The organism is Cryobacterium mannosilyticum (assembly GCF_004402705.1).
Lineage (GTDB): Bacteria > Actinomycetota > Actinomycetes > Actinomycetales > Microbacteriaceae > Cryobacterium > Cryobacterium mannosilyticum.
Genome location: NZ_SOFM01000049.1, coordinates 1 through 55,122 on the forward strand (window position 1 = coordinate 1; position 55,122 = coordinate 55,122).

Sequence of the window (55,122 nt, forward strand, 5' to 3'; positions counted from 1 at the left end):
CTATCGCCTGCGCATGCCGGTAACTGATCACCCCGTCATGCAGGGCCGCCCGGGTTGCGGGGAGGTCCTGGACCAGGGCCTTACTCTCCGCGAGCAGGGTCTCCGCGCTGCGCTCCGGGATCCGCAGCGTCACGGCCAGCTCGCTGGAGAGTTCCCGCTTCGCGATCTCCTCCCGGCTCCACAACGCTTGCGGTCCCCGCGGGATCTCCGCCGCGTGCGCCTCGCTGAACCGGCGGGTCTGATCGATCAGCTCCGCCCGGAACGCGAAGCACTGCGCGATCACCCGGTCCGCGACCGCGACCGCGTCAAAGAGCAGTCCGAGCTGCTGCTGGGTGGTGCTCACCAGGGTGACCATACCCGCNGCCCCACACCAGGGTGTGGATAACCTGATCAAACCCGCATTGTGGAGGACAAGCCTGCAGTGATTTCGACAGGCTCGATCACCGTCGGAGGTCGAGCCGGTCGAGACCCGACGGGCGGTCAGACCAGCGGGAGCACCTCCGCGGTGCTGGTCACCGTGGCGAAGCCTCCGGCGGCCAGGTTCAGGGCGGTCATCCGCATGACCTCGTCGGCCGTGGCCGACAGAGGGGCCCCGTTCCGCGGCGCCAGCTCGACCAGGCCGAAGGTGCGGGTGGCGTCCAGGGGAACGATCACGTCGTAGCCGAGGTTGCCGCCCATCCGGGCGGTGGTCTCCACGCACATATTGGTCTGGATGCCGCAGATCACGAGCTGGTGGATGCCCTGCAGCCCGAGCCACCGGTGCAGGTCGGGGTCGCCGATGAAGGCCGAGTTAACATTCTTGGTCACCAGCAGGCTGGCCGGGAGCGCGGCGATGCTCGGTTTGAGCGCGTTCCCCGGCTTCCCCGGATGGAGCGACGACCCCGCAGCCTTGCTGTCGTGGCGCACGACGACGATCGGCCGGCCGGTCGAGATCCAGGCTGTTGCGAGGGCGTCGATGTTGGCCTCGCAGCCGAGATTGGTGGTGGAGCCCCACTCGGACTCGTCGAATCCCTGCTGCACATCGATGATGACGAGTGCCGCGTTCGTGTCAATGCTGGTCATTCCTCCATCAAACCCCCTTTCGGCGGTCTCGCGCACCGTGGCGGGCATCCGTTTCGGACCAGGACCACCTGCCCCGTCCGGCGCCGGTTCCACGCTGCGTCCCAAGACGAGCAGAGTGATTCCCTTCGACATCCCCATCGACGATCCCGACCGTGCCGATGCCGGCTACCTGGGAAGGAGCCGCAACCCGATCGACGTGGTGATCGGCTCCCGCTGCCCGCCGGAGTGCACGATGTGCGAACCGTCGACGGTGAGCTGGCTGGCGTGACAGCGGAGGGCGGCGGTCACGGTGGACAGGTGCCGGTCGAGCACAAACCACTCGCCGTCGGCGGCGGGCTCGTACAGGATCTCCGCGAACGGCGTACCCACCGCGCGGCACGCGGCGAGTGCGGCATCGTGCATCCGCACATGGTCGGGGTGCCCGTAGCCCCCTCCACTGTCGTAACTGACAACGAGCGCCGGCCGCTGCGCCAGGATGAGGGCCGCGACATCCGCCGCCACCTCAGCCAGGGGTGCGATCGCGAGGGCGTCGCCGTCGACGTCGCGCGCGGGGCCGGCCAATCCCGGGCGGATCCAGGTCATGCCCGAGTCTCGATAGCGGCGCGGGGCCAGGCCGGCTGCCCGGGCGGGCGGCTCACCGAGCCAGAATCGGTCGGCGACCCCGAGCGCGGCCGTGGCCCGCTGCAACTCCTGTTCGCGTGCCGTGGTCAGCGCGGCCGTGCCCTCGAGGCCCGAGAGCGGCCCCGGAACGACCTCACCACGTTCGCCGCGGGAGGCGGTGAGCAGCGACACCCGGATGCCGTGAGCAACCAGTTCCGCGATCAGGGCGCCGGTGGAGATCGTCTCATCGTCGGGGTGAGCGTGCACGAAGAGCACGGAGGCGCCCAGGCCCAGCAGGCTCACGCGATCGCGAGGTGCTGGTGGTGGTCGGCGCCGGGGTCGGTGAGAGCACGGTAGACGACCAGCAGGCCTGCGGCCGAGCGGGGCCAGTCCAGGTCTTCAGCGTGCTCGCGCCCCGCGACGGACAGGCGTCTGGCCAGGCCGGGGTTCGACAGGATCGTGGTGATGGCGCCGGCCCAGGCGGCGGGGTCGCGCGACTCGAGCACCACACCGGTGTCGCCGTGGAGGACGGCCTCGCGCAGGCCGCCGGATGCCGCGGCGACCACGGGCACGCCGCTCGCCGCGCCTTCGAGGGCGACCAGGCCGAACGTCTCGGAGTGGGAGGGGATGAGCACCACACGAGCATCGCGCAGCAGCGCGGCCAGCGCGATCCGGGACTGCGGGCCGACGAACCGCACTCCGGCTGCGATCCCGTGCCGGGCCGCGAGCGCCGTGAGCTCGTCGACGTATCCGTTGAAGTCGGCCGAGGCGTCCCCGGCGATGACCAGCTCGGGGCGCACCGCTTCCGGGACCGCCGCGATCGCCTCGATCGCCAGGTCAAGGCCCTTCAGCGGTTGCAGACGCGCGGCCACGACCGCATAGCCGCGGCCCGCGGCGGGTTCCGGCGCGGTCGGACGGAAGAGGCTCCCGTCGACGCCCGGCGGCACGATGGCGACACGGTCCGGTGAGCCGCCGAGGCGTTCCACCACGGTCTCGGCCTCGGCAGCGCTGATCGCCACGACGGCGTCGGATTCGCGGGCGAGCCAGGCCTCTCCGGCCATCCGCCCGGGGGATTCCGGGCGTTCCCCGGCGGACAGCGGGGTGGACTCGTCGGCCGCGATGCTGTGGAAGCTCTGCACATGGGGCACCCCGCGGAGGCGGGCGAGGGGCAGGGCAGCCATCCCGGAGAACCAGTGGTGGGAGTGGTAGATGTCGTAGGGGCCGAGGGCGCTCATCCGCACACGGAACTCGTCGATGAACGCCTCGTGGTCGCCCTTCGCCACGGGTTCCGCCGGGCCGGCGTCGAGGTACCGCAGGGTGACCCCCGGGGTGAGCTGCACATTGCCGGCCAGTTCGAATGACGAGCGCCGGGTGAGGATGTCCACGGTGTGGCCGGCCGCGGCCAGGGCCTCCGCCTGGTGGCGGACCACGACGTTCATGCCGCCGGCATCGCCCGAACCGGGTTCCGCGCCCGGCGAGGTGTGCAGGCAGACGAGCGCGATGTGGAGGGGAGGCAACGGGTGAGACACCAGAAGATCGTAGCCCAGCAGATTCGGCGTTCTCTGGGAAGTATTCCCCCGCGCCCGCAGCCCGGCGGATAGGCTGCGGGAATGGGGACCAGGGGAAAATTCTGGAAGGTCGGCCCGACAATTGCGTTGGCCGTGTCGGTTTCAGTGATCCTGCTCGTGGTCGTGATCATCAGCCTGAACCTGCGCACGGACAGGCCGACCACCCGCGCAGGCGTGATCGAGGAAGTGCTGGTCGACGTCGATTCGATCGCGGCGACGCTCCCCGCGGGCACCGTCGTCTCCACCTCGGACGCGAGCGCGGGCTCCGACTGCCCGGACGGCAGCGGCGGGGAAGAGGTCGCCGTGTCCCGCACGATGACCGTCGGGCCCGACTTCGACCGCTATGCCTGGGTCGACAGCGTCGCCCGGCACTATGAGGGAATGGGCTGGAGCGTCACCGCGAAGACCCTGGACAACCGCGACCACATCGCACTCAAACTCGTCGGCCAGCACCTCCTGACCTACCGGGTCACCGTCACGGACGAGACCGGCGTCCCGCAGGTGATCATCCGCTCCACCTCCCGGTGCACGGAGCCGGCGACTTCCATGAGAACCGGAGAAAACCGATGAGCACCGATCACACCCCGGTCACTCGGGCCCTTGAGGCCTACGGAGCCGCCGTCCGCGCGAAGGATGTCGACGCGTTCGTCGACATCCATGCCGATGACGTGCACGTCTTCGACGCGTGGGGCCGGTGGGAGCACGTCGGCATCGCCGCCTGGCGGGCGATGGCGACCGAGTGGTTCGGCTCCCTGGGCGCCGAGCTGGTCGACGTGACCTTCACCGAGGTGCGCTCCTCCATCGGCAGCGACGTCGCCTAGGCGGCGGCCGCAAGCCCTGCCGCGAGCGGTGTCGTCGGCCTGCCGATGAGGCGAGCAAGGTCCCCGCTGGTCTCGCCGAGCAGGCCGTCACGGATGTTGGCGTCGAGCCCGACGACGAATCCCACCGTGCCCTCGTCCAGCCCGAAGCCCGCGAGCAGTTCCGCGTGCTCCGCCGGTGCGAGGTTGCGGAAGGCCACGTCCGTGCCGATCAGTGTTCCGATCGTCGCCGCTAGTTCGGCGAAGTCCCAGGCGTGGTCGCCCGAGAGCTCGAGGGTGCGACCGGCGAGGGAGCCGTCCAGGAGGGCGACCGCCGCGGCATCCGCGTAGTCGGCCCGGCTGGCGCTGGCGACCCGCCCGGCGCCGACGCTCGCGACGATCTCGCCTGACTGGCGCGCCTTCTCGATCTCCCCGGCGTAGTTCTCGGTGTACCAGCCGTTGCGGAGGATCGTGAACGGAACCCCGGACGCGACCAGGAACTCCTCGGTCGCCTTGTGCTCGGGCGCCAGCAGCAGGTCCGAGGTGGTGGCCTGGGGTGCGCTCGTGTACACGATGCGGCCCACGCCGGCCTCCCTGGCCGCCGTGATCACGGTCGAGTGTTGGAGGAAGCGCCGGCCGAGTTCGGAGCCGGACACCAGGGCGAGCACGTCGCCGGGCCCCACGACCGCCGTCACCGTCTCGGGCCGCGCATAGTCGAGCACGGCCGTCCTCACGCCGAGGGCGGCCAGCGCCGCCAGCTTGCCCTCGTTTCGGGCGGTGGCGATGATGTCGGCGGGAGCCGCGCCCCGGGCGAGCAGGGACTCGATGATGAGACGGCCGAGGTGGCCGGAGGTTGCCGTGACGATGTATGACATGGGATGCCTTTCGGTTGCTTGCCGGTGTCAACGAACGGCCGGTTCCATTACTTCCCCAACGCGGGTACCCACTTTTTTGTAAGCTACCCACATGAAGGTAAGTTTTGAGGTTTCCCGCGCCCGGCCCGGCGCGGTCGGCGGCCTGTATCCGGCGAAGTGCGCCACCCGCACGGTTCTCGACCATGTGACCAGCAAATGGGGCGTGCTGGTGCTGCTGGCGCTCGAGCAGGAGTCCCTCCGCTGGGGAGAACTGCGGCGGTCCATCGAGGGCATCAGTGAGAAGATGCTCGCGTCGACCCTGCGCACGCTCGAGGCGGACGGTTTCGTCAACCGGGAGGCGCAGGCAACCATCCCGCCGCGCGTCGACTACGAACTGACCGAGCGGGGCCGGCAGGTCACCCGCCGCCTGCTGCCGCTGATGGACTGGATCGCCGATAACGCCGACGAGATCGTGGCGCCAGGAGAGTGAAGCGACCTAACGGGTCGTGACGGTGCCGCCGAGTGAGGCGATGGCGCGCAGCGCTCGGGGGCCGGCAGCGAACCAGGCCACGACCATCACGGCCAGCGACGCAGCGAAGATCCAGAACCCGATCCAGCCTTCGTCACTCGTCGCCGCGTACATGTGGTTCAGATTGCGGAGGGCGCCGGTCGCGAGAACCAGCGTGACATGCACCGCGATGAAGACCAGGAAGAAGACCATCACGCCGACATGCACGACCCGGGTCGCGGCGATCGGGACCAGTCTGCTGAGCCTGCGCGACGTCCAGAGCGGTGACAGTCGGATGCCGGTGGCGAGGGCGAGAGGCGCGGCCACGAACACGATGCTGAAGTAACTCAGCGTCTGCAGGGCGTTGTAGTTGACCCAGCCGTCGCCGACGGGCCAGCCGAGTGACGCGTACTGGATCAGCGCCGAGACGGCGTTCGGGAAGATGTCCCAGCTGACCGGCACGATCCGCAGCCACTGGCCGGTGGCGAAAAGCAGCACGTAGAAGAGCAGCCCGTTGAGCACCCAGAGGGCGTCGACGGTGAGGTGCAGCCAGACGTTGATTCCCATCCGGGTCGGTGCCCGCCGGGTGCGCAGGGCGCCGGTGTTCCGCCGGGTCCAGAACACGGTCGGACGCCCGGCCGTGCGCACCTGCCAGCCCGAGCGCACGATGAACAGGATGAAGAAGACGTTCAGGCCGTGCTGCCAGGCCAGCCAGGCAGGAAAACCGACGGGTGCCCCGGCCGGCAGCGCGGAGGCACCGGGATAGTCGACCAGGAAGGACTCGACCGCGGGCAGGGCGCGAATGCCCTTCGCGGCGAGCACGGCCGCGGCAAGGGAGAGGACCGCGACGGGCACGGCCCAGGCCAGGGTGAACCGGATGCTCCGGCCCGACCCGAAGAGCCGGGAGTTCTCCACGGTCACCGTTCGCCCCGCCGGGCGATCGCGTTGTGCGGCATGAAGTCGGGTCTTCCTGGTCAGGCGGAAACGGTCGGCTGGCCGGCGCGCGGGGCGCCGACTATGCCATCATCGACCATTTCATCCTCCGGGGCGCGTTCGCTTCGTAAAGCAACGAAACCTGGGCGTCCCGATGGGTGGAGCCGCGAAGTCGCAGCCCGCGCGCGCAACGGTTTCTCTACTGCGGCCGGAGAACGATCTTGCCGATGTGCCGGCGTTCGGCGAACTCCTTCTGGGCGTCCGCGATCTCGGCCAGGGGGAATGTGCTGCTGATCTGAGGCCGGACCTGGCCGTCGCGAGCGAGCCCGACCAGCCGGCGGAAATGGACCCGTGTGTGCATGGAAGAACCGATCAGCTGCACATTATGGAGGTAAAGGCGGCGCAGGTCGAACTCGACGACCGGCCCGGCCACGGCGCCGGCGATCACCCAGCGGCCGTTGTCGCGGAGCAGCGGCATCATCGCGGCGAGCCCTGGCCCGCCGGCGATGTCGGCAACCACGTCCAGACCGCGGGGGGCCGCGGCACGGATCCGGGCCAGGACGTCGGGTGAATCCCGGTTGAAGACCTGGGCAGCCCCGTTCGCGAGCACGGCGTCTCCTTTGGACCCGCTGGTGATCGCCAGTACGTGCGCTCCTCGAGCCGCCGCGAGCTGGACCAGCGCGAGTCCGACGCCCCCGGAGGAGCCCGTCACGAGCACCGTCTCGCCCGAGCGCACGCTCGCGCGCTCCAGCATCCCGATCGCGGTGCCGAACGCGACCGGCAGGCACGCCAACTGCTCGTCGGACAGCGGCGAGTCCTGCACGTCGTGCGCATGCGAGGCAGCCACGGCGACGTACTGTGCGAACCCGCCGTCGGCCTCGCTGCCGAGGTAGCCCACCGGTGACGCGTCGTCGTCATCGGAGCCGTAGAGAGCCGGGTCGACGAGCACGCGGCGCCCCACCGGGTCACCGGTCACGCCCGGACCGACCTCCACGACGACGCCGGCGATGTCGCCGCCCTGGATGCGCGGGAAATCGAACGCGCCCAGCCACCCGGCCTGCGCCGCCGGGTCGTCGGGCAGCCCGTATGCGCCCTGACGGGTCCACAAATCGGTGTTGTTGACCGCAGCCGCAGTGACTCTCACCAGTACCTGACCGTGTTGCGGCCGGGGGCGGGGCCAGTCGTGGTGCAGCTCGAGTGCGTCGGGGCCGCCGAATCTGGTCAGTACGGCCGCGGTCATGGTGTCCATCGGTCAAGCCTGCCAGCCTCGGCGGGATTGTGCGAAAGCAGCCTCGCGGCTGAGGCGCGGTGAGACGCCCGGAAGCCCGGTCAGCAGGTTGCGAGCATGGAGGTGATCGCGGGCTCCTCAACACCCTGCGACCGCTCTAAGCCACTGCGGCCACTGCGGCCAGGGCGTCTCGGGCGCGGCTCAGGGACGACCCGAGCCCCCATTCGACGGCCAACCGATCCAGTTCGGCTGCCCGTTCGCCGGTGCCGACCCGGATGCGCGCGTCGAAGTCGGGCAGGTCGAGGTCGCGGACGACCTTCACCACGGCCGGGGCGACCCTGAGGTAGGCGGCGGCGGCGGCGATCCTGGCTCGCACGGGCGCGGCCATCCCCGACGCGGGGTCTGCCGCTGCCGCGACGATCCCGTCGAGGCTGCCGAAGCTGGCCAGCAACGCGGCCGCCGTCTTCTCGCCGACGCCGGGCACGCCGGGCAGCCCATCGGAGGCGTCGCCGCGCATCGCGGCGAAGTCCGCGTACTGCGCCGGGCTGACTCCGTACTTGGCCCGGAGCGTGACATCCGTCAGGATCTCCAGCCGGGCCATGCCGCGCCCGGTGTAGATCACCCGCACGTCGCGGGAGTCGTCGACCAGTTGGAAAAGGTCCCGATCCCCGGTGACGACGTCCACCGGAATCGGGGAATGCGAGGCCAGCGTGCCGATGACATCGTCCGCCTCGTGGTCCGGGGCGCCGATCACCGGCACCCCGAGCGCGCCGAGCACCTCACGGATGACCGGGACCTGAGGAACGAGCAAGTCCGGAACGTCCTCGATCGGGTGGCCGACGGCATCCGTCGGCTGCGCAGCGGCGACCCGGTGGGTCTTGTAGGTGGGAATCAGGTCCACCCGCCAACCGGGGCGCCAGTCGTCGTCCCAGCAGGCAACGATTTCGGTCGGCCGGAACTCCGAGGCGAGCCGGGCGATGATGTCGAGCAGCCCCCGGACGGCGTTCACGGGCGCGCCGTTCGGCGCCTGCACGGAATCGGGCACCCCGTGGAAGGCACGGAAGTACAGGGCGGCGGTGTCGAGGAGCATCAGGCGCTCGCGGTGATCGGTCACGGCGGCATCCTCCCACACTGGCAATCTGAATGCGATCGACCCCGCCAGATGGTGAACAATCGGGAGATTGGGCCTTCGGCTCCCTGTTCATCCTCGGCTTTCCCCTCGTCGCGACCTGTGCAGGAATCGGTGCGGCGCAGCACTCGGAGCGTGGGCAGCTGCTGGCGTGATCATCCGATAGCGGATTGATCCGTTCGGCTCATGTCGCCCGTCGCCGGGGCAGAGCCCGTCGGGCCGTACCGCAGGAGAACAGTGCCCTTCCTCGACGGGGCCGCGGCGCTGAGCAGCTCAAGGGACAGAGGTGGTCCGTCGGCGGTGAAGAGGCGTTTGCCGGGACCGAGCACGATCGGGTAGACCCACAGATTCAACTGGTCGAACAGGCCGTCGGCGACGAGAGTGCGGGCGAAGTCGATGCTGCCGATCACGTGGATCTCCCGGTGTCGCTCGCGCAGAACACCCATTTCCGCGGCGAGGTCGCGGCCGAGCAGATGCGAGTCGCGCCAGGTGAGCTCCGGCGCGCCCCGCGAGGCGACGTACTTGGGGATCGCGTCGAACTTGCGCGCGATGTCGGCGTCGGGTCCCTCGAGGTGATGCGGCCAGTAGCCAGCGAAAATGTCGTAGGTGCGCCGTCCGAGTATCAACGCGTCCATCGCGTGGATCCCCTCCGCTATCTGGGCGCCGTCGGTGTCGTCAATCAGGGGCGCCTGCCAGCCGCCGAAGGCGAATCCGCCGTCGGTGTCTTCGTCGGGGCCGCCGGGAGCCTGGGCGACCCCGTCGAGCGTGGTGAAGAGGTCGATGTGAATACGACCGGTCATGGAGATCTCCTATCGTCGCGGCAGGACGCCGTGATCACGTCGCATGACGCGACCAACGCCGTACGGCTTCCTAACGTCTAAGGGAACGACACCTAGCTGACGGCTCTCTCCAGCAACGCCACCAGTCGCTTCTGATCGGCGGCGGTCAGCCTGGTCACGGCGTAGGAGCTCGGCCAGAAATTGCCTTCGTCGAGGTTCGCGTCCTGCTGAAAGCCGATGGTGGCGTACCTCCCCTTGAACTTGGCGGCGCTCTGGAAGAACACCACGACCTTGCCGTCAGCGTTGGTGTAGGCCGGCATGCCGTACCACGTCTTTGACCCGAGAATGGTGTGGCCCTTGACCAGTTGGTGCAGTGTCTCGGCCAACTCCTTATCCGTGCCGGTCATCTCGGCGATCGCGGCAAGGCATGCTGCCTCCAGGTCGGCGCCCTCCTGTGCGGCCTTTGCTTCGGCCGCTGCTGCTCGCATTGCTGCCTTTTCCTCTTTACTGAAGGCGGTGCTCATGGTCTGTTCCTTTCAGCTGTCGGGTCTACGCCGCAACTCTAGGCGGAACCAGATGGGCGTGCTTCTTTGATCCTGTTCGGCTTGGTTGGCATCCGTGCAATGCGACCAGGCAGTTCGGTGAGGTGACCCTGGCTGGGTCGGGTGGTTTCGGGCAGTCACAGTACTTCGCTGCTGCCCGTGCGCTCGGATCAGGCGGCCAAGTGAAACGTGCTCGCGAAGCGGTCGAGGAGGTCGCCGCGGCCGCGCCGTACCTCGACCACACCGGTCGCGATCGCGAACGATGAGCAGCGACCAGCGCTCACCGATCAGCTCGACGGCCCGCGTTATCCCATCGAACTGGCCGTAGTCGCGTGCAGCCACCGACCTCACGCCTGCTGGTTCTCGACGGCAGGGATGTCAGCCGCGGCCGGGTCGAACCAGCCGAACTCGATGGCATTGCCGTCCGGGTCAGTCAGTCCTCGCTGGTACATGAAGCCGTAGTCGGCGGCGGGGCGCGGCTCAGCGGCACCGGCCGCAAGACCGTCGGTGGCCGCCTTGTCGACGGCTTCGCGCGTGTCGAGGTAGATCGATGTCGACGCCGACGGGTTCACCGCGGGATCGCCGATGGGGAGGTCGGTGAAGGTTTGGAAGAACTCGCGGAGCATCAGCATCAAGAAGCTGTGTCCCTCTTCAACAATGAAGCAGGCGGCGTTGTGGTCACTCACCCGCGGGTTGAAAGTGAGACCGATCGCCTCGTAGAACGCCTTCGAGCGCTCAAGGTCGGTCACAGGCAGGCCGACGAATACTGCAGTCATGGTTCTCCCTCTCGTGAGTCGGTATGTTGACGATGTCGATTCAGAACGTGAGCATCATGGTGTCCGACTTGCCGACCCGTCCCGCGATGACGAAGCCGTTACTCACGTACAGGGCGCGGGCTCGTTCGTTCTCGTCTTCGACACTCAAACTCAGTCCCTGGAGGCCACGATCCGCTGCGGCCCGGATGGTCTGCTCCAGAAGAACGCGGCCCACGCCTTGCCCTCGATGAGTACTTGCCACGCCCATGCCTAATTCGGGGATGCCTTCGTCAACGAATCCGTATCCGGGATCGTCGGCCGTCATGAACCTCGCCCAGGTCGCGCCGACCGGATTGCCCTCAGCCTCGTGTGCCAGGAAACCGAAGTCTGAGCTTCGTTTCCAATCGGAGAGGTAATGCCAAATATCGGGGTTTTTCATGATCGATTGCAGAGTTGCGGGTGGCTGGTCTTGGCGCCAGTTGACTGCTTCCAGCAGCATCGCGGCGAGAAAGTCGATGTCCTCAGTGGCAGCATCGCGGATGTGCACTGTCATGGCGCTGTTCCTCAGTTCCCAAAAGTGGCTATGTCGACGTGTCGACGTGGTTTGCGCGCTTAGCGATGGAACATGCCTCGAGTGTTGCAGTCATTGCGCGTGACGTCCAGTCACGACCCTCGGGTTCTGTCTGGGCGTCAACGAACTTCTACCGGAAGTGCCTCAGTCAATGCGGCTCCCTTCATCAATCACGAGCTCGGTCGCGAGAGCGCTTGCTCCCAAGCCGTTCGATTTTGGTTGACGTATTCGGTCGCGTCACGCCAGAATTCGCCGTGTCCGCTCTCGTACATATCCGCCCAGGGTTGGAGACCGGTTTCGTGTGAGGTGCGCAGTAGTTCGAACATAGCGGCGGTCCGCTTCGCCATCGTTGCTGGAAGCGCGTCGCGGAGCGCGGTGTCGGCCTCGTACCCTTCGACCAAAGCACGCAGCCTGAGTCCAGCGGACTCGACGGGTTCACCGGCAACGAGCATGCCAAAGGCTTGGGCCGCGTACGCCAGGTCCCACAGTCGAGTGCTCGGTCCTGCACCATCCCAATCTATGAAAACCCAGCGATCCCCGATGACAAGGTTCCACGGCGCGAGGTCGTTGTGACACATCAGGTTCGGGTCGTCAACTGGCAGCAGCATCTCCCAGCCATCAGGGTCGGGAATTGGAACAGATTCACTCGCATCGTGGATACGGCGGATCATCTGCCCGACCCGTCGCAGATCGTCGGTGCCTAGCGGCATCTGATCCAACGCCATCACGCCTTCGACAAATTCGACAGATTGCCGGCCGGACTCGTCGCGGCCAAGCGGCCGTGGAGCATCTACACCGTGCGAACGGAGCTCTGCAAGATAGCTCTGCATGACCGAGGTATTGCTGATCCAGGGCTTTCGGACAGTGTCGCCCACTCGCACAACAGCGCCTGACGCGTTGCCTCCAGTGAGTTTCAGTTCGTCCTCGCCCATGCCATCACGCTACCGTCCTGAAGTCGAACCGCTTTCGGAACCCTATCGACACTGGTGTCACTGGTGATACCGCGTGTCCATGCCAATGACCCTTCGCTTGACCGATGATGAGGCCGACGCCCGGACATGCTGAGGCGGCGCCCGGAATTCTCCTAGGCTGGGTGCCCAGGTGGGAGTACGGTCGGGCCATGAAACCACAATCCCGATTCCTGTCCAGCGCCCTCGCCGTCGTCCTCGCCGTTTCGGCAGTGGTCGCTGCCGGTGGCCTTCCGGCCTCCGCCGCGCCCGCGGCCCCGGTCAACAAATACGTCGCCCTGGGTGACTCTTACGCGGCGGGGCAAGGCGGCGGTGGCTACACGGGCAGCTGCCTGCAAAGCCCGAACGGCTACCCGGCGCTGCTGGATGCGGTCAAGGGGATCAACCTGCTGCGCAACGTAAGCTGCAGCTCGGCCACGACCGTCGACGTCACCTCCACCCAGTTGTCGGCCCTGAACCGGGGGACCACGCTGGTCACCCTGACCGTGGGGGGTAACGACCTCAACGTCGCCGGCGTCGCGGCGGCGTGTGCCTCGGCGGACGTGGCGGCGTGCGGGGCTGCCATCTCCTCGGCCGGGGATTTGCTCTACTCCGGTGAGCTGATGGTCCGTCTGGCCGCGACGTACGCGCAGGTCGCGGTCGCGGCCCCGAACGCCCGCGTGGTCGTAACCGGCTACCCGCTTCTCTTCGCTCCCTCGGCCAACCCGCTGATCAGCCAAGTCAACGGCGCCACGGTGGTCCTGAACCAGACCATCCAAGGTGTCGTGGCCCAGGCCCAGGCAGCCCGTCCGAACGCGAGCATCGGCTACGTCGATGTGTCCGCGGCTTTCGCAGGTCACGCCATCGGCGACGCCGATTCCTGGGTCAACTTCGCCGGCCAGGATGCATTCCATCCGACCCCCGCCGGCTATCAGGCGTACGCGGCGGCCATCCGGGCGGTCTTGTAGCACCGCGGCCGAGGCCCGCACCTCACCCGTTGCTCCTGACGCAGTTCGACGATTCGTGTCTTGTTCATAGGCTTAATATTGACGCCACCTCTCCCGTTGGCACCACGCCACGGTGACGCCAGTGAACCGCCACATAACCGCCACGTACGCGGCACGCCATTCTCCTCGGGACGATCACTGCACGCAGCGAGTCAGACTCCCGGCTGGCAACGTCGCAGCGAAACCGCTTCGCCAGTCAGCGAACCCTCAGAGGTGAAGCGGCATGCAGATCGAGGCCGTCCGGGTTCGGTCTGATCAGAGCTATGTCAGCAGCAGGCGTCCGTGTCGGCGGTCCGCTCGCCCGTGAGGGCGATGATCGGCACTGCGCAGGCGTCGCCCTTCCAAGCTTCCGCACCCTCCCGGATGGCAAACCCTGCGATCACGAGGGCGGCGATCGAATCCGCCCACGCCCACCCCAGGAACGAATTGAGCAGCAGCCCGGCCAGGAGAGCGGCGGACAGGTAGCTGCAGATCAGGGTCTGCTTCGAGTCCGCCACGGCCGACGCGGATCCCAGCTCCCGGCCGGTGCGACGTTCGAACCAGCTCAGGACAGGCATGACGGCGAGGCTGACGGCGGCCAGCGCGATCCCGACGGGGCTGTGCTCCGCTTCGCGAAGGCCGAAGAGCGACAGGCAGGAATCGACGATCACGTAGGCGGCCAGGCCGAAGAAGGAGTATGCAACGACGCGCAGCGCGACCTTCTCGCGCTTCTCCGGGTCGGGGGCGGCGAATTGCCAGGCGATCGCGGCCGCAGAGAGAACTTCGACGATGGAGTCGAGACCGAAGCCGATCAGGGCGGCAGAGGATGCCACGGTGCCGGCGGTGAGCGCGATGACCGCCTCGATCACGTTGTAGGTGATCGTGACGGCGACGACGAGCCGGATTCGGCGTTGAAGGATCAGTTTCCGGACCGGGTCCAGGGCGGGGGCGGGTCCGCTCGTGGTGGCGGTCATGCTCTGGTCCCGCAACAGAGGGGCAGATCGCAGTCTTCGTCGCAGCATTCGACGCCGTCGTCCACCGCGAGCACAACGGCGAAGAGCAACGTCAGCGCTCGGGTCAGGTGTTGGTCGACGATTTCGTACCGTGTTTGTCGGCCCTCCGTCACGGCGGCAACAATGCCGCAACCGCGCAGGCAGCTCAAATGGTTCGATACGTTCGAGCGTGTGAGGTCGAGGTCGCGCGCCAGCCGGGCGGGATAGCCGGGCTGCTCGAGGAGGCTGAGCAGGATCCGTGAGCGGGTCGGATCGGCCATTGCCCGGCCGAGCCGGATCATGACATCGAGGCGCGAAGCAATCGTCAGCATGAACTGACCATACAGCCACCGATGACCATTGGTTGAACTCGGTGAACGAACTTTGAGTGACGCGCACGGAGCGTGAATTGCAGAGGCAGGAGGCTGCTCACCTGGGGTGTCACGGATGGGTATCTGTTGAGACGGGCGAGCGGCTACAGTCCGATCACGGAGTAGCGGCGGTCGATTCCCGTGTCCGGTGGTCGAATAGTCACCGGCCCACGCGCCACCACCCCGCCGCGACTACGGCACACTAGGACCACACGAGAGTGGCCCTGTTTTCACTTGGCAGAAATACCTTTGTCTTCAGTGGGCGTCAACAAGCCACCCCCGCTCTCGGCTTCGAACACACCCCGCACCATGAGGAGCAATGAGCATCTTCACTGGCCTGAGCGCCTTCCCCCTGACCCCGTTTCAGAACGATGCGGTCGACGAGCACGCGTATATCGGCCTGATCCAAAGGTTGAGTGTTGCGAAGGTGGACTCGATCACAACGCTGGGCTCGACGGGCTCCTATGCCTATCTCACCCCGAACGAGCGTGCCCGGGTCGCAGGTCTTGCCGTTGAGCATGCTGGCGAGACGCCCGTTTTCGTGGGGGTTGGGGCGCTGCGCACCTCCCAGATCCTCACGAACATCGACCATGCCGAACAAGCCGGAGCCGCAGGAGTGCTGCTGGCTCCGATGAGCTACCAGCCCCTCACCGACGACGACGTATTCGAGCTGTTTCGCACCGTCACCGAGCACAGCGAGCTTCCCGTGATCGTCTACGACAACCCCGGCACCACCCACTTCACCTTCAGCATCGACCTCTACGCCCGCGTCGCCCGCCTGCCGGGGATCGCGTCGATCAAGATCCCCGGGGTACCTTCCGACCCCGCCGCAGCCCGCGCCCACGTCTCGGCGGTCCGAGCCGCGGTGCCCAAGCACGTCACGATCGGCGTGTCCGGTGACGCATTCGCCGCGACGGGTTTGAATGCGGGATGTGATGCCTGGTATTCGGTCATCGGGGGTATCGTCCCTGCGGCTGCGCTCGCAATCACGCGAGCCGCACAAGAAGGCCGGGCGGCGGACGCGGCGGCAGAATCAGAACTGCTCGCCCCGCTGTGGCGTCTGTTTACCGAGTTCGGAGGCAGTCTGCGCGTGGTCGCTGCCATCGCGGAGCACCTCGGCCTCGCCCCGCACGAGAGCCTGCCGCTCCCGATCCTCGGGCTGACCGAGGCGCGACGGGCACGTATCGCCGAGGTGGTGAATGAGCTCCGACTCGACCGATGAACCCACTCATCCGGTCCCGTCCCAGCACGGCGGACACGGTGGTCGCTGTCCCGGTAAGTATTCGCGAGCAGCGCGCGGGGTTGGCCTCGCCGGAAACCGCCTGCGGCCGCGCACAAGGGGGACCCCCATCGAGACGACTTCCTGCGCCACAGCGCGGTAGGCGGGCGTGGGGCCTTCTGTTTCCCCTGACGACGCGCGTTGATGGTAGTCCGCTGGCGCTCCATCGGGCGGAGGAGCAGAATGTTCGTCATCGAGTTTCAACGTCGACCGGGAGGATATATGAGCGACCTCGATGTGCGCGAATTATTTCTGCGGGCAATCACGGACAACGACCCGGAGGCCATGCGCGAGGGCCTCCAGCGTTTGTTCGGTCTCACCGGGGAGGGGCTCTCACCGGACGCTGAGTTTCGGCTTCGTGACGAAAACTACGTGATGGAGATGCCGCAGTCGGGGGAGCGCATCCGTGGACGTGAGGCCATGCGGGCAATGCAGGAGGCTTTTCCTGTTCCCCCCTCGATCACCCTGCGCCGAGTCGTGGGGTCGGGGCAAATCTGGGTCGTCGAGGGGATGAACGACTATGCCGGGGACGTGTGGCACGTGGTGGTCATCCTGGAGTTCGGAGCGGACGGGTCGATCATCCGCGATACCCGTTATTACACGCAAAAGTCGGAGGCACCCGGATGGCGGGCCGACTGGGTGGAGCCCATCGACTAGACGACTCTGCTCAGGGCAAGGCTCCGCGAACGAGCGACATGCCCATGTACGGGCATTAAATGACCGGAAAGTGTGGAACGGTCAGCTGGAACGGGCAGCGTTGCTTGAGATACCCTTTGGCGTCCGCATAACGGCAAATCTCACCGCCCTCGTTTGACGTCTGTACTAAACGGAACCCCAACGGGGATTCTCTTAGACTCGATCCCGTGACTGGCAATGTGGTTCGAGAGGCGTATGCCGATCGAGCCGAGGAGTACGCGGCGCTGCTCGGATCGATGGCGAATACGCACGAATCGGATCAGCGGCTGGTCGCCAAGTGGGCGAGCGGCCTGCGTGGGCCGGTAATCGATGCGGGATGCGGTCCTGGGCATTGGACGGATTTCCTCAGGAAGCTCGGTGTCGAGGCGGAGGGCGTCGATCAGGTTCAACAATTTATCGGACGAGCGAAAGCACGATTTCCGGCGGTCCCATTCCGAATCGGCTCACTTGGCGATCTCGACGTCCCAGACGGGTGCGCAGTGGCAGTTCTTGCTTGGTACTCCGTCATCCACCTTGCCCCCGATGAGTTGACATCGGTCTTGCGTGAGTTCGCTCGATGCATTGCACCTGGCGGCAGTCTCCTCGTCGGCTTCTTCGAGGGCGACGCCGTTGTGCCGTTTCCGCACGCCGTCACCACCGCGTATTTCTGGCCCGTCGGCGAGATGAGCGCACAGCTCGAGACCGCAGGATTCAAGGTTCACGAGGTGCACACTCGAACCGATCCGGGCAAGCGACCCCACGCCGCGATCATCGCCCGCCGAACCGACCCGTCAATCGCCTCCGTAGGTCTCGACTAGCGGGAAACTCCGATTCCGCATTGTCCACGGGATGGGAAGCGTAGCCGTCAAAACGGACTGTTTCATGGACCAACCTTCTGCGGGGCGCCGAAGACAGCGCGCCCGCGTTGGGCCCCGCTCCGTGTGGAGCCACCGAAGTGGCGAGGCTCGGTGGGCTTGGTCAGTGGTTTGATGTCAGTGCCTGGCCGATGATGCGGGCTCCGTCGGCGAATGCGCCGGGGTTGGGGCCTGAGTAATTCAGTCTGATGAAGGGTCCGGTGGGTTCGGCGGGGAACCAGCTTGTGCCTGCGGCGATCATGACTCCGGCGGCTTCGCAGTCGGCGACCAGGCGGTCGAGGTCGGTTGCGTCGGGCAGTCGAGCCCAGAGATTGAGGCCGCCGGCGGGGACGGTGGCGATCTGGGCGTCGGGTGCGTGTGCTCGCAGGCTCGTGAGCAGGAGGTCGCGTCGTGCCCGCAGCTGGGGGCGGAGGTTGCGGAGGTGGGTCTGCCAGCCGGGTTGGGTGACGACGTCGAGTGCTGCGGCCTGGAGGATCCCGCTGACGTACATCGATTCGGCCCCGCGGTCGGCGAGGATGCGCTCGCGGGCGGGCCCTCGGGCGATGATGGCCGCGATGCGCACGGAGGGCGAGACGCTCTTGGTGAGCGAACGCACGTAGACGACGTGTCCGGCGTCATCGCGAGCGGCTACAGGGCGCGGGTCTGTGTCGATGCCGAAGTCATGAGCCCAGTCGTCCTCGACCAGGAACGCGCCATGCGCGCGCACAACGTCCAGGATCTGGGTCGTGGCGGCATCCGACCACTGCGCACCGGTGGGGTTGGCGTAAGTGGGTTGCGCGTAGAAAACGCGGGAGCCGGTTTCCTGAAATGCGCGGGCGAGTGCGTCTGGATCGGGGCCATTGGGCCCCGACGGGACGGGGACGACCTCGACGCGAGCCTGGGCTGCGGCCTGAATCGCACCCCAGTAGGTCGGCGATTCCATCAGCAGCGGCTGTCTGGCGGTGACGAGGGCGCGAAAGATCGTGGCCAGACCGCTCTGGCTTCCGGGGAGCACAATGACATCGCTCGGCAGGGGCGGCGTCACCCCGACCGGCGTCGCGGCGCCGAGCTCGTGGGCGAACCAGGACTGTAACTCCCGAAGTCCCGCCACCGGTGAACGGGTCAGCGCTGCATCGCTGCGGGCCGCGCGGGCCAGCGCGGATCGGATCAACCGCTCCGGCAGGAGTTCACGGTCGGGGTAGCCGGCGTGCAGCGCGATCGCGCCCTGCGGCGCTTCACGAAGTGCGGGACTCAGCGCGGAGAGGCGGTACTCCGGGGAACGCATCGCCGCAGTCTGCCAGCCGTAATCGAGCGGGCGCGCGGTCCGCACCGCGCGAACAAACGTTCCCGCTCCGGGGCGCGTCTCGATGAGGCCGTGAGCCACGAGAGTGCGGAGGGCTTTCTGAACCGTCACCGGGCTCGCCCCATACTCCGCGACGAGCGCCCGACTGCTCGGTAGCCGCGCGCCGGGCGCGCTGCCCGCAATCCACTCACGCAGTGCGGCCACGATCCGAAAACTGCTATCGTTATCCATGTTGGATCATAGTAGCGCTATCAAGAATGTGCCCGCACCGCTATCACCATCGCGGGCCGGCTTGGCGTGGGGGCTGCTCGGCGTTGCCGCGTTCTCCTTCACCGTTCCCTTCACCCGGGTGGCTGTCGAGGGCATGTCTCCGCTTTTCATCGGGTCCGGGCGCGCCGTTATCGCCGCGGTGCTCGCGGCGGCCGCCCTGGCCATCACCCGACAGCGTCTTCCTCGCGGCATCCAGTGGTCTCGCCTGGCCGTGGTCGCGGGCGGCGTGGTCATCGGCTTCCCCCTCCTGACATCGTTCGCTCTCACCACTGCCTCGGCCAGTCACGGTGCCGTCGTGATCGCCCTGCTCCCAGCCGCAACCGCCGTCATGGCCGTCATTCGTGGCACGGAACGTCCGCCCCTGCCCTTCTGGATCATGGCCACCGTCGGCGCGCTGGTGGCCGTGGCTTTCGCGTCCGCGCCAGGCGGCGGAATCGTTGGATTTCACTGGTCGGATCTGCTCCTTTTTGGCGCCGTGGCGGCCGCCGCCATCGGATACGCCGAAGGAGGCCTGCTCGCGAGAGAGATCGGGTCTTGGCAGACCGTGTCCTGGGCGCTGCTGCTGGCCTCGCCCTTGATGGTCACACTGACCGCGATCGCCATCGTCGAACATCCCCCCACCGGCACGCCGAGCCAGTGGGCGGCCTTTGCGTACCTCGGAGCCGTGAGCATGTTCCTGGGCTTCTTCGCCTGGTACCGCGGACTGGCAATTGGGCCCATGACCCAAGTCAGCCAGGTGCAACTTACCCAACCCGTCCTGAGTCTCCTCTGGGCGGCCGTGATCCTCCGCGAAGTGCTGACGTGGCAAACGATCATCGGCGGCATCGCCGTCATCCTCTGCGCCGGCATGGCTGTACGAACACGCCTCAACCGCGCCCCACCCACGCGCACCATCCAGCCCCCCGTAAACGAACCAGCACCGGTAAAGGTATTGCCGAGGACCGCTCGACGGAAAGTTGGACCGTCAGCGCCTCGGCACCCGGCCGAGGAAGGCCACCAGGCGATCGCTTGCGGAGGAGTTGCTGGGAACGTCGACCGGTGAAGCGAAGTTCTCTCCCCGCGCGCTGGCGTCGAGGGCGGCTGAGACCAGCGCGAGCACGTCCTCGGCCAGCGACTCCGGGATCCGGTGGGCGCGGTCGCGGGCCAGTCCGATATCCCAGCCGTGCGTCGTCAACTCCACCGCGCCGGCCAGCGCTGCATTCTCGACCGCCGTCACATCGGTCGCGACCGAGAATGCGTGCCCCAGTACTGTTAACCGCTCGTCCATCAGCGCGAGGGGGCCCTGATCGTTGGCCCGTGGCGTCTGCGGAAGGACGAGGGTTCCAGTGTCGAGCAGTCCGATGAGAGTGTCAATGACGTCGGCGAGATGCAGGACGACTCTTCCCGCATCCCAGCCTTCACACGGCGTCGGTCGTTGGAGATCGTCGTACGTCAACTCAGAGAGGACGCCACGCGCGTAGTCGGTTGCCCGGCCGAACAGTTCGGTGTTCATGCGCGCGACCCCTCCGGCATGCTCCAGGGCGCCGTCGGCAGAACATCGCCGGTCTCCAGCAGGGACTTGAGGTGGGCAAGCACGGCAGGCCAGCCGCGCGAGATCCCGTGCAGCATGTCGGTGTTCGGGAGGTTCTCATGGGTCACGGTCAGCCGGACGATGGCGTCGTGGGGTTCGACGAGGAAGGTGACGACGGACGGTCCGTTCGTCCGCTGGTCTTCGGAGTCTTCGAAGGTGATCACGAGCCGGGTGGGTGGCTCGGCCTCAAGCACAGTGCCGGTCACGTCAATGACGCCGGAGCCATCCACTCGTCGATGTTCCCAGGCGGAACCAGGTTGCCAGTCGGACACGTTGGCGTGTCCCCAATAGCGGGCGGTCAGGTCGGCGTCGGTCAGGGCCCGCCAGACATCTTCGCTGCTCGCACGGATATAGGTGACGTAGACATACGTCGGCACTGATGCCCTGCTGTCTGTCATTGCATACTCCTCTGCTCGGTGCTTGATGGCGCTGATCGTGGCCAGTCGGGGTGCGTCGTATGCCGCGATCCAGCGCTCGCCGATCTCATGGATCGGTGCGGGGTTGAGGTAGTGCAGGCGCTCTCGCCCTTGCCGCACCACGTAGACGAGGTTTGCCTCGGCGAGGAGGTCGAGATGCTGCGTTGCCGACTGGCGGGCCATCTCGAGGCTTCCGCAGAGCTCAGACAGGGTCTGCCCGTTCCGGAGCCGCAGGCGATCGAGCAGGGCGCGCCTGGTCGGGTTGGCCAACGCTTTGAACACCGGACCCAGCGCCTCGTCAGTCACGTCCACCATCATGCAGGCAAATACCTGCGTATGCAAGTGCGGCGGCCCGCAGATCTCGTCGAAAAGCCGGGCGAACACTGGACGACTCGATCAGGCCCTGCCCGAACCGCCACCTTGATGTCCGCACAAACCTGTTGAGCAGGAGGTGTTGAGTACAGTGTTGTCATGGTGGCTGGCGAACCGAAACGTACTGACCTTTGGTTTGCGCGGCGTGGAACCGGTGAAACGCTTGTGTTGCTGCACCCGGGAGGTGCTGATTCTCGCGTCTTCGACCCGCTGATAACCGAGCTCGACGACACCTACGTCTGCTTCACTCCGGATCATCGCGCTCATGGGCGCACGGGGGATGTTGCCGGGCCGCTGAGCTTTGAGGCCATGGCGGCCGACACGATCGCTTTCCTGGAGCGCTCCGTCGATACGCCGGTGCATCTTCTCGGCTACAGCGACGGGGCGATTGTCGCACTTTACGTTGCACTGGCCCGGCCGGATCTGGTCCGGACCCTGGTTTTCATCGCCGCGGTCTTTCATCGCGAGGGCTGGTTGCCGGGCGTGCTCGACGGCGAGGCGCCAGATTCCATGGGAGATTCCTATGGAGAAGTATCACCCGATGGAAGAGAGCATTGGCCTGTTGTCGTCGCGAAACTCGACCATCTTCACGCGGTATCACCCGCGCTGACCGTCGAGGACCTTGCGACGGTCACCATGCCCACACTCGTGATTCTGGGCGACGATGACGAGGTGCGGTTCGAGCATGCGGTCGCGATGTATCGTGCGCTTCCGGACGGTGAGCTTGCGGTCGCACCCCGTTCCACTCACGGACTCGTGGTTGAGAAACCGGCGTTGATCGCGCGGCTGATCCGCGACTTCCACGACACCCCCAGGACCAATGGATTCGCGCCAATCCGACGGGCTTGAGGACCTCGCCTGATTAGCCCGTAAGCCGGACCCCTATCGAGACGAATTCCTGCGCCACAGCGCGGTAGGCGGGCGCTGCGCATTCTGTTTCAGAAGGGAACCCCTAACGGGAACGCCTTGTCGGACATCAGGTCAGCCGGGAATCCCGTTGCAACGACCGGACTGGTTCAACAACCGCAGGACCGCATGGCTTAGCGCGGCCTGAGTCCTTGCGCGAGAACCAGACCCGCTTCTCGCGGCAGTCGACCAGGCGGGCTTTTCCAATGTCATCTCTGTGAGTCGCAGCGGTAAGGGGTGCTGTCCATCAGGCGGAGGTGTCAAGACGGTCCGCACCTTGTGACACGGCTCGAGCCCAGTAGCGGTATCCGAATGCCGACGGATGGAAACCGTCTTCTGCGAAGAAGTCGGCGAGGTTGTCGGGCAAGGTGCTTGAAGTGACCCAGGTGACAGACGGCAGGGCCGCACATACCTCCTGGGAGACATGATCGAGCGCGATTGCCTGCTCAGCCAAGTACCGACGCAACGTCAGGGGCAACGAAGGAAACATGCGGAAGGGTGGGATCCCAACGACGGTGACTTCGCCGGCGCGGCTTGCAAGGTCATCAACGATGGCGGCAAGGTCTGCGCCCCATTGTTCGGAGGTCCGTCCCGCTAGAACGTCGTTGGCGCCGGCGAGTAGGACTGCGCGATCAAGTGACTCTTCCAATTGTGGCAGCAGTCTGTGGCGGATTCTGCGAGCAGTAGCGCCGTGCTGCCCGAGAACGTGCCATGTGACAAATCGGCTTGAACTAGCCGCGAATTCGCGAGCTAACGCCGCTGCGAAACCCTCGTCGTGGCTGGCAACGCCGCAACCTGCAGCCGTTGATTCACCCACTACTGCGAGTCGGAAGGGTGCATTTGCTTGGTCGCCAGCGACTCCGAAAGTCGGGCCGGACGCCTCGGGAAGTAACTTCATGTTCGATCCAGCCCGCTGTTTTTGCAGCATGACTAAGGGCATCAGCAAGGGGTTCAACGGCCGTCTTCCATTCCAAGGCCGAAGTGAACGCTTGCGGCAGCGGCACGCGAACCACCGGGCGCAGGAACCGTCCAGTACGAACCTGGTGAAGTGCGTTCCTTCTGGATTCCCGAAATGACCCCGACGCAGATGCGTTCCTTCACCCACGCTCCCGCACGGCCGGACAGCTGGAATCTCTTTGGAACGTCGTCCTTGCCCACGTGTTGAATGAATCCACTGCGTCGTCCGAGGCTGAGGCATCGAATGAAGAAACCGATGGACAGCGCGGTGTGCGGCTGAGAGCGAAGGTAAGCCAACGCGGTGACTGCGGCATGGCCGCCCATAGGAGCAGCTACGGCGCACCCCATCCGCAGATGCTTCCCCGCGCCGCCTCGCACGCTCACGGAGTCGCCGGCTCCGATGATGTTGGGATACTCCTGGTGCTGCAGAGTTTCCGTAACCAGCAGCCTCCCCGCGGCGTCCACAGCCAGAGCGCTCTTTCGCGCAAGCGCCGGCACCGTGAAGGACCCAGCCCAGATCGTCAGGTCGCTCCGAATCCTCTGCCCGCCTTCAAGTTCCACGAAGTTCACGCCCACGTGAACAACGCGCTCGTTCTCGGTGACCTGTACGTTGAGGAACGCCAATTCCCTCTTGACGTACTTCCGGCCTCGTTGCGGCAGCGAACTCAGCAACTGTCCCGCTGACAGAAGTCTTATGTCCATCTGAGGGTTTTCTTCCGAAAGCTCCGATGCCACCTCCACTCCAGTGGCCCCGCCGCCGACGATAACGATCCGATCGCGCGGTCCGAGTTTCCGAACCGCTTCCCGCACCGCAAGAGCTCCATCGTGAGTTCCCACCGAATGGGAGAAGGCGCCTCCCGGGATCGACGGCGGAGCGCCGCTGCCGACGGCATAAATCAGGACGTCGTACGCCAGTTCGACTGAGTCCTCGGATGCTTCGATCACGATGCTGTTCCGTTGCGGCAGGATTCGGGCGACTTCACCCACGATGACGTGGACGTCACGGTGGAGAACGTGGTCCAGGGGAATAGTGGCAGCGTCCGTGGTTCCGGCTGCCAGCTGGTGGAGTCGGATCCGGTCGATGAAAACCGCCCGCGGGTTGACCATCACTATGCTCACGCCGAGTCGTTCAGCCTCTGTGAGCGATGCTTGCAGGCGGTTGGCTGCCAACACGCCGGCATACCCGGCCCCGACAATCGCAACTGTTCTGGTGGTATTCATGTCGTCCTTGCTTTTTGGCGGCGGATGCCGGGATGGGCGGGGTAGTGAGAAGCAGACCTCGCTCGCTGTTGATCTACTGGAAGAGCAGGAAATAGCCGACAAGGACTCGAAGTCCTGCGAGTAACACGGACCACGCGAGTGCCGGCGCGTGACCAGGGTCTAAGCGCCGACTGTCCCGGCCCTTATCGCGCGGCTGTGGTGACCGGAGTGGCGGGAGTTGCGAGGAGGCTCACCGGCCGGAAGCCTTTGGCGATGAGCCACACGGCGAGAGACAACTCCCACGCGAATACCGGGAGCGCTAACACGAGGCCGAGTGTGGAGAACTGGCTATAGAGGCCGAGCATTACGGCGACTGCGGAAAGGCTGACCAGCGCCCCGCCGACCAGCCCGAGCACGGCGATGCCACGAGGCACCAGGCGAGACGAGTACATGAGCCAGGCGAGGAGCAGTGAAGCGGCACCGAGGGCGAAGTTCGGTCCGAACAGGTACGTCCAGTCGCGCAGGGCTACAAAGGTGGAGCCGATGGTGGAGAGTGTGGCCGGGTCGGCGTCAACGCTTCCAGCGAACTGCTGGCGAAGCGAGACAATTGTTAGGAGGCTCAGAGTCCCGACGAGGATGACCGCGGTCTCCAGCACTCGAGCGGCGACGAACGCCAGCGCTAACCCCTCGTGTTGCCGCTTCAGGATCGGGTACAGCGTGACGGCGGTCCCGACGGCGGCAATCACGAGGAGCAGTTCGAAGAGCAGGCCGAGGAGGATCGGGCCATCCGGGCCGGCGCCGGTGATGTAATCGGCGACGTTCCGGATCGGACTGTAGAGGGTGGCTCCTACAATTGCGCCCACTTCGGTGAGCAAGAAGAACACTCCGGCGATGACGGCGGTCGGTCTGTGCAAGTTCATGATATTCCTTCGGTTTGGGGTTTGCGGTACACGGTTGGATGGAGGTGTACGGCGTATGCCTGTTGTTGGCAGTGTAGGGTGTACTTCGTACACTTGTCAATCAGGGATGTTCTGAAGGAGGGGAGGGTCTCTATGGGCCAGCAAATGGAAGTCCCGAGGCGGGCGCGGTTGAACCGCGAGCGAGTGCTCGAGGCGGCGGTCACCCTTGCGGATGAGGTCGGCATCGACGCGTTGAGCATGCGCCGACTCGCACAGGAGCTGGGCGTCGTGCCCATGGCGCTGTACAAACACGTCGCCGACAAGGAGGATCTGCTCGACGGAATGGTCGAGGCCATCATCCGAGAGATCGGCTCTCCCCATCTTGACTCCGGCTGGCGAGATGCCATCCGGCGACAAGTGTTGTCCGCGAGGAGCGCCCTCCAGCGTCACCGTTGGGCACGCCAGGCAATCGAGTCGCGGAGCAACCCGACGCCCGCCGTGTTGGAATACCAGGACTCGTTAGCTGGAATCTTCCTGGCCGGTGGGTTCACACCCGACCTGGCCCACCACGTCATGCACGCGCTCGGCGGCCGAATGTGGGGATTCACACAGGAACTGTTCGACGGTTCAGCCAATCCGAAGGCCGATGCCCAACCGCCGGCGGGCCCCGACGCTCAGGCGGAGATGTTCGCGCACATGGCAGCGCTCTACCCAAACATCGTGACGATCGCCACAGCGACACCGCACGACCACGACTCTGTTGTCGGACGTGGTTGCGATGACCAGTTCGAGTTCGAGTTCGCGCTAGATCTGCTCCTGAACGGGATTGAGCAGCTTCATCAGCGGGGATGGACGTCCGCGCGATAACTCGATGGTGCGGGCGACGCCCGAGCCGAGTGCAGTTCCGTCGTGACTGCAATTCATCGCGGGGGTCGCCATCCCCTCGGCTGCAATCATCATCCCTACGTTGGTCGCTGTGAAGCTCGCGAAATCAGAGCGGCTATCCGCCACAGCTTCCGACGCTGCTGAAAGGGCGTGACATTCTGCCGTCACGCGTGGGCTCATCCGCTGCCCCGTAAGCCGGACGATCAGCGGGAACGAAAAGGTGTGAAATCATCGCGTCGATGCCTGAGATGAGATACCCGTAAGGGAACCCTCTGCGGGATTCTTAACCGTGGCGTCGTGGCGCGAGCTTGAATAGTTCTGCGTCGCGGGTCTCTACGCGCCGATCTCGGTGAGGAGAATGCGCTGCTCTTGCTGGGTGAGGCCGGATCGACGTTCCCGGTCGAGTCCACGGGCCCGTTCGTCCGCCAGCACGTCCTCGAGCGTGTCCTGCAGGGTTCGCTCGGTTCCGCCCTCTGCGACAAAGCGGCTACGGCTGCGCCGGGCGAAGGCGGAGTCGCTGTGGGGAAGCCACAGCGGCAGGGATCGGGGGCCAGCCCAGTAATTGACGTTGTGCGCGGTCAGCCAGTCATCCTCGGCCGCGATGAGTTCGCCCGTGTGGCCGGCAACCCGGGCGGCGGCCAGCAGAACCGCGGAAAGTTCATATTCGCTCCCGACGGCGTTGTAAATGCCGGTCAGGCCGCGCTGTCCCGCACTGATGAGCCATCCGGCAAGGTCCCGAACGTCGATGAACTGCACGTACCGATCCTCGGCATTCGGCACGAGAACGGCTTCCTCGGGAGCAACGGCGAGCCTGGAAACCCAATAGCTGAACCGGTCACTCCTGTCGCCCGGCCCCGCGATCAGGCCCGGTCTCGCAATAAGGAGACGATCACCCACCGCCTCCGCCGTGGCACGTTCGGCGGCGACTTTCGCGTGCGCGTAATCGTCGAGGTCGGATGGCTCGACGAGGATGGCATCTTCGTCGGCACCCGGTTCAGCATTGCTCGCATACACAGAGACGGAGGAGACCAGGGTCCAATGCGCCGTGCTGCGCACCAAAGCCTCGAGCGCTCCGGCGACGAGGTCCGCGTCAGAGCTGAGCTCAACGATTTCGTCCCAGGCTTCACCAGAGACAAGGTCGTAGGCCCCAGATGATCGCCGGTCGGAGCGGACAAGCGTCACGCCGGGTGGGACTTCTCCAGATTCACCGCGCGCAAGGCACGTCACATCCTGGCCTTGAATCGCCAACTGCTCGGCTATCTCTCGACCCAGCCAGGCGGTTCCTCCGAGAATAAGTGTGCGTGTCATGGCGCCAGTCAATCGCAGAGCCGAGACGAATCGGTGCCGGATTCGCTCTGAGCGCAGGACCCGTAGACGATCATCGTCGCCGGTGGCAATCACGCTGCGATGCCGCGGTCGCCCGCAAGCCGAACACTCTAGGGGCGTTCGTTGTTTGTTAGGACACCCACCGGGTCTCGCCGTCTTTCTCGGAGGAGGTCGGGCGTAGCGCTTGATTTCGAGCGACGCCCATCGAGGCTTGGTGCTCCGGATAGATATGTGCGGTGAAGCGGTCAACCTCGTGTGCTCGCAACCATCCGATCATCATCTGGGTAGCTTCGGAGGCTATGCCTTGGCTTTGGAGCCTCGGCGAAATGACCCAGGCGATCTCAGCAACGAGCGTTGAACCGTCGCACTCGACGGTTGCCTGCACGAAACCGGCTGGCTCACTGGTGTCTCGGTAGGTGACTATCCAGTTCAGCCACCATTGAGAACCGTCATCAGACTGCCCCACGGTCTGTGCGGCATATCTGCTGTGGAGCAGGTCTAATGACGGGGCTTCGCCGCCGGTGTACTCGTATAGGGCCGGGTCGGCCAGAACGTCGACCATGGAAGCTGCATGGTCCACCGCGAGTGGTTCAAGCAGGAGCCGCTCAGAGCAGACTGGTTCAGGTTGAGGCCAATCCATCTCCTGAGAATGGCACAGTCGCGGTTGGACGGATCACATGGGCCGTTGGTGGAGCGGGTCTTCGCCCCAACGGGAACCTTTGACGGGCCAACCTCATTTCGTGATCAGTGAGTACACGAACATGTCACGGTGCACCCCGCCAACCTGCCGCCATGAGCGCAGGAGGCCCTCGCGTTCAAACCCTGCCCGCTCAGCGGCACGCCAGGAACCCTCGTTCCAGGGCTCCACGTATAGCTCGAGCCGGTGTAGCTGCTGGAGACTTCGAGCCCAGCCGACCAACGCGAAGATCGCGTCGGCGGCGTATCCACGCTTTCGAGCGGAGGGTCGAATCCAGTAGCCGACGCTCGCGCGTCCATGATTCTCATGCTCCAGCCAGAGCCCGATTTGTCCCACGGCGACGTAATTCTCGTCAGCGATCGCGAAGGAATACCCCGTCCGAGTGTGCAACCGCTCGTGCTGCCGCTCGATGAAGGCCAGTGCAGCTTCCTCGCTGTTGTCAGTCGGGACGCTGGTGATGGTCGGGATCAGGTCGTCTTCGGATGCCTCTTGAATCATCGGGGCATCGTCCGAGCGAAACGAGCGCAGGGTGACGTTTCGCCCTGCCAGCAGAGGCAGGACAAGCTGGATTGGGCGTCCCGGATCGACATTCATCTGCCAACTGTGCCATGGCGAACGGACCCGGAGCCCAAAGGGGAACCCTCAACGGGACGAAAGTTGATTTGAGGTTGAGCTGGCGAATCCGTCAAGCCGGTAGCGCCCGGGTCGCTAGGCTCGTCGGGCGGCACAACGCGAAGGAGCACCTTGACCATTTGGTCCATTGAATACGAGGGGGCGAGATTTGAGCGATTCTTCTCCTCGCTCCCCGAGTACGAGCAGGCAGTCCTCACTGCTGCAATCGAGCACGTCCTTGAGGCCCATGGCATCGATATCTGCTCCGGTGAATGGGGCAAGCCTCTCGGAGAGGGACTCTACGAGTTCCGCGTGCGTAGGTCCTTGCGTGCGATCCTCGCCGAAGCGGGGGCCGAACTGCCGGCCGATCTCGCTGACACCGATCGTCAGGTGCTCCTACGAGTCTTTTGCACTTTCCATGGACGCAAAATCGTGCTGCTCTACAGCGGCTACAACAAGAAGACCGATACCTCCGAGAAACGGCAACAGCGGGAGATTGCAAAGGCGCGCAAGATCCACAAACAGTGGAAGCGGCAACACTAGAACGTATTGACACCTTATGTGTCTTGGCACATAATCGAGTGAGGGAGGACATCATGTCGAAAAGCTTTAAGGAGATTGCGGACCAGGCGAAGGCCAAATGGTCCGACGATGCGCGCAGCGTCTATGAAGCGGCCACCGCGTCGTTCGATGCCGAACTCACCGCTCGCGCCGAGCTCGGCACCATGCTTGCGGAGGCCCGCAAGGCACGCCATCTCACTCAGCCTGCACTCTCCAGCGTCACCGGAATACAGCAGGCTGAGATCAGCCGCATTGAACGCGGTATCGGGAATCCCACAACCGCCACGCTCAACCGACTTGCTGCGGCCCTAGGCCAGAAGATCGTCCTCGCACCCGCGCACTAAACGTGCCCGACGGTGTCGGCGTCCCATATGAGTCCAATGCCCGCAAGACGAACCCTCAGCGGGCGGCTTTCGCGATGTTGCACCTGCCGATGGCGCAGCTTCCGGGTGGGTCTTATCGCTGGACGTTGGCGGATCGTGGCTCGGCCCATTCTGGCCGGTCTGCTCCCCACGGGCAGCCGATCCACCTGTAGCGTTTCGTGTCGCCGCTGATGCTGATCGCGGGCGCGGCACAGGTGACGGTTCCTTCTCGCGTTTCCGCGTTCACGGTTGGGATCTCCAACGGGCCGCCTTCGGTTGGCGGGGAATTAGGTTGGGCGAGTAGCTCTTGTGCGACCCGGGCCAGTGAAATATCGACGGTCCACCCGCGCCCGTCGAGGTGTCGACGTCGAAGTGCCGACATGATCCCGGCGGCAAGCAGGTACCCGGCGGAGTGATCCAGAGCTTGGGCGGGCAAGGCGCCTGGTCTGCCGGTGCCGTCTGCGTGGATCTGGGCGATGCCGCTAGCTGCTTGGACGATACTGTCGAAACCACGGCGCTCGGCCCAAGGGCCGCTCAGCCCCCACGCGCTCACCCGGCCGATAACGAGCCCTGGGTGGCGGTTATGTAGTTCCACCGGCGAGAGGCCGAACCGGTCGAGGCTATTCGGCCTGTATCCCGTGACGACAACGTCGGCGTCCGTCAGTAGCCGTTCGAAGCGGTCTCGATCTGGTTTGTGACCGAGGTCGAGGAGCGCGGACCGCTTCCCTTGGCCGGTATCGAGGTACTGCCAGGGGAGTTCCGGCATGCCAGGGCTGTCGATGCGCAAAACATCTGCCCCGAAGAACGCGAGGCTGCGCGTGGCCACCGGCCCGGCTATGACCCGAGTCAAATCGAGCACCCGAACCCCCTCCAGCGGTGCGTGACCGTCGGCCGACCCCAGGCTATGGAGGCCCGCGTCTCCTGCCTGCTGCTTCAGGCTGACGAAGGGATCTGCTTCCAAGGTTTGGGCCTGAGGATGTCCTCTCCACTTGCTCGGGCTGCGAACCGCGCTGATGACCGCATTCGACGCTGCGGCTTCATCCTCCAAATCGAGGGCGCTGCGACGCGAAATCGCGTGAGCAACAGTCTCGGCGGTGGCGAAGGCATCCAATCTCAGAAGTGAGCGCAAAGCCGCTTCGTGGTGGGGGTAGTTGGCGTGAGTGCGAACCCAGCCGTCGCTCGAGGCAAAGAAACCGGACAGAGGCGCCCACGCCGGCGCCGGGTTCCCGTTCCACCGGAACAGTTGGTCGCTCCGGTAGGCGCCGGCGACGAGTTGCGGCGCAATGCTCACCCGCGGAACTTCGCTCGCCTTCGGATCCCGCAGTCCCTTACGGGCAAGGTGCAGCAACGAGGCCATGAGCTTGGTCGCCGCGACGCTGTCCGCGGCAAGATCCCCGACAGGCAATGGCGACGAAAGAGGCACCGGCCCGGACGAACGAACACGATCGGCTAGCTCCGGAAGTTCCGCCGAATCGGCGAGAAACGTGCTGAGGAAGGTTCCCATCGGTTGCCTCCCACGCCCTCGACCGTTCACACGCGGGCGTGAAGCCAGGCGATCATCGGTGGCCCCCACCATATCCCCGCAGCACGGATTGCAATTGATGTCATGAGGCCGAGCAATCACGGGATGGAATCAAAATGGGGGAGAGCTGGTGCTTCTCGCCAGGCCAGCCGTGGAACGGTCAACGGAGCAGAGTTTTCACCTGGATTCCGCCTACGGGATGCTCGTACTTCGCACATGCGCGGGTCGGGCGGATGGCAATTCTTCCTGCGACTATGAGGCCCCCGTGCTGGTCGCGGTCAGACCTGGTCGAGGGGCTCGGTGCCCTTGTCGACATCGCGCCCCCCGAGCAGGGCGTCGACGAGCGATTCGCCAACGAATTCGCCGTAGCGCTCGGGGCGCCAACCGCGGGTGAGCACTAGGAGGCTGTAGAGCTCAGGCGAACTGTATACCCACATGATCTCGGCCGCCTCATCGACGGATAGGCCCAGACGCAACTGAAACTTGCTGGCCAAGCCTTGGGCTACATGGGTCATTCGGGTCAGGCGCGCGGTGTCGAAGTCGGCACGCAATTGAGCCATTGACGGATCAACCTCCGCCGTTGTTGACAGCAGCAGGAGCAATGGAGCGATCCGGGGCGCGACCTCTGTGGTGAACGCGCCTAGTCCGCGCAGCATCCTTCGGGGGTCGGCTTCGGCCGCCTGCATCGCGTCCGAGCGCTGTTCGGCGGGGATCGTGCCTTCGCCCTTGAGCGCGTCCGTGCACATCGCGCGCAGGAGCCCTGCTTTTCCTCCGAAAGACTTGTAGATGGTGTCGGCGGATGTGCCGGCGTCGGCCGCGATCGATGCGATCGTCGTGGCGGTGAAGCCGTCGTTCAGGAATCGTTGCCGCGCGGCGACGACGATTGCCTCGCGGTTGTGGCGTGCCTGTTCGCGCCGGCGGCTGGAATCATAGGGGCGAGGGTTGACAGTGTTCAATATCGGCTCCACAATTAGAGAATGGTTCCAGTGTACTGGAACGAATTCGATCGTCAACCAGAGCGGCTTCACAAGACGACTGGCCGCGCCAGTTCCGGTCTGGGAATGGAGACGGCATGTCTGTGGTGGAAGTAGATCCGAGCGCGGTCGTTCAACGGTTGCGGGTCGCGACGAACGCGCACGATATAGACGCGATCGTCGCCTGTTTCACGCCCGACTATCGAAATGAGACGCCGGTGCATCCGGAACGCAGCTTCGTCGGTGATGAGCAGGTACGCCGTAATTGGATGCAGATCCTGGCTGCAATACCCGACGTCTCGACAGAGATCGTGGCGTTGGTCGTGTCGGGCAACGTGGTGTGGACCGAGTGGGAGCACCGCGGCACGAGGCGGGATGGCACCGCGCATCTGATGCGGGGGGTGGTTGTCTTCGCCGTCACTGCCGGGCTGATCGCTTCGGCCCGTTTCTTCCTGGAGCCAGTCGATGCGGCTGGTGGAGATGTCGATGCAGCGGTACGGGGCCAGGTCGACGTGAGGAGAGCGTCATGATCTCCCGGGTTCTTGTTGCGGGAGGCACCGGACGACTGGGCACGCTCGTTGTCGGTGGCCTTGCTGCCCGCGGGATTGACGTGCGCGTGATGACGCGTAATCCGCATCGTGCCGCGCATCTGGCCGGTGAGCGAATCGAGATTGTGACGGGTGATGTGCGAGATCCGGTCAGCACGATGGCCGCCGTGGCCGGTGTCGATGTCGTGGTGTCGGCAGTGCACGGCTTCGCCGGACCGGGACGTGTTTCACCCGAGACGGTCGACCGGGCCGGCAATACGCTCCTGATCAAGGCCGCTCAAACGGCAAGCGCCGAGATGGTTCTCATGTCGATCGTTGGTGCCGCACCGGATAGCCCCTTCGAGATATTTCGGATGAAGCATGCCGCCGAGACCGTCCTGGCCGCCAGCACAGTTCCCGCAACGGTCGTGCGAAGCACGGCGTTCCTGGAGTTGTGGATCGATCTTCTCAACAACCCGGCTGGGCGGTCGAACCGCCCGCTGGTATTCGGTCGCGGACAGAACCCGATCAACTTCGTCTCGGTGCGGGACGTCGCCGCGCTCGTCGAGCACGTCACCCTGGATGAGGCGACCCGCGGCCAGGTGCTGGAGATCGGCGGACCGGAGAACCTCACCTTTGACGAGCTTGCCCGAATGGTGGTCGCGTACCGCGGCGGCTCAGACGCACCCCGGCATATCCCGCGCATCGCTCTACATGTCATGGCCGCCACGATCGGACGGCTGCGCCCTGAACTGGGCAGACAAGCTCGAGCCGCGCTCGCGATGGACCGATCCGACCTGACTTTCTCACCCGGCGTCGACGGCGTGCGCGCCCGCTTTCCTGACGTGCCCTGCACCTCGCCCGCGGAAGCCCTTCGCGCACTCCACGCGGCAGATCGCACCCGATAACCCAACGAGTAAGCGACCGAACACGGCCACCACCGACGCGGCAACAGCCCTCGGAATCGACGCATGCTTCCTGCTCGGCGCGTACAGCGGCGGCTCACCTATCTCGCCAACACGCTGGCCGAACCTGAGAGTGGCCGGGCAACCCCGGTTTGTCCGTATCAGGGACCTCATGCGGGAATGGTCCGCTGAATGCTGGTCTGCGTCGACCGCCGGAGCAGACTGTGCCCCCAGGCAGATTCGAACTGCCGCCCCTGCCTCCGGAGGGCAGTGCTCTATCCCCTGAGCTATGGGGGCCAGGGAAGACACTAGGTTATCAGCATCCTGAGGCCTGGTGGTTCGCCTCGACCGCGAACCGCCGGTCGCACGTCGCGAAAAACGAGCGACGACGGTGACTTTCCGGCTACTGGAGGTGCGAGAGTGCGGCCGACATGAGTTGCTCGGCGTCGCCCGGCTCGCCGAAGACGGGGGAGCTGAAAGTGACCCAGTACTTGGCAGTGAAGACCTGCGCTTCGCCGATCCCGCCCTTCGTGGTGAAGAAACCAGACACCGGCGCGGCGCCGTAGGTGGGGACGGGGTTGCTGGTGGCGATGGCCTTGTCGGTCAGTGACGTCATCAGCACCGGGTTGGGCAGGGCCACCGAGATCTCGATGATCTCGCCGCTGGTCTGGTTGAGCAGCCCGCAGGCGAGGCCCTGGTACGAGAGCGCGGTCTTGGCTGTTGCCGACGTCGCCGTGAAGTCTGGCGCGGTCCCGTAGTTCGGGTTGAACGCGTAGACGTCGTCCGGGGTGAGCAACTCATCGCAGGTCAGCGGCACCGAGGCGCCGGCCGGGGTGGGCGTCGGTGTCGGAGTCGCCGTTGCGCTGGGGGCCGCGCTCGCCGAAGCGCTCGCTGTGCTGCTGCCCGAGGCCGACGGTGTCGCCGCGGGGGAGCATCCGGTCAACGCCGCGAGGGCGAGGGTGCCGGTCGCGAGGACAAGGCCGGTGCGCAGGCGCCGGCTGCGGAGAAGAGAGGGCGAGAAGGTGTCAGTCACGGGTTGACCTTACCAAGCAGGGGGTCGATAACCGGGCCGGTAAGCTTGGTTTCCGTGACCCCCGCCGAGCTTTCCGAATCCCTGTTCGCCCTGATCCAGCAGTTGGGCGAGCGTCGACGCCGGTCGGGAAGCGAAACCACCCTCGATCTGGCCCCCGCCGACGTCACCCTCGAGCGTCCGCGCAACCGCGACCACGGCGACTGGTCCTCCAGCATTGCGATGAAGATCGCCAAGCCGCTCGGCTCCACGCCCCGGGAGATCGCCGCGCAACTCGCCGAGGGCCTCGAGGCCCTCCCCGACGTCGCCTCCGTCGAGATCGCCGGCCCCGGCTTCATCAACATCCGCCTCGAGGCCGCCGCCGCCGGCGCGCTCGCCAAGACCATCGTCGACGCCGGACCGGTCTACGGCACCGGCCACCTCTACGACGGCATCAAGATCAACCTCGAATTCGTCTCCGCCAACCCCACCGGCCCGATCCACATGGGCGGGGTGCGCTGGGCGGCCGTCGGCGACAGCCTGGCCCGGGTGCTCAAGGCACAGGGTGCGGATGTCACGCGCGAGTACTACTTCAATGACCACGGATCGCAGATCGACCGGTTCGCCCGCAGCGTGCTCGCCGCCTACCTCGGCGAGTCCACCCCTGAGGACGGCTACGGCGGCGCCTACATCGGCGACATCGCCGGCCAGGTGGTGGATGAATTCGACGGTGACATCGCGGTGCTGCCCCGGGAGGAGCAGCAGGAGGTGTTCCGGAGAATCGGTGTTGACCTCATGTTCACCGAGATAAAGGAGAAGCTGCACGGCTTCGGCGTGGACTTCGACGTGTACTTCCACGAGGATTCCCTGCACGAGTCCGGTGCCGTCAATCGCGCCATCGCCCGCCTCCGCGAGCAGGGCCACATCTTCGAATCCGACGGCGCCATCTGGCTGCGCACGACCACTTTCGGCGACGACCGCGACCGGGTCATCATCCGCTCCAACGGCGAACCCGCCTACATCTCCGGCGACCTCGGCTACTACCTCGACAAGCGTGAACGCGGCTTCGACCAGAACCTGATCATGCTCGGCGCCGACCACCACGGCTATGTCGGCCGGATGATGGCCATGGTCGAGGCGTTCGGCGACGTGCCCGGCGTCAACCTGCAGATCCTGATCGGGCAGATGGTCAACCTGCTCAAGGGCGGCGAACCGGTGCGGATGAGCAAGCGCGCCGGCACCATCGTGACCCTCGACGACCTCGTCGACGCCGTCGGCGTGGACGCCGGCCGATACTCCCTAGTGCGCTCCTCGAGCGACTCGCAGCTGGACATCGACCTCGACCTGCTCGGCAAGCGCACCAACGAGAACCCCGTCTTCTATGTGCAGTACGCGCATGCCCGCACCCGGTCCGTCGCCCGCAACGCGGTGGCCGCCGGCGTCGACCCCTCGGCATTCTCACCGGAGCTGCTCACGCACGACAGCGAGTCGGCCCTGCTCGGCGTGCTCCAGGAGTACCCGCGGGTCGTCGCCCAGGCCGCCGAGCTGCGGGAGCCCCACCGGATCGCCCGCTACATCGAAGAGGTCGCCGGCTACTACCACCGCTGGTACGACAACTGCCGGGTCATCCCGCTCGGCGACGAACCGGTGACCGACCTGCACCGCACCCGGCTGTGGCTGAACGACGCCACCGGCCAGGTCATCCGCAACGGCCTCGGCCTGCTCGGCGTCTCCGCCCCGGAGCGCATGTGATGGCGGACCGGGCGGCACGAACGCGCCGTCGCCGCGGGATGAGCGTGATCGTCATCGGCAGCCTCACGGTGCTGGGGCTGATCGCCGCGTTCTTCATCGTCGACGCGGGAGCCCGCAGCTACGCCGAGGGGCGGGTCAAGCAGGAGATCGCCGACAACCTCCCCGACACCGTCACCGGTGACGTCAGCGTCTCCATCGGCGGCATCTCTGTGATCGCCCAGTACCTCTCCGGCAGTTTCGACCGGGTCGCACTGACCGCGCCGACCCTCTCCGTCGACGGCGTGGCGGCATCCGTTCGGGTCGTGGCCACACAGGTGCCGGTCGACCAGGGCAAGCCCGTCGGCGACGTTCGCGGCGTCGTCGACCTGGACCAGGCTTCGCTGAACACCCTGCTGCGCAGCTCGCTGGCGGCGGATGCCCCCGACGCCGAACTCGTGCTGGGTGACGGGGAGGTGCGTTACACCGGCAGCCTTTCCGTGCTCGGGTTCCCCGTCGGCTACGAGGCCACCGCCACCCCGACCGCCGTCGCCGACTCGCTGCTCTTCACGCCGACAAGCGCGAAGGTCACCACCGGCTCCGGAAGCATCGACGCGGGCGAGCTCCTGCCGCTGATCGTCGGCCAGCAGCCGGTCAGGGTTTGCGTGGCGAAGTACCTGCCGGAAGGCGTCAGCCTGGCCCGGGTGAACGTCACGCCTGAGCGGGCGCGGATCACGCTCGAGTCCAGCAGCCTGCTGCTCACCCGCAAGTCGCTTACCACGCTCGGCACCTGCAGCGCCGGCTGAGCCGCTCGCAGCGGTGAATCGCGGCGTAACACCGATTCGGCGCATCCAGCCGCGGTCGCTAGAATTGCGGCAGGTCCCCGCCCTCCGCGCGGCGGCATCTTCACTGGCTTCAGGGACCAACCCGGGTTCGCTCGCCACTCAGTGAGACACCCACTCGACTTTCCCGTGAGGTTTTCACCCGTGGCCACCAACCCGCTCGCCCCCGAATGGCTCGCCCTGCCCGACGACGCCAATGCGCTCGCCGCCGGCCTCTGGCCCGCCTCGGCCATCCGCGACGACACCGGAGAACTCGCCATCGGCGGCTGCAGCGCCGGGTCCCTGGCCGCACGGTTCGGCACTCCGCTCTACGTCGTCGACGAAACGGATGCCCGCACCCGCGCGGCCCAGCTCCGCACCGCCTTCGAGGCCGAGTTCGCCCGCATCGGCACCAGCGTGCGCATCTACTACGCGGGCAAGGCGTTCCTCTCCACCGAGTTCGCCCGCTGGATGGTGAGCGAGGGGCTGAACATCGACATCTGCAGCGGCGGCGAACTCGCCGTGGCCCTCGCGGCCGGCACCCCGCCGCATAGGCTCGGCTTCCACGGCAACAACAAGTCCCTCGCCGAGATCGACGACGCCTGCCGGCTCGGCGTCGGCACCATCGTGATCGACTCGCCGCTCGAGATCGGCCGGGTCGCCGAAGCCGCCGCCCGGCACGGCGTCGTTCAGGCCGTGCGACTCCGGGTCAACAGTGGTGTGCACGCTCACACCCATGAGTTCCTCGCCACCTCCCACGAGGACCAGAAATTCGGCGTCGTGCTCGAGGACGCCCCCGCGCTGGTCGCCCGCATCCGCGCGGAGACGAGCCTGCGCTTCGTCGGTCTGCACTGCCACATCGGCTCGCAGATCTTCGGCGCCGACGGTTTCGCCGAGTCCGCGTCCCGCCTGCTGGCCGTGCACGCCGCCCTGCTCGCCGACGGCCCGGTCCCCGAACTCAACCTCGGCGGCGGCTTCGGGATCGCCTACACCTCCGCCGACCGGCCCACCCCGGTCGCCGAACTCGCTGCCCGCCTGGCCGACATCGTGGCCGCCGAGTGCGCCGAGCGCGGCATCCCCGTGCCGGTGATCGCGTTCGAGCCCGGCCGCTACATCGCCGGTCCCGCCGGGATCACCCTCTACGAGGTGGGCACCACCAAGGCGGTCGACGTGGCGGGCAACCCCCGCCTCTACGTCAGCGTCGACGGCGGGATGAGCGACAACGCCCGCTTCGCCCTCTACGGCGCCGACTACTCCGTGCGACTGGCCGGCCGGGTCTCCGCCGCGGAACCCGTGCTCGTGCGCATCGCCGGCAAGCACTGCGAGAGCGGCGACATCGTCGTCGACGCCGACTACCTCCCCGGCGACGTCGCACAGGGCGACCTCGTCGCCGTGGCCGCGACCGGCGCCTACTGCTGGTCCCTGGCCAGCAACTACAACTTCGTCGGCCGCCCGGCAGTGGTCGCCGTGCGTGACGGCCAGGCGCGGCTGCTGGTGCGCGGCGAGACCATCGCCGACCTGCTGGCGCGCGATGCCGGGGTCTCGACCACCGATCAACCGAAGGAATCCGTCCGATGATCGAATACCGCAATCTGCGCGTCGCCCTGCTGGGCGGCGGCTCCGTCGGCGCCCAGGTGGCCCGCCTCCTGCTCGAACAGAAGGAGGAACTCGCCAACCGGGTGGGCGCGAGCCTCGAACTGGTCGGCATCCTCGTGCGCGACCTCGACGCGGAGCGCACCGTCGACCTGCCGCGGGAACTGTTCACCACCGACGCCGAATCGCTGATCCTCGGCGCCGACGTCGTGATCGAATTGATGGGCGGCCTCGAGCCGGCGCGCAGCTACATCCTGATGGCGATCAACTCCGGCGCGGATGTCGTCACCGCCAACAAGGCGCTGCTGGCCACGCACGGCCCCGAACTGTTCGCGGCCGCCGACCAGGTCGGCGCCCAGCTGAACTATGAGGCCGCCGTCGCCGGCGCCATCCCGATCGTGCGCCCGCTCCGGGACAGCCTCGGCGGCGACCAGGTCAAGCGCATCCTCGGCATCGTGAACGGCACCACCAACTTCATCCTCGACCGGATGGACACCGAGGGCGACACCCTGGAGGAAGCCCTCCGGCTCGCCACCGACCTCGGCTACGCCGAGGCCGACCCGACCGCCGACATCGGCGGCTACGATGCCGCGCAGAAGGCCGCGATCCTGGCCAGCCTGGCGTTCCACACCAACGTCCCGCTCGACTCCGTGTACCGCGAGGGGATCACCGCGGTCACTCCCGCGCAGATCGAATCCGCCCGCAAGGCCGGCTACGTCGTGAAACTGCTCGCGATCTGCGAGCGGCTCGTCGACGCCGCGACCGGCAAGGAAGGCGTCTCCGCCCGGGTCTACCCGGCGATGGTGCACCGCAGCCACCCGCTCGCCGCGGTGCACGGCGCCAACAACGCGGTCTTCGTCGAGGCGGAGGCGGCGGGAAGCCTGATGTTCTACGGGGCAGGTGCCGGGGGAGTGGAGACGGCCTCCGCGGTGCTCGGCGACCTCGTCTCGCTGGCCAGGCGCCACATCGCCGGCGGGCCGGGGGTCGCCGCGTCCAGTCACGCCGACCTGCCCGTGTTCCCGATCGACAGCATCACCACCCGGTATGCGGTCACCCTCGAGGTCACCGACGAGCCCGGCGTGCTCGCCACGCTCGCCGGGGTGTTCAGCGACCACGGCGTCTCGCTCGCCCTGGTCGAGCAGTCGATGACGCCCGCGCAGCCGGGCACGGCCAGTCACGCGCCCGTGTCGTCCACCGCTACCCTTGTCATCGGAACGCACGAGGCGACGGAAGCGGCACTCGCCGCCACCGTGAGAGATCTCGCCGAGAACAAATTCGTCACCAATGTCGCATCCGTTTTGAGAGTTGAAGGAGTCTGATGTCCAGCGAACGAGAGTCCCTGACGCAGCCGGCCGTGAAGACGCAGTCCCGGCAGTGGCGCGGAGTACTGCGTGAATACGCGGACCGCCTGAACATCACGGAAGCCACGCCCATCATCACGCTCGGCGAGGGTGGCACCCCGCTCATTCCCGCCCCCGCACTGTCCGCCCGCACCGGCGCGCAGGTCTGGGTGAAGTACGAAGGCATGAACCCGACCGGCTCCTTCAAGGACCGCGGCATGACCATGGCCATCTCGAAGGCCATGGAGGACGGCGCCAAGGCCGTCATCTGCGCGTCCACCGGCAACACCTCCGCCTCGGCCGCCGCCTACGCGACGCACGCCGGCATCCAGGCCGTCGTGCTCGTGCCGGAAGGCAAGATCGCCATGGGCAAGCTCAGCCAGGCCATCGCGCACAACGCGCAGCTGCTGCAGGTGCAGGGCAACTTCGACGACTGCCTCGACATCGCCCGTGACCTGTCGGCGAACTACCCGGTGCACCTGGTGAACTCGGTCAACCCCGACCGCATCGAGGGCCAGAAGACGGCGGCGTTCGAGGTCGTCGAGGTGCTCGGTGACGCCCCCGACATCCACATCGTCCCGGTCGGCAACGCCGGCAACTACACCGCGTACACCCGCGGCTACACGGAAGAACTCGAGCGTGGCGCCACCACGCGGATGCCGCGGATGTTCGGCTTCCAGGCCGCCGGCAGTGCGCCGATCGTGCTCGGCCACCGGGTCGACCACCCCGAGACCATCGCCAGCGCGATCCGGATCGGTAACCCGGCCTCCTGGGACCTCGCCCTCGCGGCGCAGAAGCTCACGAACGGCTACTTCGGTGCCATCACCGACGAGAAGATCCTCGAGGCCTATCGCATCCTCTCCGCCGAGGTGGGCATCTTCGTCGAGCCGGCCTCCGCGATCAGCGTCGCCGGCCTGCTCGAGCGCGCCGAAGCCGGGCTCATCCCCGCCGGCGCGACCGTCGTGCTCACCGTCACCGGCCACGGCCTGAAGGACCCGCAGTGGGCCCTCCGCAGCGCGGACGGCTCCGACGTGAAGCCGACCATCGTGCCCGTCGACACCGCCGAGATCGCCAGCGTGCTCGGGCTGGTCCACAAGTGACCATCGCCGAGGCCGTGTCCGGCCGTTCAGTGCTCTCCGGGCGTTCCGTCACGGTGCAGGTCCCCGCGACGACGGCCAACCTCGGCCCCGGCTTCGACACTCTCGGCCTCGCCCTCGCCCACTACGACCACCTCGACGTCGCCGTGCGCGACGACCCCGGGGTCACGGTCGAGGTGCACGGCGTGGGCGAAGGGGAGGTGCCGACCGACGAGTCCAACCTCGTCGTGCGCGCCATCATCCACACCTTCGCCGCCTACGGCCAGCCGCTTCCCGGCCTGGCGCTCGTCGCGCACAACGTCATCCCGCACGGCCGCGGCATGGGCTCCTCCGGCGCCGCCATCGTCTCCGGCATCATGGCCGCCAAGGGCCTGCTCGAGGGCATCGTCGACATCGACGCCGCGGCGCTCCTCGCCCTCGCCACGGAGATGGAGGGGCACCCGGACAACGTGGCGCCCGCCCTGTTCGGCGGCCTGACGATCGCCTGGATGACGCCGGAGGGTCCCCGGCACAAGAAGCTGATGGTGCACCGCGGCGTGAAGCCGCTCGTCTTCGTGCCGGAGCACGCCATGTCGACGGCGCTCGCCCGCAGCCTGCAGCCGGAGTCGGTGCCGCACGAGGACGCCGTCTTCAACGTGTCCCGCTCCGCCCTGCTCATCGCCGCGCTGATCCAAAGCCCCGAACTGCTGCTGGCCGCCACCGAGGACAAGCTGCACCAGAGCTACCGCGCCGCGGCCATGCCGGAGACCAACCGGTTGATCACGCTGCTCCGGGAACACGGCTTCGCGGCCGTCGTCTCCGGCGCCGGGCCCTCGATCCTCGTGCTCGCCAGCGACCCCGGCCAGCGGCTCGTCGCCGCCGAGCTCGTCGCCGCCGCGTCGGAAACGCCCTGGCAGGCACTCATGCTCGCCGTCGACTTCATGGGAGCCACGGTCACCCGCACCGACGCCTGAGCGGGGCAGCCGGGCCGCCGTCGAGGCGGCCCGGCCCCGGAAACGCCGGCCGCGAGGATGTGCCCCGGGTGGGGGCGTCTTCAGCGGCCTGACGTTCTGCTAGGGTTGGAATGTACCCGATGGAACCGTCTAACGAACGGATCCCTTCTCCGGTGCATTCCCTGTAACTCACTGCTATCGCCTCATCTGTGCGTAGCTGTGTGTGTTCACTCCAATCCACATCAACTCAGGATTGGACCACCCGCAGCGCGTGAGACGCTGCACACAGCTTCCCTGGCACACCTTTTTCACGCCAGGGGAAAGGACAATTTTTCGTGACTGACGTCAACCTCCGCACCATCGCTGCGGATTCATCGCACCTGGCCACCCTCCGTGTCGCCGAGCTTCAGGCTCTGGCGCTCGAACTGGGCATCCCGGGCGCATCCAAACTACGCAAGGGGGAACTCGTGGAGGCAATCACCGCGGAACAGGTCAGGACCAACTCCCCGGGTGACACCGCGGACAGCGCTCCCACCGCCACGGCGACCCCCGAGGCTCCGACCATCGAGGCTCCCCACACCGACACCGTCGTCGCCCCGGCCACGGCGCCCCGCAAGCGCGCACCGCGCCGTGCCACCACCGCAACCGCGGCTCCCGCGATCGCCCACGTCAACGCTGACGGCGACCTCGGACTGGGCATCATCCTTCCGGATGCCGCCACGACCACCCGCAGGACCACCGCCCCGGCCACCTACGCCGGCGCGTCCGCCGACGGTTCGACCACAGAAGCCGTCGCGCCGGTCGAGAAGCCGGTCCGCCAGGCTCGCAAGCGCGCCACCTCGGTCACCGTGAAGGCGGCGGCAGCCCTCGAGGCCGCCGCGGCCGAGGCCACCGCCGAACTGCCCACCGCCGAACTGCCCAACACTGACGTGTCCGACGTCTCGGCCGCTCCGGTCACCACCCCCGACGCCGAGGCCGACGCGATCGTCGAACCGAGCACCGGCCGCTCGCGCCGTGGCAGTGCCCGCGGCAACTCCCGCAACGGCGCCGCCCGCAACAGCATCGACGCGCGCAGCAGCATCGACGCCCGCAACGACGCCGACGCCCAGGCCGACGCCGACGCGGATGCCGTGACGGCCACGGCCCCGGCGTCCGAAGCCCCGGCCGCCGAGGCCGAGCAGACTCCCTGGCCCTCCGAGCAGGGCGAGGCCGACCAGACCGAACAGCCGCGCCAGGGCCGCAACCGCAACCGCAGCCGCGGCGGCGACCGCACCCAGGCCGGTGACGACACCTCGCGCCAGCAGAACCAGCGCCAGGCCGGTCGCAACCAGAACCAGAACCAGAACCAGGATTCCCAGGCCGACCGTGGCCAGGACCGTCAGGCCCAGGACCGCAACCAGGGCCAGGACCGTCAGGCCCAGGACCGTAACCAGGGTCAGGACCGTCAGGACCGCAACCAGGGTCAGGACCGTATCCAGGGTCAGGACCGTCAGGACCGCAACCAGGGCCAGGACCGCAACCAGGACCGGCAGGCCCAGGACCGCCAGAACCAGGACCGCAACGTCGGCCAGGACCGCAACGGGCCGGACGACGACCTCGGCAGCCGCAGCAACCGCAACCGGTTCCGTGACCGCAAGCGCCGCGGCGTCACCGCCGGCGACGACTTCGAGCCGGAGCTGGGCGACGACGACGTGCTGATCCCGGTCGCCGGCATCCTCGATGTCCTCGACAACTACGCCTTCGTTCGCACCTCCGGCTACCTGCCGGGCCCGAGCGACGTGTATGTCTCGCTCGGCCAGGTCAAGAAGTACAACCTGCGCAAGGGCGACGCCGTCGTCGGGTCGATCCGCCAGCCGCACGAGGGCGACCAGAACGGCCGCCAGAAGTACAACGCGATCGTCAAGGTCGACTCGATCAACGGCCTGACCGTCGAGGAAGCCGCCAACCGGGTCGAATTCCAGAAGCTGACCCCGCTCTACCCGCAGGAACGCCTCCGCCTCGAGACCGAGCCCGGCAAGCTGACCCAGCGCATCATCGACCTCGTCGCCCCGATCGGCAAGGGCCAGCGCGGCCTGATCGTCGCGCCGCCGAAGGCCGGCAAGACCATCGTCATGCAGCAGATCGCGAACGCCATCGCCACCAACAACCCTGAGGTCCACCTCATGGTCGTGCTGGTCGACGAGCGTCCGGAAGAGGTCACCGATATGCAGCGCACGGTGAAGGGCGAGGTCATCGCCTCCACCTTCGACCGTCCGGCCGAAGACCACACCACGGTCGCCGAACTGGCCATCGAGCGGGCCAAGCGCCTCGTCGAGCTCGGCCACGACGTGGTCGTGCTGCTCGACTCGATCACCCGCCTCGGCCGCGCCTACAACCTGACCGCGCCGCCGTCGGGCCGGATCCTCTCCGGTGGTGTCGACGCCTCGGCGCTCTACCCGCCGAAGCGCTTCTTCGGTGCCGCCCGCAACATCGAGAACGGTGGCTCGCTCACCATCCTCGCGTCGGCGCTCGTCGAAACCGGCTCCAAGATGGACGAGGTCATCTTCGAGGAGTTCAAGGGCACCGGCAACATGGAACTGCGCCTGTCGCGCCAGCTGGCCGACAAGCGCATCTTCCCCGCGGTCGACGTGAACGCATCCGGTACCCGCCGCGAAGAAATGCTGATGAGCGCGGACGAGGTCAAGATCACCTGGAAGCTGCGCCGCGCCCTCGCCGGGCTCGAGCAGCAGCAGGCGCTCGAGGTCATCCTCGGCCGCCTCAAGGAGACGTCCTCCAACGTCGAGTTCCTGATGCAGGTCCAGAAGTCGATGCCGACCCTGAACGGGTCAGACAAGGACAAGTAATGTTCGAGTCTGTTCTGACTCTGCAGGCCGAATTCGACGAGCTGCAGTCCGAACTGGCCGACCCGGAGTTGCACTCCAACCCGGCCCGTTCGAAGAAGGTCAACCGGCGCTACGCCGAACTGAGCCGCATCATCGCGGCCTGGAACGAGTGGAAAGAGATCGGCGACAACCTCGAGGCCGCTCGCGAGCTTGCCGCTGAAGACGCCGACTTCGCCGCGGAGATCCCCGGGTTGACGGAACAGCTGGAAGCCGCGGCCGAGAAGCTGCGGCGCCTGCTGATCCCGCGCGACCCGCTCGACGCGCGCGACGTGATCATGGAGATCAAGATGGGAGAGGGCGGCGCGGAGTCCGCATTGTTCGCCGCCGACCTGCTCCGGATGTACCTGCACTACGCCGAGTCGAAGCGCTGGAAAACCGAGATCATCGAGCAGACCACGAGCGACCTCGGCGGGATCAAGGACATCCAGCTCGCGATCAAGGGGGCCTCCAGCGACCCCGCGGAGGGCGTCTGGGCGCACCTGAAGTACGAGGGCGGCGTGCACCGCGTCCAGCGGGTGCCCGCGACCGAGTCGCAGGGACGCATCCACACCTCGGCGGCCGGCGTGCTGGTCTTCCCCGAGGTGGACGAGCCCGAAGAGGTCGAGATCAACGCCAACGACCTCAAGATCGACGTGTACCGGTCCAGCGGGCCCGGCGGGCAGTCGGTCAACACGACCGACTCCGCCGTGCGGATCACCCACCTCCCGACCGGCATCGTCGTGGCCATGCAGAACGAGAAAAGCCAGCTCCAGAACAAGGAAGCGGGCATGCGAGTGCTGCGCGCCCGGGTGCTCGCGCGCCAGCAGGAAGAGATCGACGCGGCGGCGTCCCTCGTGCGCAAGGGCCAGATCCGCACCATGGACCGGTCGGAGCGCATCCGCACGTACAACTTCCCGGAAAACCGGATCGCGGACCACCGCACCGGCTACAAGGCGTACAACCTGGACACCGTCATGAACGGCGCCCTCGACGCCGTGATCGACTCGTGCATCACCGCCGACGAGGCGACTCGCCTGGCCGAGATCGGCGACCACGACTAACCATCCGTCCAGATCGACCTTTCCGGTCGAGGTCGCCCGTTGCGCGGGTCGGCCTCGACCGGAACGGTGTATTTCGGCGGCGGATACGGCGGGTCGCGCTCCTGGATCAGCCGAGCAGGTCCGCGTGGTGGATCGCCGCGACGTCCGGATGCGCGCGGAGGCGGCTTTTCAACGCGTTCTCCCCGTAGGTCGTGAAGATCGGGTTCTCAGGGTCGACGGTGATCCCTGGCGCCTGCAGTGACTCGGGCAGGGCCAGCAGGGGGATCGTCGCGTCGAGGGCAGGCCCGAAGAAGAACGGGATCGAGATGCGGTCGTCGCCGATGAGCGGCGAGATCACCCGGTGCACGGTGGCCTTGAGGTAACCGTCGGTGGCCACCTCGAGCAGCTCGCCGATGTTCACCACGAACGCACCGTCGAGCGGGGGAGCGTCGATCCAGCCCGAGTCCTTCTCGACCTGCAGGCCGCCCTTGCCCGGTTCGACGAACAGCAGGGTCAGCACACCCGAATCCTTGTGCGCGCCCACCCCCTGTCTCGGCGTCGGGTCGGACTTGCCCGGGTAGCGCACGATCTTGATCAGCGTGAACGGCTTCTCCGCGAATGCCGCGTCGAAAACGTGCTCGTCGGCGCCGAGCGAGAGCGCCCACGCGCGCATCAGTCGCAGCGCGACGGTGTTGAGTTCTTCCCGCCACAGGGTCATCACCTCGCGCAGCTCAGGCAGGGCGGCCGGCCACTGGTTGGGTCCCTCGAGGCGGAGGTAGTCTGCCCCGCCCGTGGTCCGGGGGCGCTCCGGGCCGATGTCGATCTGTTCGCGCCAGTCGACCGTGCCCTGGGTGAGTTCGCCGCCCACCCGGGTGTAGCCGCGGAACTGGGGGCTCTGCAGGTTCTCGATCGCCATCTTGTCGGCCTCGGGAAAGTCGAAGAACGCGCGTGCCGTGCGCATGACCCGGTCGACGAGGTCCGCCGGCACGCCGTGGCCGGTGAGGTAGAAGAAGCCGTACTCGTGCGTCGCCTCGCGCAGGTCGGTGCGGAAGCGCTCCGCTTCCGCCTCGCCCCGGTCGAGGCGGGACAGGTCGAGCACGGGCAGCCCGGGGGAGACGGGGGCGGTGGCGGATTCGGAGATCATGGGCTGAGCGTCCTTCGTGTGCTGCGGTGGTGCGGTGGAGAGGTGGATCGTCGGTGACCTCAGTCGTCGGTGAGGTTGAGCCCGCGGGCGGCTTCGATCGTTTCCGCCGTGACGGGCTGGATCACCGCGGGGATTCCGAGGAGCAGCGACTTGGCCGGGGCGTCCTTCGTGACGACGGCGTTGGCGCCGATCGTGCTCCAGGCCCCGATCGTGACCGGTCCGAGGATCTTCGCGCCGGCGCCGACGGTGACCCCGTCGCGCAGGGTCGGATGCCGCTTCTCTCCGCGCACGACCCCGTGGCGGGTCTTCCCGCCGAGGGTGACGCCGTGGTAGAGCATGACGTCGTCGCCGATCTCGGCCGTCTCCCCGATCACGACGCCCATGCCGTGGTCGATGAACAGGCGCCGGCCGATCGTGGCACCCGGGTGGATCTCGATCCCCGTCAGGAACCGGGTGAACTGGGACACCAGCCGGGCCGGCAGTCGGAGGCCGGCCGTCCAGAGGCGGTGCGAGAGCCGGTACGACCAGACCGCGTGCAGCCCGCTGTAGGCGAGGAAGACCTCGGTGTTGCTGCGCGCGGCCGGGTCGTGGGCGCGCGCCATCGCGATGTCCTCGCGGATGGTGGAAAAGACGCCCATTGTCGGCTTCGGCCTGCCCTGTTCCCCGGCCTAGTCCAGCAGGTCTTCGTAGAGCACGGTGGAGAGGTAGCGTTCGCCGAAGCTCGGCATGATCGCCACGATGACCTTGCCGGCGTTCTCCGGTCGTTTCGCCTGCTCGATCGCGGCCCAGACCGCCGATCCGCCGGAGATGCCGGAGAGGATGCCCTCGTCGGTGGCGAGGCTGCGCGCGGTGGCGAGGGAATCGGCGAGGGTCACATCCGTCACCTCGTCGTAGACGTGGGTGTCCAGGACCGCCGGCACGAAGTTCGGGCCGATGCCCTGGATCTTGTGCGGGCCCGGCTTGCCGCCGGTGAGGATGGGGGAGTCGATCGGTTCGACGGCGATCACCCGCACCGAGCTCTTGCGCTCCTTGAGCAGCTGGCCGGCGCCCGTGATGGTTCCGCCGGTGCCGATGCCCGCGACGAGGATGTCGACGGCGCCGTCGGTGTCGTCCCAGATCTCCACGCCGGTGGTCGCACGGTGGATGGCAGGGTTGGCGGGGTTGTCGAACTGGCGGGCGAGCACGGCGCCGGGCGTGTTCGCGGCGATCTCCTCCGCCTTGGTGACCGCACCGCGCATGCCCTCGGCGCCCGGGGTCAGCACGATCTCGGCGCCGTAGGCCCGCAGCAGCAGGCGGCGTTCCTTACTCATGGTGTCCGGCATGGCCAGGATGACCTTGTAGCCGCGGGCCGCGCCGACCATGGCGAGGGCGATGCCGGTGTTGCCGCTGGTGCCTTCGACGATGGTCCCGCCGGGGGTGAGCTCTCCCGAGGCTTCGGCGGCGTCGACGATCGCGATGCCGATCCGGTCCTTCACACTGCCGGACGGGTTGTAGAACTCCAGCTTCACCAGCACGGTCGCGTCGAGGCCCGCGGTGAGGCGGTTCAGTTTGACCAGCGGAGTCCCGCCAACAGCAGCGGTGATGTCGGAGTAGATCTGTGCGGGCATCGGGGAGCCTTTCAATCGGGGTCTGGGACCTCGCCTAGCCTACGGCCACGGCATTGGGCGTGCGAGTGCATTACATTCCAAAGAGTGACAACACCGCCGAGCGACCATTCCATTCCATCCACCGTCGACGAAATCCGCGATCGGGCGATCGAAACGCTCGGCCGGGCCGGCATCGGCGACCCGGAGGTCGACGCCGACCTGCTGATCGGGCATGTGCTCGGCCAGAGCCGCGGCCAGGTGCAGGCCGCCGGCATCCTCCGCTCCGGCCTGGCCGAGACGGATGCCGCCGCGATCCTCGAGCTCGTGCGGCGCCGGGCGCTCCGCGAACCGCTCCAGCACATCACCGGCCGGGCGCCGTTCCGCGGGATCGAGCTGCTGGTCGGCCCCGGGGTTTTCGTGCCCCGGCCGGAGACCGAGCAGGTGGCCCAGTTCGCGATCGACGCGCTGCGGGCGATGCCCGACCCGGAGCCGATCGCGGTGGACCTCGGCACCGGCAGCGGCGCCATTGCGCTGGCCATGGCCGTCGAGGTGCCGCACGCGCGGGTCTTCGCGGTGGAGAACTCGCCGGAGGCGTTCCCGTGGACCACCCGCAACTTCGCCCAGGTCGGCGCCGGCAACGCCACCCTCGTCTTCGGTGACCTGGCCGACGCCTTCACCGAACTCGACGGCACGGTCGCCGTGGTCATCTCCAACCCGCCCTACATCCCCGCCGACGCGATCCCGCGCGACCCGGAGGTGCGGCTCTTCGACCCGGCCCACGCCCTGTTCGGCGGGCCGGACGGCCTCGACGTGGTGCGGCACGTCTCCCGCACGGCGCTGCGGCTGCTCCGCCCCGGCGGGGTGCTCGTGATCGAGCACGGCGAACTGCAGGGGGCGGAGATCCGGGCGCTCCTCAACTCCGACGGCTGGCGTTCCCCGGCCACCCACCGCGATTACACGTCGCGCGACCGCGCGACCACCGCCGTCGCCCCTGCCGGGGCGCAGGACCGCCGGCCGGGAGGGCTCGGGAAGACGTCCCAGCCTCCGGCAAGTCGCCTGCACTAGAATCGGACCCCAATGACACGCATCTACGACTGCTCGGTCGACACTGAATACGCGGCCGGCATGAGACTCGCACGCTCGGCCATCGGCCGCGGCGCGCTCGTCGTCATCCCCACCGACACGGTCTACGGCGTCGCCGCGGACGCCTTCAACCCCGACGCGGTGCAGCGCCTGCTCGACGCCAAGGGCCGCGACCGCACGTCGCCGCCGCCCGTGCTCATCCCCGGCATCCCGACCCTCGACGCGCTGGCCCAGGACGTGCCCCCGCCGGTGCGCGACCTCGTGGCCGCCTTCTGGCCGGGCGGCCTCACCGTGATACTCAACGCCCAGCCTTCTCTGGTCTGGGACCTCGGCGACACCAGGGGCACCGTGGCACTGCGGATGCCGCGCAACAAGATCGCGCTCGACCTTCTGTCCGAGACCGGCCCGCTGGCCGTGTCCTCCGCCAACTCCAGCGGACTTCCCTCGGCGATCGACGCGGTCGGCGCGGAGGACATGCTCGGTTCCAGCGTTGCCGTCTACCTCGACGGGGGAGTGGCCGGCATCGACTACGAGCCGATCGGCGACCGCCCCGGCGACACCTCGTCGACGATCGTCGACGCCACCCGGTTCGCCACGAACGGCGGCAAGCTCGTCATCGTGCGGGGCGGCGTGATTTCCCGGGACGACATCGCCGGCGTCATCGGCGACGCCCTCGCGCCGGTCGGTTTCGTCTCCGAGGCGCCGGAGCCGGAACCGGAGCCGGAACCGGAGCCGGAACCGGAATCGAAACCGACAGAACCCGAGACGACCGATACCGTGACGGATGCCGGACGACCATGACCATATTCGTCATCCTCGCGTTCGTCTCCGCCATCGTCACCTTCGGCTGCTCCTTCGTCGTGCTCAGGCTCAGCCACCGCTACCGGCTCTACCCGAAGATCCGGGAACGTGACGTGCACACCCGGCCGACGCCCCGGCTGGGCGGGATCGCGATCTTCTTCGGCGTGGTCGCCGCCTTCGGCGTCTCCTACCTGATAGCCGGGCAGTTCGCACCACTCCGGCTGATCTTCTCCGACCCGGAGCAGATCCTCGCGATCCTCGGCGCGGCCCTCCTGATCGTGCTGCTCGGCGTGGCCGACGACATCTGGGACCTGGACTGGATGACCAAACTGGCCGGGCAGTTCATCGCCGCCGGCCTGGTGGCCTGGCAGGGCGTGCAGGTGCTGTCGCTGCCGATCGGCGGGCTCACGGTCGGGTCGTCCTGGATGTCGATCCTGATCACGGTGATCGCGATCGTGGTCGTGATGAACATGATCAACTTCATCGACGGCCTCGACGGGCTGGTCGCCGGGGTCGCCCTCATCGCCAATGGAGTGTTCTTCCTCTACAGCTACCTGCTCGTGCGCGACACCTCCCCGAGCAACTACTTCAACCTGGCCTCGCTGATCGCGGCCATCCTCGTGGGCGCCTGCGTCGGCTTCCTGCCGCTGAACTGGCGCCCGGCGAAACTGTTCATGGGCGATGCCGGCGCGCTCCTGGTCGGGCTCCTGATGGCGACCTCGGCGATCGCCATCACCGGCCAGGTCGACCCGACCGCCGTGAACCGGTCCCAGCTGTTCCCCGCGTTCATCCCGATCATCCTGCCGGTCGCGATCCTGATCATCCCGCTGCTCGACTTCGGGCTGGCCGTGTTCCGCCGGGTTCGGGCGGGCAAGTCGCCGTTCAGCGCCGACCGCAAGCACCTGCACCACCGGCTGCTGGATATGGGGCACTCGCATCTTCATGCCGTGCTGATCTTCTACGGCTGGACCGCCGCAGCCTCCATCGGCTGCCTGCTGTACTTCGTGCTGCCCGTCTACTTCGGGCTGCCCACCTGGTATGCCACCATCTTCCTGGTGGCCGCGCTGATCGTGTGCGCGCTGGTCACGCTCGCGCCGCTGAGCCGCCGCAAGGCCGTCGAGGCCGCCAGCCAGCTCGCCCGCCCGATCGACCAACCCGACATCGCCCGGCTGGACCCTCTCGACGAGGCGTCGGTCACGGCAGAGGAGAACGCATGAGCATCACGCCGCCCCGATCCACCCAGCCGACCTCGGTCCCCGTCTTCCGGCGGATCCTCGTGCTCGGCGGGTTCCTCGCCGGCGGCATCGGGGTGGTCGGGGCCGTGGTCGGCGGCCTGGTCGCCGGAGGCACGGGTGTCGTGAGCGCGCTGATCGGCACCGCGATGGCCGTGGTCTTCATGGGCATCACGGCAGGGAGCATCCTGCTCGCCAACCGCTTCGCCGGCAGCCAGGGGGCCGTCGGCGCGTTCTTCGCGATCGTCCTCGGCGGCTGGCTGGTGAAGTTCGTCGTCTTCCTCGTGCTCGTCGTGCTGCTCAAGGACCAGCCGTGGATCGCGCCCGTGGTGCTGTTCCTCAGCATCATCGCCGGGGTGATCGGTTCCCTCGCCGTCGACGCGATCGTGGTGCTGAAGAGCCGGATGAGCTATGCCAGCGACGTGACCCTGCCGGCCGCGTCCACCGAGGACTGAAATGTGCCGCCACGATTAGCCCGGCGGGCCCATTCCTTGGTAGGGTAATGACCGGTTCGCCCCGCGTTGCTCGTGCCTTCGTGCCGGGCAGCCCAGCCCACCATTCGTCATCGCGAGAGCAGAGCTCCCCGCCCCGAACCAGGAGAAAGCGCTGCTAGAAACCGCCGTAAGCCTGATGCTCCCGTCTGCCACCGGTGACGGTGAGTTCCACGGTCCGTCGATCAACGAATTCTTCCCTGAAGCAGTTCTGTTCGCGGGTTCCCCCTTCGAAATCAACCGCATCATGCTCATCCGCTTCCTCGCGGTGGCCGTGCTGCTCCTCGTCTTCTGGCTCGGCACCCGCCGCATGAAGGTCATCCCGACCCGATTCCAGAGCATCGTCGAACTGGGCCTCAACTTCGCCCGGGTCAACATCGCCGAAGACATCCTCGGCAAGAAAGACGGCAAGCGTTTCCTGCCGCTGATCACGACGATCTTCTTCATGGTTCTGTTCATGAACATCACCGGTCCGCTGCCGTTCCTCAACATCGCCGGAACCAGTGTGATCGGCGTGCCGCTCGTGCTGGCCGTCATCGCCTACGTCGCGTTCATCTACGCCGGCGTGAAGAAGAACCCGGGTAACTTCTTCCGCAACGCGCTGTTCCCCCCAGGCGTGCCCCCGTTCCTGTACATCATCGTGACCCCGATCGAGTTCATCTCGACCTTCCTGGTCCGCCCGGTCACGCTGACGCTGCGACTGCTGATGAACATGATCGTCGGACACCTCCTCCTGGTGCTCTTCTTCAGCGCCACCCAGTTCTTCTTCTTCACCGCAGACGGCGGCTTCAAGCTCTTCGGAGCCGGCACCCTTGTCTTCGGGTTCGCGTTCACGCTCTTCGAAGTGCTGATCGCCCTCCTCCAGGCTTACATTTTCGCCCTGCTCACCGCTGTCTACATCCAGCTCGCGCTGGCTGAGGAACACTAAACCCGAATTCGGCACTCGCTGTTTTTGGCACTACGGAAGGAAACATACGTGGACGCAACATCCGTTCTCGCGGCAATCAACGGAAACATCGCGACCGTCGGTTATGGCCTCGCGGCCATCGGCCCGGCAATCGGCGTCGGCATCGTCGTCGGCAAGACCATCGAGGGCGTTGCTCGTCAGCCCGAACTGGCCGGCCAGCTCCAGGTCCTGATGTACATCGGTATCGCTTTCACCGAGGCGCTCGCCTTCATCGGTATCGCGACCTACTTCATCTTCGTTTAGTCCTCTTTTCTCTCTAGTCAGGAGGCACGATGTTTAACGCAGTGATTGCAGCTGCAGCGGAGACCGAGACGCGCAACCCGCTTCTCCCGGAGCTCTACGACATAATCTGGTCCGGTCTGATCTTCGTCGTGATTCTGTTCTTCTTCTGGAAGCTTGTTCTTCCGAGGATGCAGAAGCTCCTCGACGAGCGCGCCGACGCCATCGAAGGCAACATCGCCAAGGCCGACGACGCGCAGCGAAAGGCCGAAGCCGCTCTCGAGCAGTACACGGCCCAGCTTGCCGACGCTCGCGCGGAGGCCGGCAAGATCCGTGAGGTCGCCCGTGCGGACGGTCAGAAGATCGTCGCCGAGCACCGCGAACAGGCCGTTGCCGAAGCTGCCCGCGTCACCGCGAGCGCCAAGGTCCAGATCGAAGCAGAACGTCAGGCGGCCGTCGTGTCCCTGCGTTCCGAAGTCGGCACCCTGGCCATCGACCTCGCATCGGGTGTCATCGGCGAGAGCCTGACCGACGACGCGAAGGCCAGCGCCATTGTCGACCGTTTCCTGGCCGACCTTGAGGCCTCGGAGAAAGCAGCTAAGTAATGGGAAGCGCCACCAGAGAAGCTTTGGCCTCGTCGCGAGCGGCACTGGCCGCCCACGGCGGCACGGCCGATCTGGCGACCGGGGAAGGCCTGTTGAACGCGGGTCGCGTCATCGGAGAGTCCTCGCAGCTCCTGTCGGCCCTCGTCGACCCGGCAGCGGATGCCGCACCCAAGGCGGCCCTCGTCGCCACGGTGTTCGGCCCCGCCGTCACGCCCGTCGCACTCGACCTGCTGCAGGCCGTGACCGCGGCGCGCTGGTCGAGCCACACCGACCTGCTCGCCGGGATCGAAGACCTGGGCCTGCGCTGCGCCGCATCCTCGGCCTCCGTTGCCGGAGTGGTCGAGGCCGAACTCTTCTCGTTCGGTGCGACGGTCGCCGGGAACGCGGAACTCGAGCTGGCTCTCGCGAGCAAGCTCGGCGCGGCGCGTGCCAAGGTCGGACTCGTCGACGCCATCCTCACCGGCAAGGTCACCGACCAGACCCTCGTGATCGTGCGGCACCTCGTGCAGCAGCCGCGCGGACGCCGGATCGGGGAATTGCTGCGGTACGCGGCATCCGTGGTGGCCGACCAGTCGGGCACCAGGGTCGCGACCGTCACGTCGGCGTCTCCGCTGGCGCCGGCCCAGCTCGACCGGCTGCGCACCCACCTGTCCGCGCGCTACGGGCGCAAGCTCACGATCAACCTGGTCGTGGACCCGTCGCTCGTCGGCGGAGTGCGCGTTCAGATCGGCGACGATGTCATCGACGGCAGCATCGCCACCCGCCTCAAGGATTTGAGACTCCAGCTTGCCGGCTGACCTACGGTCAACCGGAACGAAAACCTCGAAGCGGCAACGTTTCGTTTCAGACAGAACCTGTACACCCCGTACGGGAAAGGGA

General features: G+C 66.9%; 59 protein-coding genes, 1 tRNA gene and 1 pseudogene. 30 read left to right on the forward strand and 31 right to left on the reverse strand.

What is annotated here, in order from left to right; genetic code table 11:
• The 4 genes from E3O32_RS15565 to E3O32_RS15580 all read right to left on the reverse strand — a co-directional run.
• On the reverse strand, positions 1-343 hold a 343-nt coding region (locus E3O32_RS15565), incomplete at its 3' end, for a DUF222 domain-containing protein (protein WP_241975031.1).
• A gap of 137 nt (positions 344-480) precedes the next feature.
• Positions 481-1,062 (reverse strand): cysteine hydrolase family protein, encoded by a 582-nt coding sequence (locus E3O32_RS15570; RefSeq protein WP_134510751.1) that lies wholly within the window; start codon positions 1,060-1,062, stop codon positions 481-483.
• A gap of 165 nt (positions 1,063-1,227) precedes the next feature.
• Complete coding sequence (locus E3O32_RS15575; protein WP_134510752.1) at positions 1,228-1,965, reverse strand: PIG-L deacetylase family protein; 738 nt, start codon at positions 1,963-1,965, stop codon at positions 1,228-1,230.
• Positions 1,962-3,191, reverse strand: coding sequence for a glycosyltransferase (locus E3O32_RS15580; RefSeq protein WP_241975033.1), 1,230 nt, complete (start codon positions 3,189-3,191; stop codon positions 1,962-1,964). The genes E3O32_RS15575 and E3O32_RS15580 overlap by 4 nt, the downstream gene beginning before the upstream one ends.
• Positions 3,192-3,323: 132 nt before the next feature.
• Here E3O32_RS15580 and E3O32_RS15585 point away from each other — a divergent pair, with 132 nt between their 5' ends.
• A complete protein-coding gene (locus E3O32_RS15585; protein WP_134510753.1) occupies positions 3,324-3,800 on the forward strand; it encodes a hypothetical protein in 477 nt (158 codons plus the stop codon).
• Positions 3,797-4,051 carry a YybH family protein gene (locus tag E3O32_RS15590; RefSeq protein ID WP_134510754.1) on the forward strand — a complete coding sequence of 85 codons (255 nt, stop codon included), beginning with the start codon at positions 3,797-3,799 and terminating at the stop codon, positions 4,049-4,051. Before E3O32_RS15585 ends, E3O32_RS15590 begins: the two co-directional genes overlap by 4 nt.
• Here E3O32_RS15590 and E3O32_RS15595 read toward each other — a convergent pair.
• Positions 4,048-4,902: an NAD(P)H-binding protein gene (locus E3O32_RS15595; RefSeq protein ID WP_134510755.1), complete on the reverse strand. Its 855-nt coding sequence runs from the start codon at positions 4,900-4,902 to the stop codon at positions 4,048-4,050. The genes E3O32_RS15590 and E3O32_RS15595 overlap by 4 nt on opposite strands.
• Before the next feature lie 91 nt (positions 4,903-4,993).
• Between E3O32_RS15595 and E3O32_RS15600 the strand changes: the two genes are divergently transcribed.
• A complete protein-coding gene (locus tag E3O32_RS15600; protein ID WP_134510756.1) occupies positions 4,994-5,371 on the forward strand; it encodes a winged helix-turn-helix transcriptional regulator in 378 nt (125 codons plus the stop codon).
• Between the two features lie 6 nt (positions 5,372-5,377).
• On the opposite strand, the gene E3O32_RS15605 is transcribed toward E3O32_RS15600, so the two are convergent.
• The 8 genes from E3O32_RS15605 to E3O32_RS15650 form a co-directional block, all read right to left on the reverse strand.
• Entirely contained in the window at positions 5,378-6,310 is a 933-nt protein-coding gene (locus tag E3O32_RS15605) for a cytochrome b/b6 domain-containing protein (RefSeq protein ID WP_420898114.1), read from the reverse strand.
• A gap of 211 nt (positions 6,311-6,521) precedes the next feature.
• Positions 6,522-7,571 carry a zinc-binding dehydrogenase gene (locus E3O32_RS15610; protein ID WP_198417587.1) on the reverse strand — a complete coding sequence of 350 codons (1,050 nt, stop codon included), beginning with the start codon at positions 7,569-7,571 and terminating at the stop codon, positions 6,522-6,524.
• 136 nt (positions 7,572-7,707) lie between these two features.
• On the reverse strand, positions 7,708-8,640 hold the full coding sequence (locus tag E3O32_RS15615; RefSeq protein WP_134510879.1) for a 5'-3' exonuclease: 933 nt from the start codon (positions 8,638-8,640) through the stop codon (positions 7,708-7,710).
• A 194-nt stretch (positions 8,641-8,834) separates the two neighbouring features.
• A complete protein-coding gene (locus E3O32_RS15620) occupies positions 8,835-9,479 on the reverse strand; it encodes a dihydrofolate reductase family protein (RefSeq protein ID WP_134510757.1) in 645 nt (214 codons plus the stop codon).
• Between the two features lie 92 nt (positions 9,480-9,571).
• Positions 9,572-9,982, reverse strand: a complete 411-nt coding sequence (locus E3O32_RS15625; RefSeq protein ID WP_134510758.1) for a hypothetical protein — start codon at positions 9,980-9,982, stop codon at positions 9,572-9,574.
• A 365-nt stretch (positions 9,983-10,347) separates the two neighbouring features.
• On the reverse strand, positions 10,348-10,776 hold the full coding sequence (locus E3O32_RS15640) for a VOC family protein (protein ID WP_134510759.1): 429 nt from the start codon (positions 10,774-10,776) through the stop codon (positions 10,348-10,350).
• 40 nt (positions 10,777-10,816) lie between these two features.
• Entirely contained in the window at positions 10,817-11,308 is a 492-nt protein-coding gene (locus E3O32_RS15645; protein ID WP_134510760.1) for a GNAT family N-acetyltransferase, read from the reverse strand.
• A gap of 188 nt (positions 11,309-11,496) precedes the next feature.
• The gene (locus E3O32_RS15650) at positions 11,497-12,258 is read right to left on the reverse strand and encodes a phosphotransferase (protein ID WP_134510761.1); all 762 of its coding nucleotides are present in this window, start codon (positions 12,256-12,258) and stop codon (positions 11,497-11,499) included.
• A 188-nt stretch (positions 12,259-12,446) separates the two neighbouring features.
• Here E3O32_RS15650 and E3O32_RS15655 point away from each other — a divergent pair, with 188 nt between their 5' ends.
• Positions 12,447-13,241 (forward strand): SGNH/GDSL hydrolase family protein, encoded by a 795-nt coding sequence (locus E3O32_RS15655; protein WP_166790876.1) that lies wholly within the window; start codon positions 12,447-12,449, stop codon positions 13,239-13,241.
• A 305-nt stretch (positions 13,242-13,546) separates the two neighbouring features.
• On the opposite strand, the gene E3O32_RS15660 is transcribed toward E3O32_RS15655, so the two are convergent.
• Together E3O32_RS15660 and cmtR are read right to left on the reverse strand one after the other, a co-directional pair.
• Positions 13,547-14,233 (reverse strand): cation efflux transmembrane domain-containing protein, encoded by a 687-nt coding sequence (locus E3O32_RS15660; protein ID WP_134510763.1) that lies wholly within the window; start codon positions 14,231-14,233, stop codon positions 13,547-13,549.
• Complete coding sequence (cmtR, locus tag E3O32_RS15665) at positions 14,230-14,583, reverse strand: Cd(II)/Pb(II)-sensing metalloregulatory transcriptional regulator CmtR (RefSeq protein WP_134510764.1); 354 nt, start codon at positions 14,581-14,583, stop codon at positions 14,230-14,232. Before cmtR ends, E3O32_RS15660 begins: the two co-directional genes overlap by 4 nt.
• 358 nt (positions 14,584-14,941) lie before the next feature.
• Here cmtR and E3O32_RS15670 point away from each other — a divergent pair, with 358 nt between their 5' ends.
• The 3 genes from E3O32_RS15670 to E3O32_RS15680 all read left to right on the forward strand — a co-directional run bounded on the left by E3O32_RS15670 (position 14,942) and on the right by E3O32_RS15680 (position 17,394).
• Entirely contained in the window at positions 14,942-15,844 is a 903-nt protein-coding gene (locus E3O32_RS15670; protein WP_134510765.1) for a dihydrodipicolinate synthase family protein, read from the forward strand.
• 279 nt (positions 15,845-16,123) lie between these two features.
• Complete coding sequence (locus tag E3O32_RS15675) at positions 16,124-16,558, forward strand: nuclear transport factor 2 family protein (RefSeq protein WP_166790877.1); 435 nt, start codon at positions 16,124-16,126, stop codon at positions 16,556-16,558.
• A 206-nt stretch (positions 16,559-16,764) separates the two neighbouring features.
• The gene (locus E3O32_RS15680; protein ID WP_241975035.1) at positions 16,765-17,394 is read left to right on the forward strand and encodes a class I SAM-dependent methyltransferase; all 630 of its coding nucleotides are present in this window, start codon (positions 16,765-16,767) and stop codon (positions 17,392-17,394) included.
• Positions 17,395-17,554: 160 nt separating this feature from the next.
• On the opposite strand, the gene E3O32_RS15685 is transcribed toward E3O32_RS15680, so the two are convergent.
• Positions 17,555-18,964: an aminotransferase-like domain-containing protein gene (locus E3O32_RS15685; protein ID WP_134510766.1), complete on the reverse strand. Its 1,410-nt coding sequence runs from the start codon at positions 18,962-18,964 to the stop codon at positions 17,555-17,557.
• On the opposite strand from E3O32_RS15685, the pseudogene E3O32_RS15690 reads away from it, so the two are divergent.
• Positions 18,963-19,877 (forward strand): annotated as a pseudogene (locus E3O32_RS15690) (DMT family transporter); the annotation flags it as partial. The gene E3O32_RS15685 and the pseudogene E3O32_RS15690 sit on opposite strands and share 2 nt — an antisense overlap.
• 90 nt (positions 19,878-19,967) lie before the next feature.
• Here E3O32_RS15690 and E3O32_RS15695 read toward each other — a convergent pair.
• Together E3O32_RS15695 and E3O32_RS15700 are read right to left on the reverse strand one after the other, a co-directional pair.
• Entirely contained in the window at positions 19,968-20,495 is a 528-nt protein-coding gene (locus E3O32_RS15695; RefSeq protein ID WP_134510768.1) for a TIGR03086 family metal-binding protein, read from the reverse strand.
• Positions 20,492-21,373: an ArsR/SmtB family transcription factor gene (locus E3O32_RS15700; protein ID WP_241975037.1), complete on the reverse strand. Its 882-nt coding sequence runs from the start codon at positions 21,371-21,373 to the stop codon at positions 20,492-20,494. The genes E3O32_RS15695 and E3O32_RS15700 overlap by 4 nt, the downstream gene beginning before the upstream one ends.
• 87 nt (positions 21,374-21,460) lie before the next feature.
• Here E3O32_RS15700 and E3O32_RS15705 point away from each other — a divergent pair, with 87 nt between their 5' ends.
• Positions 21,461-22,210 (forward strand): alpha/beta fold hydrolase, encoded by a 750-nt coding sequence (locus E3O32_RS15705; RefSeq protein ID WP_134510769.1) that lies wholly within the window; start codon positions 21,461-21,463, stop codon positions 22,208-22,210.
• 304 nt (positions 22,211-22,514) lie between these two features.
• Here the strand turns inward: E3O32_RS15705 and E3O32_RS15710 are convergent, their stop codons facing one another.
• From E3O32_RS15710 to E3O32_RS15720, 3 genes are all read right to left on the reverse strand, one after another.
• On the reverse strand, positions 22,515-23,084 hold the full coding sequence (locus E3O32_RS15710) for an SGNH/GDSL hydrolase family protein (RefSeq protein WP_198417588.1): 570 nt from the start codon (positions 23,082-23,084) through the stop codon (positions 22,515-22,517).
• A 134-nt stretch (positions 23,085-23,218) separates the two neighbouring features.
• Positions 23,219-24,445, reverse strand: coding sequence for an NAD(P)/FAD-dependent oxidoreductase (locus tag E3O32_RS15715; RefSeq protein ID WP_134510771.1), 1,227 nt, complete (start codon positions 24,443-24,445; stop codon positions 23,219-23,221).
• A gap of 182 nt (positions 24,446-24,627) precedes the next feature.
• Positions 24,628-25,344 carry a DUF4386 domain-containing protein gene (locus E3O32_RS15720; protein ID WP_134510772.1) on the reverse strand — a complete coding sequence of 239 codons (717 nt, stop codon included), beginning with the start codon at positions 25,342-25,344 and terminating at the stop codon, positions 24,628-24,630.
• A gap of 132 nt (positions 25,345-25,476) precedes the next feature.
• Here E3O32_RS15720 and E3O32_RS15725 point away from each other — a divergent pair, with 132 nt between their 5' ends.
• Entirely contained in the window at positions 25,477-26,190 is a 714-nt protein-coding gene (locus E3O32_RS15725) for a TetR/AcrR family transcriptional regulator C-terminal domain-containing protein (protein ID WP_134510773.1), read from the forward strand.
• Positions 26,191-26,541: 351 nt separating this feature from the next.
• On the opposite strand, the gene E3O32_RS15730 is transcribed toward E3O32_RS15725, so the two are convergent.
• From E3O32_RS15730 to E3O32_RS15740, 3 genes are all read right to left on the reverse strand, one after another.
• A complete protein-coding gene (locus tag E3O32_RS15730) occupies positions 26,542-27,516 on the reverse strand; it encodes an NAD-dependent epimerase/dehydratase family protein (protein ID WP_134510774.1) in 975 nt (324 codons plus the stop codon).
• 148 nt (positions 27,517-27,664) lie between these two features.
• Positions 27,665-28,174, reverse strand: coding sequence for a GNAT family N-acetyltransferase (locus tag E3O32_RS15735; RefSeq protein ID WP_134510775.1), 510 nt, complete (start codon positions 28,172-28,174; stop codon positions 27,665-27,667).
• A 93-nt stretch (positions 28,175-28,267) separates the two neighbouring features.
• The gene (locus E3O32_RS15740; protein WP_134510776.1) at positions 28,268-28,825 is read right to left on the reverse strand and encodes a GNAT family N-acetyltransferase; all 558 of its coding nucleotides are present in this window, start codon (positions 28,823-28,825) and stop codon (positions 28,268-28,270) included.
• Positions 28,826-28,975: 150 nt separating this feature from the next.
• Here E3O32_RS15740 and E3O32_RS15745 point away from each other — a divergent pair, with 150 nt between their 5' ends.
• Complete coding sequence (locus tag E3O32_RS15745) at positions 28,976-29,386, forward strand: type II toxin-antitoxin system RelE/ParE family toxin (RefSeq protein ID WP_134510777.1); 411 nt, start codon at positions 28,976-28,978, stop codon at positions 29,384-29,386.
• 53 nt (positions 29,387-29,439) lie between these two features.
• On the forward strand, positions 29,440-29,748 hold the full coding sequence (locus tag E3O32_RS15750) for a helix-turn-helix domain-containing protein (protein WP_134510778.1): 309 nt from the start codon (positions 29,440-29,442) through the stop codon (positions 29,746-29,748).
• 112 nt (positions 29,749-29,860) lie between these two features.
• Here the strand turns inward: E3O32_RS15750 and E3O32_RS15755 are convergent, their stop codons facing one another.
• Positions 29,861-31,270 (reverse strand): CoA transferase, encoded by a 1,410-nt coding sequence (locus E3O32_RS15755; RefSeq protein WP_166790878.1) that lies wholly within the window; start codon positions 31,268-31,270, stop codon positions 29,861-29,863.
• A gap of 296 nt (positions 31,271-31,566) precedes the next feature.
• Entirely contained in the window at positions 31,567-32,244 is a 678-nt protein-coding gene (locus E3O32_RS15760) for a TetR/AcrR family transcriptional regulator (RefSeq protein WP_194087810.1), read from the reverse strand.
• Between the two features lie 116 nt (positions 32,245-32,360).
• On the opposite strand from E3O32_RS15760, the gene E3O32_RS15765 reads away from it, so the two are divergent.
• On the forward strand, positions 32,361-32,792 hold the full coding sequence (locus E3O32_RS15765; protein ID WP_134510781.1) for a nuclear transport factor 2 family protein: 432 nt from the start codon (positions 32,361-32,363) through the stop codon (positions 32,790-32,792).
• Complete coding sequence (locus tag E3O32_RS15770; protein WP_134510782.1) at positions 32,789-33,697, forward strand: SDR family oxidoreductase; 909 nt, start codon at positions 32,789-32,791, stop codon at positions 33,695-33,697. The genes E3O32_RS15765 and E3O32_RS15770 overlap by 4 nt, the downstream gene beginning before the upstream one ends.
• Before the next feature lie 222 nt (positions 33,698-33,919).
• Here E3O32_RS15770 and E3O32_RS15775 read toward each other — a convergent pair.
• Positions 33,920-33,991, reverse strand: a tRNA-Arg gene (locus tag E3O32_RS15775).
• Between the two features lie 106 nt (positions 33,992-34,097).
• Positions 34,098-34,727: an iron ABC transporter ATP-binding protein gene (locus E3O32_RS15780; protein WP_134510783.1), complete on the reverse strand. Its 630-nt coding sequence runs from the start codon at positions 34,725-34,727 to the stop codon at positions 34,098-34,100.
• Between the two features lie 102 nt (positions 34,728-34,829).
• Between E3O32_RS15780 and argS the strand changes: the two genes are divergently transcribed.
• The 8 genes from argS (at position 34,830) to prfA (ending at position 46,136) form a co-directional block, all read left to right on the forward strand.
• Positions 34,830-36,455, forward strand: a complete 1,626-nt coding sequence (argS, locus tag E3O32_RS15785) for an arginine--tRNA ligase (RefSeq protein ID WP_420898116.1) — start codon at positions 34,830-34,832, stop codon at positions 36,453-36,455.
• 38 nt (positions 36,456-36,493) lie between these two features.
• A complete protein-coding gene (locus E3O32_RS15790) occupies positions 36,494-37,237 on the forward strand; it encodes an LmeA family phospholipid-binding protein (RefSeq protein WP_166790879.1) in 744 nt (247 codons plus the stop codon).
• 180 nt (positions 37,238-37,417) lie between these two features.
• Positions 37,418-38,830: a diaminopimelate decarboxylase gene (gene lysA / locus E3O32_RS15795; RefSeq protein WP_134510786.1), complete on the forward strand. Its 1,413-nt coding sequence runs from the start codon at positions 37,418-37,420 to the stop codon at positions 38,828-38,830.
• Complete coding sequence (locus E3O32_RS15800; protein ID WP_134510787.1) at positions 38,827-40,164, forward strand: homoserine dehydrogenase; 1,338 nt, start codon at positions 38,827-38,829, stop codon at positions 40,162-40,164. The genes lysA and E3O32_RS15800 overlap by 4 nt, the downstream gene beginning before the upstream one ends.
• A complete protein-coding gene (gene thrC, locus E3O32_RS15805; protein WP_134510788.1) occupies positions 40,164-41,285 on the forward strand; it encodes a threonine synthase in 1,122 nt (373 codons plus the stop codon). The genes E3O32_RS15800 and thrC overlap by 1 nt, the downstream gene beginning before the upstream one ends.
• Before the next feature lie 2 nt (positions 41,286-41,287).
• The gene (gene thrB, locus E3O32_RS15810) at positions 41,288-42,235 is read left to right on the forward strand and encodes a homoserine kinase (RefSeq protein WP_420898117.1); all 948 of its coding nucleotides are present in this window, start codon (positions 41,288-41,290) and stop codon (positions 42,233-42,235) included.
• Between the two features lie 314 nt (positions 42,236-42,549).
• Complete coding sequence (gene rho / locus E3O32_RS15815) at positions 42,550-45,057, forward strand: transcription termination factor Rho (protein WP_134510789.1); 2,508 nt, start codon at positions 42,550-42,552, stop codon at positions 45,055-45,057.
• A complete protein-coding gene (gene prfA, locus E3O32_RS15820) occupies positions 45,057-46,136 on the forward strand; it encodes a peptide chain release factor 1 (RefSeq protein ID WP_134510790.1) in 1,080 nt (359 codons plus the stop codon). Before rho ends, prfA begins: the two co-directional genes overlap by 1 nt.
• A gap of 106 nt (positions 46,137-46,242) precedes the next feature.
• Here prfA and E3O32_RS15825 read toward each other — a convergent pair whose 3' ends face one another.
• From E3O32_RS15825 to cysK, 3 genes are read right to left on the reverse strand one after another with little or no spacing between them, the layout of a single operon-like run.
• Positions 46,243-47,259 (reverse strand): isopenicillin N synthase family dioxygenase, encoded by a 1,017-nt coding sequence (locus tag E3O32_RS15825; RefSeq protein WP_134510791.1) that lies wholly within the window; start codon positions 47,257-47,259, stop codon positions 46,243-46,245.
• Between the two features lie 59 nt (positions 47,260-47,318).
• Positions 47,319-47,897 carry a serine O-acetyltransferase EpsC gene (gene epsC, locus E3O32_RS15830; protein ID WP_134510792.1) on the reverse strand — a complete coding sequence of 193 codons (579 nt, stop codon included), beginning with the start codon at positions 47,895-47,897 and terminating at the stop codon, positions 47,319-47,321.
• A gap of 30 nt (positions 47,898-47,927) precedes the next feature.
• Positions 47,928-48,866, reverse strand: coding sequence for a cysteine synthase A (gene cysK, locus E3O32_RS15835; protein WP_134510793.1), 939 nt, complete (start codon positions 48,864-48,866; stop codon positions 47,928-47,930).
• Positions 48,867-48,950: 84 nt separating this feature from the next.
• Here cysK and prmC point away from each other — a divergent pair, with 84 nt between their 5' ends.
• The 8 genes from prmC to E3O32_RS15875 all read left to right on the forward strand — a co-directional run bounded on the left by prmC (position 48,951) and on the right by E3O32_RS15875 (position 55,040).
• A complete protein-coding gene (gene prmC / locus E3O32_RS15840) occupies positions 48,951-49,910 on the forward strand; it encodes a peptide chain release factor N(5)-glutamine methyltransferase (protein WP_134510794.1) in 960 nt (319 codons plus the stop codon).
• 12 nt (positions 49,911-49,922) lie between these two features.
• Positions 49,923-50,729 (forward strand): L-threonylcarbamoyladenylate synthase, encoded by an 807-nt coding sequence (locus tag E3O32_RS15845; protein ID WP_134510795.1) that lies wholly within the window; start codon positions 49,923-49,925, stop codon positions 50,727-50,729.
• On the forward strand, positions 50,726-51,946 hold the full coding sequence (locus E3O32_RS15850) for an MraY family glycosyltransferase (RefSeq protein WP_134510796.1): 1,221 nt from the start codon (positions 50,726-50,728) through the stop codon (positions 51,944-51,946). Before E3O32_RS15845 ends, E3O32_RS15850 begins: the two co-directional genes overlap by 4 nt.
• Complete coding sequence (locus tag E3O32_RS15855; RefSeq protein ID WP_134510797.1) at positions 51,943-52,416, forward strand: Cg1360 family ATP-synthase-associated protein; 474 nt, start codon at positions 51,943-51,945, stop codon at positions 52,414-52,416. The genes E3O32_RS15850 and E3O32_RS15855 overlap by 4 nt, the downstream gene beginning before the upstream one ends.
• A 175-nt stretch (positions 52,417-52,591) precedes the next feature.
• Positions 52,592-53,380, forward strand: coding sequence for a F0F1 ATP synthase subunit A (gene atpB / locus E3O32_RS15860; RefSeq protein WP_134510798.1), 789 nt, complete (start codon positions 52,592-52,594; stop codon positions 53,378-53,380).
• Positions 53,381-53,428: 48 nt separating this feature from the next.
• On the forward strand, positions 53,429-53,662 hold the full coding sequence (atpE, locus tag E3O32_RS15865; RefSeq protein WP_134510799.1) for an ATP synthase F0 subunit C: 234 nt from the start codon (positions 53,429-53,431) through the stop codon (positions 53,660-53,662).
• 29 nt (positions 53,663-53,691) lie between these two features.
• Positions 53,692-54,243 (forward strand): F0F1 ATP synthase subunit B, encoded by a 552-nt coding sequence (locus E3O32_RS15870; RefSeq protein ID WP_134510800.1) that lies wholly within the window; start codon positions 53,692-53,694, stop codon positions 54,241-54,243.
• Entirely contained in the window at positions 54,243-55,040 is a 798-nt protein-coding gene (locus E3O32_RS15875; RefSeq protein ID WP_134510801.1) for a F0F1 ATP synthase subunit delta, read from the forward strand. The genes E3O32_RS15870 and E3O32_RS15875 overlap by 1 nt, the downstream gene beginning before the upstream one ends.
• Positions 55,041-55,122: the final 82 nt, after the last annotated feature.

Excerpts from the sequence above, each read along its gene's own strand:
- E3O32_RS15570 (WP_134510751.1), bottom strand. The coding sequence starts at position 1,062 with ATGACCAGCATTGACACGAACGCGGCACTCGTCATCATCGATGTGCAG.
- E3O32_RS15590 (WP_134510754.1), top strand. The coding sequence starts at position 3,797 with ATGAGCACCGATCACACCCCGGTCACTCGGGCCCTTGAGGCCTACGGA.
- E3O32_RS15595 (WP_134510755.1), bottom strand. The coding sequence starts at position 4,902 with ATGTCATACATCGTCACGGCAACCTCCGGCCACCTCGGCCGTCTCATC.
- E3O32_RS15600 (WP_134510756.1), top strand. The coding sequence starts at position 4,994 with ATGAAGGTAAGTTTTGAGGTTTCCCGCGCCCGGCCCGGCGCGGTCGGC.
- E3O32_RS15610 (WP_198417587.1), bottom strand. The coding sequence starts at position 7,571 with ATGGACACCATGACCGCGGCCGTACTGACCAGATTCGGCGGCCCCGAC.
- E3O32_RS15615 (WP_134510879.1), bottom strand. The coding sequence starts at position 8,640 with ATGCTCCTCGACACCGCCGCCCTGTACTTCCGTGCCTTCCACGGGGTG.
- E3O32_RS15620 (WP_134510757.1), bottom strand. The coding sequence starts at position 9,479 with ATGACCGGTCGTATTCACATCGACCTCTTCACCACGCTCGACGGGGTC.
- E3O32_RS15625 (WP_134510758.1), bottom strand. The coding sequence starts at position 9,982 with ATGAGCACCGCCTTCAGTAAAGAGGAAAAGGCAGCAATGCGAGCAGCA.
- E3O32_RS15640 (WP_134510759.1), bottom strand. The coding sequence starts at position 10,776 with ATGACTGCAGTATTCGTCGGCCTGCCTGTGACCGACCTTGAGCGCTCG.
- E3O32_RS15645 (WP_134510760.1), bottom strand. The coding sequence starts at position 11,308 with ATGACAGTGCACATCCGCGATGCTGCCACTGAGGACATCGACTTTCTC.
- E3O32_RS15650 (WP_134510761.1), bottom strand. The coding sequence starts at position 12,258 with ATGGGCGAGGACGAACTGAAACTCACTGGAGGCAACGCGTCAGGCGCT.
- E3O32_RS15655 (WP_166790876.1), top strand. The coding sequence starts at position 12,447 with ATGAAACCACAATCCCGATTCCTGTCCAGCGCCCTCGCCGTCGTCCTC.
- E3O32_RS15660 (WP_134510763.1), bottom strand. The coding sequence starts at position 14,233 with ATGACCGCCACCACGAGCGGACCCGCCCCCGCCCTGGACCCGGTCCGG.
- cmtR (WP_134510764.1), bottom strand. The coding sequence starts at position 14,583 with ATGCTGACGATTGCTTCGCGCCTCGATGTCATGATCCGGCTCGGCCGG.
- E3O32_RS15670 (WP_134510765.1), top strand. The coding sequence starts at position 14,942 with ATGAGCATCTTCACTGGCCTGAGCGCCTTCCCCCTGACCCCGTTTCAG.
- E3O32_RS15675 (WP_166790877.1), top strand. The coding sequence starts at position 16,124 with ATGAGCGACCTCGATGTGCGCGAATTATTTCTGCGGGCAATCACGGAC.
- E3O32_RS15685 (WP_134510766.1), bottom strand. The coding sequence starts at position 18,964 with ATGGATAACGATAGCAGTTTTCGGATCGTGGCCGCACTGCGTGAGTGG.
- E3O32_RS15695 (WP_134510768.1), bottom strand. The coding sequence starts at position 20,495 with ATGAACACCGAACTGTTCGGCCGGGCAACCGACTACGCGCGTGGCGTC.
- E3O32_RS15705 (WP_134510769.1), top strand. The coding sequence starts at position 21,461 with ATGGTGGCTGGCGAACCGAAACGTACTGACCTTTGGTTTGCGCGGCGT.
- E3O32_RS15715 (WP_134510771.1), bottom strand. The coding sequence starts at position 24,445 with ATGAATACCACCAGAACAGTTGCGATTGTCGGGGCCGGGTATGCCGGC.
- E3O32_RS15720 (WP_134510772.1), bottom strand. The coding sequence starts at position 25,344 with ATGAACTTGCACAGACCGACCGCCGTCATCGCCGGAGTGTTCTTCTTG.
- E3O32_RS15725 (WP_134510773.1), top strand. The coding sequence starts at position 25,477 with ATGGGCCAGCAAATGGAAGTCCCGAGGCGGGCGCGGTTGAACCGCGAG.
- E3O32_RS15730 (WP_134510774.1), bottom strand. The coding sequence starts at position 27,516 with ATGACACGCACACTTATTCTCGGAGGAACCGCCTGGCTGGGTCGAGAG.
- E3O32_RS15735 (WP_134510775.1), bottom strand. The coding sequence starts at position 28,174 with ATGGATTGGCCTCAACCTGAACCAGTCTGCTCTGAGCGGCTCCTGCTT.
- E3O32_RS15740 (WP_134510776.1), bottom strand. The coding sequence starts at position 28,825 with ATGAATGTCGATCCGGGACGCCCAATCCAGCTTGTCCTGCCTCTGCTG.
- E3O32_RS15750 (WP_134510778.1), top strand. The coding sequence starts at position 29,440 with ATGTCGAAAAGCTTTAAGGAGATTGCGGACCAGGCGAAGGCCAAATGG.
- E3O32_RS15755 (WP_166790878.1), bottom strand. The coding sequence starts at position 31,270 with ATGGGAACCTTCCTCAGCACGTTTCTCGCCGATTCGGCGGAACTTCCG.
- E3O32_RS15765 (WP_134510781.1), top strand. The coding sequence starts at position 32,361 with ATGTCTGTGGTGGAAGTAGATCCGAGCGCGGTCGTTCAACGGTTGCGG.
- E3O32_RS15770 (WP_134510782.1), top strand. The coding sequence starts at position 32,789 with ATGATCTCCCGGGTTCTTGTTGCGGGAGGCACCGGACGACTGGGCACG.
- E3O32_RS15790 (WP_166790879.1), top strand. The coding sequence starts at position 36,494 with ATGAGCGTGATCGTCATCGGCAGCCTCACGGTGCTGGGGCTGATCGCC.
- E3O32_RS15800 (WP_134510787.1), top strand. The coding sequence starts at position 38,827 with ATGATCGAATACCGCAATCTGCGCGTCGCCCTGCTGGGCGGCGGCTCC.
- thrC (WP_134510788.1), top strand. The coding sequence starts at position 40,164 with ATGTCCAGCGAACGAGAGTCCCTGACGCAGCCGGCCGTGAAGACGCAG.
- prfA (WP_134510790.1), top strand. The coding sequence starts at position 45,057 with ATGTTCGAGTCTGTTCTGACTCTGCAGGCCGAATTCGACGAGCTGCAG.
- E3O32_RS15825 (WP_134510791.1), bottom strand. The coding sequence starts at position 47,259 with ATGATCTCCGAATCCGCCACCGCCCCCGTCTCCCCCGGGCTGCCCGTG.
- epsC (WP_134510792.1), bottom strand. The coding sequence starts at position 47,897 with ATGGGCGTCTTTTCCACCATCCGCGAGGACATCGCGATGGCGCGCGCC.
- cysK (WP_134510793.1), bottom strand. The coding sequence starts at position 48,866 with ATGCCCGCACAGATCTACTCCGACATCACCGCTGCTGTTGGCGGGACT.
- E3O32_RS15845 (WP_134510795.1), top strand. The coding sequence starts at position 49,923 with ATGACACGCATCTACGACTGCTCGGTCGACACTGAATACGCGGCCGGC.
- E3O32_RS15850 (WP_134510796.1), top strand. The coding sequence starts at position 50,726 with ATGACCATATTCGTCATCCTCGCGTTCGTCTCCGCCATCGTCACCTTC.
- E3O32_RS15855 (WP_134510797.1), top strand. The coding sequence starts at position 51,943 with ATGAGCATCACGCCGCCCCGATCCACCCAGCCGACCTCGGTCCCCGTC.
- atpB (WP_134510798.1), top strand. The coding sequence starts at position 52,592 with ATGCTCCCGTCTGCCACCGGTGACGGTGAGTTCCACGGTCCGTCGATC.
- E3O32_RS15870 (WP_134510800.1), top strand. The coding sequence starts at position 53,692 with ATGTTTAACGCAGTGATTGCAGCTGCAGCGGAGACCGAGACGCGCAAC.
- E3O32_RS15875 (WP_134510801.1), top strand. The coding sequence starts at position 54,243 with ATGGGAAGCGCCACCAGAGAAGCTTTGGCCTCGTCGCGAGCGGCACTG.